Genomic DNA, 55,589 nt, shown 5'->3' with positions numbered 1-55,589 from the left:
CCTTATTCCGCGGGCACCGCCCTGTCCAGACGCGCGCGCACGCGGGGAGAGAGCCACATGCCGGTGATCATCGCGGCGAGGAAGACGTAGAGGCCCGGCCCGCCGTAGCTCAGCGAGGCGATCGACGGCCCCGGGCACAGCCCGACGAGACCCCAGCCCGCGCCAAAGAGGATCGAGCCGAGGATCAGCTTGGAGTCGATCTCCTTCGAGGGCTTCGGTGGCATCGGGTTGCCGGAGAGCGACATCGTCCGGCGCCGCGCGACCAGCCATGCGATGGCCATGGGGATCATCGCCCCGCCCATCACGAAGGCCAGCGTCGGGTCCCAGGCTCCGAACACGTCGAGCCAGCCCTGCACCTTCGCGGTGTCGGTCATGCCGGAGATGAAGAGTCCCGCGCCGAACAACCCGCCGGAGACAAAGGCAATCACAAGTTGCAGCATGTCAGATCACTCCCAGGATATGGCGGAACAGGACGACACCGACGCCGCCCGCGACGATATAGGCCCCGGTGGCCACGAAGCCGCGCACCGAGAGCCGCGACATGCCGCAGACCCCGTGCCCGGAGGTGCAGCCATTGGCGAGACGGGTGCCGACGCCCACCAGCATCCCCGCCGTGGCGAGAATGACGTAGTTGTCGGTGATATGCGTGTCGACGGTGCGGTAGAACGGCATCAGGATCACGGGCAGCAGGGCAACGCCGATCAGAAAGACGATCCGCTCCCATTTCGTGCTTGCGCCCGAGCCGTCCACCAGCCCGCCGATGATGCCGGAGGCGCCCATGATCTTCCCGTTGCCGAGCAGATACACAGCGCCGCCGGTGCCGATCAGCAAGCCGCCGATCAGCCCCCAGATCCAGTCAATTGGCATGTGCGTTTCCTTTTGGTCCTGTCGTATGGCCCCGGTCGCGGCGGAGCGTGTTTCGCAAATCGGACCGCCATCCTCCAACCGCCGCAGCGGCAGCGGGACTGGCGGCCCTCAAAAAACTCAGAGCTTGTTCACCGGCACCTTGAGAAAGACGTCGCCCTTCTCGTCCGGCTCCGGCATCTGTCCGGCACGCATGTTCACCTGCAGCGACGGGATGATCAGTTTCGGCATGGCGAGCGTCGCGTCGCGGGTGTCGCGCATGGTGACGAACTCCTCCTTGGACTTGCCCGCGCCGACATGCACGTTGGCCACCTTCTGCTCGCCCACCGTGGTTTCCCAAGCGTAGGTATCGCGGCCCGGAGCCTTGTAGTCGTGACCGACGAAGATGCGGGTCTCGTCCGGCAGGGCGAGGATCTTCTGCACCGAATCATAGAGCGTCTCGGACGAGCCGCCCGGGAAGTCGCAGCGTGCGGTGCCGAAGTCCGGCATGAAGAGCGTATCGCCCACGAAAGCGGCATCGCCGATGACGTAGGTCAGGCAGGCCGGTGTATGGCCGGGGGTGTGAAGCACGTCGACACGCATCTGGCCGATGTGCACGCTGTCGCCCTCGACGAAGAGCTGGTCGAACTGCGAGCCGTCGCGCTGGAACTCCGTGCCCTCGTTGAAGACCTTCCCGAACGTGTCCTGCACGATCGTGATGCGGTCGCCGATACCGATCTTGCCGCCGAGTGCGTCCTGCAGGTAGGGCGCGGCGGAGAGGTGGTCGGCATGGACGTGGGTTTCCAGAAGCCACTGGCATTCGTAGCCTTTTTCCTTGACGAAGGCGATGATGGCATCCGCGGAGCGGGTGTCGGTGCGGCCCGAGGCATAATCGAAGTCCAGCACCGAATCGACGATGGCACAGGCCGACCCGTTCGGATCGCGCACCACGTAGGAGATGGTGTTGGTGGCATCGTCGAAGAAGGATGTGACTTCCGGTTTCATCTGTTCGGTTCCCTATGCTGGTTGGCGAGACATATACACATAAATGAATATGTTTCAAGTCCCTTCGACGGATTGACCTCGGTCAAGGTAGTCACAGGATGTTTAAGCTAGCGTTGTCGTGCTCGGCAGGAGCGGTCAGCGCGGGAGGTTTCAATGTCGCACCACAAGAATAAATTGCGTCTTTTGCAGCGGTTGCGCGAGCTTGGCGCGCGCCTGACGGAGATCGAGGAGGCCCTGCTGAAGGAGCACTCCAAGGATTGGGAAGAGATGGCCGTGGAGCGCGAGGACGAGGAGATGCTCGAAGCGCTCGGCGAACAAGGCCAGGCCGAGGCGGCGCAGATCAGGCACGCTTTGGACCTGCTCGCAAAAGGCGAGTACGGTTATTGCCAGACGTGTGGCGAGACGATCTCGGACGCCCGTCTGGAGGCGGTGCCCTACGCGGTACAATGCCGCGCCTGCGCCTCGGGCGAACGTGCGGCCTGACCGGCGGCGCGGCGGCACGGGACTATTCAAGACGACGGCAACATCTGGTCACGGGAGACGAACAATGACGGAAAAACTGCTCGAACGGCTCGAAACGCTGCGGCATGACCTCGACACCAGCCACGGCGCGGCGCACGAGGCCCATCTCGACCACCTGGAGGAGGCAGTGATGACGCTCGACGCGCGGGGCGTGGCGGTGCCGCACTGGGCGCGTGACCGCCTCGCGGGGCGGATCGACGAAGAGGTCGAGAACCAGTTCGACAACATGCCCCTGTAGGGATCTTTGCGAGTCCTTCCTGCCACGCCCGTCCCGCCTGTTCACCCAATCGGCGGGGCGGCGCTTGTCTTGCCCCGGCCTTGCGCCTTTAATTGCGCGCAAAGCGTTTCAAAGGCGCGGTAAAAATCGCGAAAGACCGGCGCGGCAGCGATGCCGGGCCGGGGGGAGGGCAGCATGGTCGGGTACAGGATCGAACGGCAGGTGGCGGTTCTGGAGGTGGCGCAGCCGCCGCTGAACGGGCTGACCCGCGCGGTGCGCGCCGCGCTGATGGAAGCGATCGACCGCGCCGAGGAAGATGACGCCGCCGACGCCATCGTGCTGATCGGGGCAGGCGGGACCTTTCCGGCCGGGACCGACGTCACCGAATACGACCGAGGCCTGCAGGAGCCTTTCCTGCGCGACCTCTGTGACCGGGTCGAATACTCGGAAAAGCCGGTGGTGGCCGCGCTGAACGGCACCGTCTTCGGTGGCGGTCTGGAACTGGCGCTGGCGGCGCATTACCGGGTGGCGCATGCGGGCACGCGCTTCGGCCTGCCGGAAATCCACCTTGGCTTGCCACCGGCGGGGGGCGGCTCGCAGCGGCTGCCGCGTCTCGTGGGCGCGGCACAGGCACTCGACATGCTTGGCAGCGGACGGGTGATCGGCGCGGGCGAGGCGGCGGGGGCACGGCTGACCGATCTGCGCACCGAGGGCGACGTGCGGCAGGCGGCGCTGGACTTCTGCGACACGCTGCGCATGGGTGGCACCGGACCCCGCCGGCTGGGCGAGAACGTGGCCGGGGCGAGCGATCCGGCTGCCTTCCACGCCGCCATTGCCGAGGCCCGCGCGGCGCTGAGCGGGGACCGAGACAGTCTGCAGGCGCAGATCGTGATGCTGGTCGAAGCCGCCGCTCTGCTGCCTTTCGAGGCGGGCTGTGCGCTGGAGGCGGAAATCTTCAACGACTGTCTCGCGTCTGACCGGGCGCGTGCCTTGCGCCATGTCTACCTCGCCGAGCGCCGCGCCGCACAGGGCGCACCCGATGCCGGTCCCGAGGTGCAGGCTATCGCCGTTCTCGGCTCCGGGGGGCTTGCCGTGCAGCTCGTGGCGCGGGCACTCATGCAGGGGCTGGCGGTGATCTGGGCGGCGCGTGACGGGCAGGCGCTGGAGACGGCACAGGGCAGGATGCGGGCGCTGCTGGCGACGGGGGCGCGAGATACCGCGGCGGTGGAGGCGCTCTGTGCAGGGCTGTCGCTGGCGACTTGCAAGGATGCGGCGGCGCAGGCGGGACCCGGTGCGGTGCTGATCACCGAGCGCGGCTACGACGACCTGCCCTGGCCGGAGGGCGCACTCAGGCTCCCGGCCTATACCGACGCGGTGCAGGGCGTGGGCCTGCGCTTCGTGCCGCCTGCGCATCGGGCGCGGCTCGTGGAGGTGCTGCAGGGCCCGGACGCAAGTCGCGCGGCGGTGCTTCGCGCCGCACAGGTGGCGCAGCGGCTGGGCAAGCTGCCGGTTCGCGTGGTCTCTGACCGCGACACGCTGGCCGGGCGGCTGAACACGGCGATGAACCGCGCTGCGGATGCGTTGATCGACCTTGGATGCAGCCCCTACGCCATCGACGCGGCGTTGCTGGACTGGGGCATGCCGCAAGGCGTCCTTGCCGCCCGCGACCGTCGCAGTCTCGTCGATCTGGCGCGGATCGACCTCGTCAGCGGGGTCAACTGGTGCCGGGCACTGGTCGAAGCGGGCCGCATGGGCGCGGCGGAGGGCGGCGGTTTTTACGACTGGAAGGACGGCACGCCGGTGCCCTCTGAGTCGGTTCTGACGCTGTTCGACGCGCAGCGCCCGCCCCGGGGCAGGCCGCCGGAGAACATCCGGACGCTGATCCTCGGGGCCATGGCGAACGAGGGGCTGCACCTGCTGGCCGAGGGCCGCGCGGTACGGGCCTCGGACCTTGACGTGGTCAGCATCCACGCGCTGAACCTTCCGCGCGAGCAGGGCGGCGTGATGAAGGCGGTGAGCCTGCGCGGCCTGTTCGGCGTGATGCGCCAGATGGAGCGTCTGGGCCACCCGGACACGGCCTTCTGGACGCCGCATCCGGAGTGGGGGCGGCTGGTGAAGAACGGGCTGGATTTCGACGCGCTCTGAGACCCGGGGCCTCAGCCGAGGAAGAGCCCGAGGATCACCATCATCAGGCCGATCACCGACAGGAAGAGCGAGGCCATGTTCCAGGTCACCGTCTGGCGCACCACCTCGCGCAGCGCCTCGTCGTCCAGCCCGGTGTTGCGGGCGCGGCCGACACGCAGGATGCACCAGATCAGCCCGCCGAGGCCGGCCACGGTGACAAGTGCCCCGATCCAGATCAACAATTGCATGGCGACGGCCCCTTTTCCTGCGCTGCGGAGGGCCTAAAGCAGCACGCCGCCGCTGGCAAGGTGATCAAGCCTTGATGGCCTCGCCCGGCCCCTGTATCTGCGATGCGGATTGAGGCTCATTTGGCAGGAGACAGGGTCATGCAGGACGAATCCGGCGACAGCTATGGCATTGCAGCAGGCGAGTTGCGCCAGTTCATCGAGCGCTTCGAGCGTCTCGAAGTGGAGAAGCAGGAGATCGCGGAGCAGCAGAAGGAAGTCATGGCAGAGGCCAAGGGCCGCGGCTACGACACCAAGGTGATGCGCAAGGTCATCGCCCTGCGCAAGCGCAGCGCCGACGACATCGCCGAGGAAGAGGCGGTTCTGGAAATGTACAAGGCCGCCCTGGGAATGGCATGAAAATCAGATAATTCACTGATTTTGATATGAAAATCGTGGCCGGTTGCGCGGGTGTCAAAATCGCTTGTGCAACTGGCCCGACGTGCGACGAAACATGGATTCGATGGCTTTGGCGAGCCAGGAACCATAAGAACACAGGCACTATGATCCAGGTCAGTGGTTGGGCCTGTGTATCTCCCGAAAATTTACGCTCCATTTGTTCATGTGTTCTGATTACCCGTTTTGTTTCAGTGTTTTGGGATTCCGCATGGTCTGTGTCGTGCGTTTTGTTCCGAGACGTTGGCACTGTTGGAGGGGCTGTTTTTTCCAACCTCGGGCGACATCGGCGGCCTTGCGACGTCTCGGATGTTCCGTTTCCTTCTGAACCGCTTGGCTCAGTCGAAAGCGTTGAAACGCCAAATTCTTCAAGGGAGGCGTTATCTTGAGCGCTTGCTCCGGAGGGCAGGGCGCATCCGGGCGAGTTCATCATGTCTAGCTCTTCTCCGCCCAACCTTGCGGTGGTTCTCCCGAAGGAAGCGTGAAGGTGTCCGCAAACCGCCTTGGTCTGCTATGCGAGACATCGGACCTTCGCCGCGATGAGAACGAACAGCCGGTATCAGGACGATGTTGCCGCCGACAGTTCGCCTCTGGTCGTATCCAGCAGCCGCGATTTGATGGAGAGCAAGAGCCTCGCATCTCCTTCGTCCAATCAGACTCTCAACAAACGCTACCCCACCGAGCCGCCAAAAAGCGCTCCGACCGCCGCTGTCGCAGCTATTGCGAGCGCGCCCCAGAGGGTGATCCGCGCTGCGCCCCGAACGACACCATCGCCGCCGGCGGCGACGCCGACCACGAGGCTTGCTGTCGAGACGAGCCCGTCGTTGGCGCCGAGAACCTCGGCCCGCAGCCAGCCGATGCGATGCACCCTGTGGATTTCGGACTGCGAAAGGCGGCTCAAGGCGTGGCGCCTTGCGCGATGTCGTCCTGCCCTGAGGAGACAGCCTTTGGTTTCTGAGTGTTGGGATCATGGGGCGCGATGCGTAGCGCACGGAGGGCGTTCAGGATCACGGCGACGTCTATGACCTCCTGAAGGAGGGCCCCCTGCACCGGGGTGAGATACCCGAAAGCGGCGGCGATCATGCCCATGACAGACAGGCCGATCCCGGCGACGACGCTCTCGACGGCGATGCGGCGCGCACCGCGCGCGATCTCGATCCCCGGCCCGAGCCGGTCGATACGGTCGACGAGCAGCACGACGTCCGCCGCCTCCGCCGAGGCTGCGGCGCCGCGTGCGCCCATCGCGACACTCACGTCTGCTGCCGCGAGAGCGGGTGCGTCGTTGACCCCGTCGCCCACCATCATGACAGCTCCGCTCTTGCGCTCGGTGAGGACCAGCAGAACCTTCTGGTCCGGCGTGAGGCCCGCCCGCAGACCGTCGAGGCCAAGCCCCTCGGTCACGCGCTCGGCCACGTCCGCGCGGTCGCCGGTGGCGAGCAGGATGCGCGAGACCCCCTCGCGGCGCAGACCGTCGAGCATCGCGCCCGCGCCCTCGCGCAGGGGATCGGACATGACGAGGTGCCCTGCCATGTGTCCGTCAACAGCGACGGCGACGAGGACCGACCCAGCGGCGATGACGGAATGTTCGCCGGGCCGCCGCCCGACGCGGGAGGCGACGAAGGCATCGCCGCCGACGATGACCTTGCGGCCCTCGACATGGCCCAGGACGCCTTCGCCCGGGATCTCCGCAACGTCGGACGGAACCGGCAGAACGAAGCCCCGCTCTTTTGCGGCCGCAACGATGGCCTGCGCGACTGGGTGCTTCGAGGCCTGATCGAGCGCTGCGGCAAGGCGCAGGATGTCGTCCTCCGCCGTGCCGTCGTGGCTGTCGATCGACACGATCTTTGGCCGTCCGTCCGTCAGCGTGCCGGTCTTGTCGAGGATCAGCGTTCGGATGCGTGCCATCGTCTCGAGTGGCCCCGCGCCCTTGATCAGCACCCCGAAATGCGCGGCACGCGACAGCCCGGCCACCAGCGCCACAGGCACGGCCAGGATCAGCGGACAGGGCGTGGCGACGACGAGCACGGCGACGGCCCTGATCGGATCGCCCGTGAACCACCAGGCAGCGAAGGCAATGCTGACCGTGACCGCCAGAAACCCCAGCGACCAACGATCGGCCAGCCGAGACATCGGCGCCTTCGAGGCCTGCGCCTCCTCGACCAGCCGGACGATCCCGGCATAGGTGCTGTCCCTGGCTTCTCTCGTCGCCGTCAGATCGAACGCCTCACCTGCGTTTGTGGAGCCGCTCATGGCTTCGGCGCCGTGGGCGAGGCGCACGGGCAGGGACTCGCCCGTCAGCGCGGAGGTATCGACGAAGGCCGTCTCCGAGGCCACCGTACCGTCCACCGGCACCACGTCGCCCTGCCGGATCAGAAGGCGGTCGCCGGGCGCGATCTCGTCGAGCGGGACGTCCTCGAGCCCGCCGGTCTGGTGCCGGGTCGCGGTCCGGGGCACGTGGGAGAGGAGGTGGTGCATCTCGCGCCGGGCGCGGCCCTCGGCGAAGGCTTCGAGGAAGGTACCGCCGGAATACATCACCGCGACGACCGCCGCAGCGAGGGTCTCGCCAAAAACGAGGGCAGCCGACATCGACAGCGCGGCGACGATATCGAGGCCCACCTCACCGGAGCGCAGGCTGCGCAGGATCTCGATCACGAGGGCGGCGAGTGCGGGAACGACACCGGCGATCCAGATCAGATGCGCTGTTTCGGGTTGGCCGAAAAAGTAGACCGCAAGTCCCGCAATCAGGCCGGTCGCCGCGATGAGCAGGATAGCGGTCTTGAAGCGGTCAGTCCGTGTCGTCTCCATGCGGCTTATCTCCCCTCGGCTGAGGCGATTGCCGCGGGCTCTTCGGAAAACAGCCGTCCGACTCCCACGCCCCGTGCGCTGGCATCATCATCGCGCAAGAGGAACAGGGCGTCGAGACCGCTTTGCCTTGCCAGGGCCGCGCCTTTGTCCGGACCAAGCACCATGAGGGCCGTCGCCCAGGCATCGGCTTCGGTACAGGTGCGGGCCACGACGGTGACGGAGGCTGGCGACGCGATCAGCGGCGCGCCCCGCCTCGGGTCGATCGTGTGCGACAGGCGGCGCCCCCGCACCTCGACCCAGTGGCGGTAATCGCCGGAGGTCGCGACGGCGGCATCCTGCAGCGCGAGGATCGAATGCGGCGTCCGGCGCCCGGTGTCCGGCGCCTCGACCGCGATGGTCCAGGCTTCGCCATCCGCCTTGAGGCCCATTGCACGCATCTCGCCATCGATCCCGACGAGTCCATCCGAAATCCCATGATCGCGCAAGGTCTCGGCGAGCCGGTCGACGCCATGGCCTTTGGCGATGCCGTTGAGGTCGAGCGTGATGGGCGCGGCTTTGCGCACGCGGGCGTCGTTCATCTCCAGCGCCTCGTGTGCCGGGCGGCGTGAGCTTTCCATCGCGGCGCGGATTCTGTCAGGCGCAGCCGTCTCCGGTCCGAAGCCCCAGGCCGTCACCGCGTCCCCCATGCCTATGTCGAACGCCCCGCCCGAGGCTTCGCCGATCTCCAGTCCGAGCCGCAGCACCTCGGCGAGCCGCGCCGGAACCGCCACCCATTCTCCCACCGGCGCCGCGTTGAGCCGCATCAGGTCGCTGCCCGCGTTCCAGGTCGACATCTGCCTGTCCACCTCGTCCACGGCCACCTGAAGCGCCGCGCGGATCGAGGCCGGGTCGAAGTCCGGCTCCGCGAAGAACAGCGCAGACCAGCGCGTGCCCATGGTCGGTCCATTCAGGGCGATGCGCACGCGCTCAGTAGACATCTTCGACATACCGCCCCTCCGCCTTCAGGACCGCTGGCGTCAACCCGGCCGGTGCGAGGATCTCGGCCAGCGCCTCGGCCACGCCGGCGGCCATGTCCCGTCCACCGCACACCATCACCCGCGCGCCGTTGCGGACGAGTTCCGCGACCTGATTGGCCTCGCCGCGCAGCGCGTCCTGGACGTAATGGGGACGCGCCCCGCGTGAGATAGCCGTGACCAGCCGGGTTATACGCCCTTCGTCCTGCCATCCGCGGAAGGCCTCGCCGTAGAGGAAATCGCTGTCGGGATGGCGCATGCCGAAGAACAGGTGAATCGGCCTGCCGCGCGTGTTGCCCCGCACGAAGCCCGCGAGCGGCCCGATGCCGGTCCCCGCGCCGATCAGGATCAGCGGTGTCCGGCTCCGGCCCGGACGGAAACCGGGGTTGGGGCGCAGGAATGCGCCTACCGTGTCGCCCGGCTCCAGCGCCGTGAGCTGGCCCGAGCAGAGGCCGCCGGGATGCTTCCTGACCACGATCTCGATGAAGCCGTCGCGGCGCCCGGAGGCGAGCGAATAGAGCCGCGGGACGGTCCCGCCCGCGGGCAGAATGCCGATCAGGTCGCCGGGTTGGAACCGGGCGAACCCGCTCCCGAGCAACCGCTGCCAGAGGGTGGTGCGCGGCAGGGCGAAGCGCAGGATGGCGGTCGGGGCCTGCACCTCGGCGCCGTAGTCGCGGCGCGAGACAAGGGTCAGCGTGGTCGTTTGTGGCTGGACAGGCCCGTGCGACAGGTCGAGTTCGATCGCGAGAGCGTCTCCGAGCGCCCGGCCCCAGCGGGCAAAATCCTGCGGCGATTGGCGGTCGATGGTGTCGAGAGCCAGCAGTTCGGGCCAGCCTTTCGCTTCCGCCGCTGTCGCGACGGACTTCGCGAAGGCACAGTAGGCCGGAAAGCTGCGGTCGCCGAAGCCGAGCACCGCCAGAGGAATGTCCGGTGCGCGGTCGGTCGCGGTCAGCCGGTCGAGAAAGCCCTTCGCCGAGGCGGGCGCTGCCCCGTCGCCATAGGTCGAGGCGAGCAGGATGATCCGCCGGGCGTGGGAATAGCGTTCGGGGGCGAAGCCCGACATCGCGCCGACATGGACGCTCTGCCCGGCTTGCGTCAGGGCGGCGTGCAGCGTCACGGCAAAGCTCCATGTGCTGCCGCCCTCGCTGCCGACGAGCAGGATCGTCTCGGCGCGCCCCGCGGACAAATTGCCCCGAATGCGCCGCCGACCGCGCCGCCCGGCCAGCCAGACCAGCACGCCGGTCGCTCCCATCGCCGGTACGCCGAGCGCCATCAGGCCCAGAACGAGGCCAAGCGTCGCCGCGCCCTGTCCGGTGTGCAGCATGGTGATGGTTTCCGAAACGCGTTCCCACCCGGTCAGGTCAGTCCAGGCCAGCAGCGCCCCGGTGCCCTGATCGAGATACCCGGTCCCACGGTCGGTCTTCAGCGTGAAGACGTCCGAAGCGTCGGCGGGATAGGGAAAGCTCAGTTCGCGCAACTCGGCGACGGGCGTCTGCTGCAGCGTGGGCATCCGGTCCGGCGCGAATCCCGTCTGCCCACTGACTTCGGTCGGGGCGGCCGATATTGTGCCCGCATCCGGCAGGAGATCGAAGGTGGACGCCGTCATCCAGAGGGCGGTCATGGAGGACAGGACGAGGCCGACGACGGCGATCCGGGCGATCTGGACGTGCAGCCGCCCGGCGAGCGGTCCGCGCAGGCGCGCGAACCAGTGCCGCCAGCCGCCCGCCCGCCGCGCGACCAGCGTCGCACCAGAGAGCGAGAGGATCAGCATCGCGGCAGCCCCTGCGGCCATGGCGATGCGCCCGCCATCCCCGAGGAAGAGCGAACGGTGCAGGTTGGTCAGCCAGCGTTCGGCCTGGTTCGGGTCGGCCGAGGCCACGCCCTCACCCGTCGCCGGGTCGATCACGGCGGCCCCCGGTGCGCCCTGATCGAACCAGTAGGCAGTGATCCGGCCCGAGGGTGAGCGGCGGATCTGCTCGACGCCCGGATAGACCGCCTGGATGCGGTCCGCGAGAGCGGCGACCGTGAGCCCGGTCTCCGCCTGCGGGGCGGCAAGCCGTTCGGCCGCAGGGAAGACCGACAGTGCCGCGCCACTCAGGCTCAGGATGGTGACGAGCGCGAGGGCCAGAAGACCCGGCCAGCGATGGAGTGCACGGATCATGGCCCCACTCCTCACATGTCGTAGGCGAAGCTGGCGATGTAGCGGCGGCCGCTCGTCGGCGTACCCGCGCCTGTCGTCGTGAGCGGGACGGCCACCTCGTTCGGGCTGTCGCGCATATCCTCGACCGCCGCGTCGATGTGGAGCGTGTAGCCCGCGTCGAAGAGCGCGTCGGCGAGGTCGAGCGTGATCTCGAGCGTGCGGCCCGCGCCGACGCTTGCGCCGGTGATGCCGTTGACCTGCGCGGTGTCGCCGCCGGTGGCACGGTACCAGTCGCTCAGATGCTGGTAGTACTTGGACTTGCCGCCAGCCATCCAGAGGCTGCCGACATAGGCGCCCGAGGTGTCGGTGACATAGAGCGCGAGGTAGGCCCCGTCGCCACCGTAGTTGTTGAGGGTCGTGGTGAGCGTCACCGGCCGGGCCATGGCAAGGCCGGGAAGCGTCAGCGCGGTGGTGAGCGCGAGCGTTGCAAGAAGCGATTTCATGGGGTTGATCCTTGTTCGGAGAAGGGCTTCGGAGCGGCTCAGTTCACCTGGACCTGCGGAGGGGCGCCGTTGCCGAAGAGGCCGTTCTGCGGAGGGGCGACCGTGCCGGCGGGCGCGGGATTGCGGGCGCCGCCCTGACAGTCGTCGTCGTCATCATCGTCGTCGCAGTCATCGTCGTCATCGTGGCCACGACGCGATCCGTCCCGCCAGCGGGCGTCATCGTCGTCGTCATCGCCGCTTGCGAGGACGAGCGGCATGGTTTGCGAGGCATCGTCGAAGAGTGCGGCGACGGGCCGAAGGACTTCGGACCGAGCTTGCACTGCGCTCCAGGCGGGGACGCCGATCGCGGCGGTCAGCGCCGTGGACGCGACCAGAAGTGTCAGGGTCTTATTCATGGCAGGGTCTCCTTGTCATCTGCTGAGAACAATCTGGAGACTCGACCTGAGGGCTTCCTGACGCGTCGGCGATTCCCGCTTCAGTTTGACGTCAGGAAAAGAGCGGCGGCGGACGAGAAAAAGGCCCCGCCCGTGAGGGCGAGGCCAGGCGGGGCCGAAGGGACGGTCGGCCGTGGGGTTGGGTTCCGTCAGGCGATGTCGCCGGGACCGGGTCCGCGCTTGTCGCCCGTCACCATGGCGCGGGCCAGGTTCTCGTGGTGCCGGAAGGAGGCCAGCACGACGCCGCCCACATGCAGCGCGGCAAGCAGCAGCATCAGGTTGGCGAGCGTCTCGTGAACCTCCTTCAGCGGTCCCTCGACCTCGCCCCGCGCACCATACTCCCGATCGTCACCGTCGTCGTCAGCCCAGGCGGGTGCCACGATGGCAAGCACGGAGGGAAGCATCGCCAGACGGGCCTCGTCCTCCATGAGCCAGCCGGTGAACGCCGTCCCCGACAGCGTGACCAGCAGCGCCACGACCATCGCCGCGCCCGCGGGGTTGTGGCCAAGGTAGCGTCGCTCGCGTCCGCGGGCCATGTCTCCGAGATAGGCCAGCGTCTCGCCCGGCCCCTTCAGGAACCGGGCGAAGCGGGCGTAGCGGCTGCCCACGAGGCCCCAGACCAGCCGGAAGGCCACAAGTCCGGCGACGGCGTAGCCTGCGATCTCGTGGACGGGTTGCAACTCGTCCGCGGTCAGCCATGCGGTCGCGAAGGCCGCGACCAGGCCCCAATGGAACACACGGACCAGCGGATCCCAGACGCGGACCGTGCTGCTCGGTCCCATGCTCATCTCCGGCCCATGGTGCGAGACTGCGTCAGTCATCGTCGCCTCCTTCGCGATCCCGGCGGGGGCGATCGTCCTCGTCCTCGTATTCGACCTCGATCACCTGCAGCGTCGCCGGATGAACGGTCACCTCGATCCGGCGCCCCTCGGCATCACGGCCGTCGATCTCGTAACAGCCGTCGTCGATCTTGATCCGGCGCACGGTCCAGCCGTTCTCCTCGGCCAGCCGGGCGACGGCGTCGCGCGGCTGCCAGTCGGCCATCGGCACGAAGCAGTCGTCGTCCGCCAGCGCGCCACCGGCCGGGAAGACGACGAGAAAGCCGAGAATTGTCAACGTCTTCTTCATGAGCCAAACTCCTCGCCATGGCCATCTTGATGCCATTCCTATGCGGCGAAGCTGACGGCAGCCTGAAGGGACATGCCCTGCCGCTTCAGCTTCCTGTCAGCCGGACGGATCATGGAGGGTCATCGGAACAGGACGGGGACGAGGATGCGCATTCTGCTGATCGAGGACGACACGGTATTGGGAGCCGCGGTGCGCGATCAGATCGCAGCAGATGGCCAGTCGGTGGACTGGGTGACGCGCCTCGACGCCGCCGGGGATGCGGTGCGGACCACGTCCTATGACCTGATCCTGCTGGACCTCATGCTGCCTGACGGGCGTGGTATCGGATTTCTCAAGGGATTGCGGACCCGGGGCAATGTGACGCCGGTCATCATTCTGACCGCGCTGGACCAGGTGTCCGACCGAATCGAGGGCCTGAACGCCGGCGCCGACGACTACCTGGTGAAGCCCTTCGACCTTGCGGAATTGTCTGCCCGCATCGGCTCGGTCGCCCGGCGCTACAGCGGCAATCCCAATCCCATCGTCACCCACGGGCCGCTCGAAATCGATCTGGCTGCCCGCAGCCTTCATCGCGACGGCAAGCCGGTGCAACTGACGGCAAGGGAATGGGCGCTGTTCGAAGCCTTCCTCGCGCGTCCCGGTCAGCTCCTGTCCAAGGCGCAACTGGAGGGGAAACTCTATACCTTTGACGCGGAGGTGGAGAGCAACACCATCGAGGTCCATGTAAGCCGCCTGCGCAAGAAGCTTGGGTCTTCGGTCATCGAGACCGAGCGCGGCATGGGCTACCGGCTGGGCCGGCCATGAGATGGCCTGCAAGCCTTCAGGGGCGGCTCGGCCTGTCGCTCGGCGTCGTGCTGACGGTGCTGTGGCTGCTCGCGGCGACGGTGACGGCCGTGATCGTCCGGGGCGAGCTGGACGAGGTCTTCGACAGCGCCCTGCGGGAGACGGCCGAGCGGATCCTCCCGCTGGCGGTGACCGATATCGTGGGCCGCGAAGATCAGGGGATCACGCAACGGCTCGCGCCGGTCCGGGAGCATGGCGAGTTCTTCACCTACCTCGTGCGGGATGCCGAGGGGCGCATCCTGCTGCAATCCCACGCGGCCGATCCGTCCGTGTTTCCGCCTTGGGAGGGGCAGGGGTTCCGGCAGACATCGACACACCGGCTCTATAGCGACGCGGCGCTTCAGGACACGGTCCGGATCACCGTGGCCGAGCCGCTGGCCCATCGCGCGTCGGTTGCGCGTGAGATCCAGATGGGCCTCGGCCTGCCGCTGCTCATCGTGTTGCCGATCGCGCTGGTGGCGATCATTCTTGCCGTTCGCTTCAGCCTCGATCCGCTGCGCCGGTTCCGCGCTCGGCTGGAGGAGCGGGGAGTTCGAGACCTGTCGGAGGTACCCGCGAGCGATCTGCCGACAGAGATCGGTCCGTTGGCCGACACCCTGAACGGCCTTCTCAACCGCTTGCGTGCGGCGTTCGAGGCCGAACGCAGCTTCGCGGCCAATGCCGCGCATGAGTTGCGCACGCCGCTGGCGGGCGCCATCGCCCAGGCGCAGAGGCTCAGATCGGAAACCGCAGACCGGACGATCGTCCAGCGCGCGGCGGATATAGAGGAAACACTGAAACGGCTGACGCGCCGGACGGAACGGCTGATGCAACTGGCGCGGGCCGAAGGCGGACGCCTCCTGTCGGACACGGCGCACGATGCCCGGGCCGCCGTGCGTATCGTTGTCGAGGACTTGAAGCGCGGCATTCAGCCGGTTGACCTGGCACTCGACCTTCCCGAGACCCCGGTGCTCTCGACCATCGACCCGGACGCGCTGGGGATCGTCTGCCGGAACCTGGTGGAGAACGCGCTCCGGCATGGAGCTGCATGGGGCGAGGTCAGGGTTCTGCTGACACCTGACGGCAAGCTGATCGTCTCGAACGCGGGATCCGTGGTCGAACGCGATCGCCTCTCGCGGCTGACGGAGCGCTTCCAGAGCGACGGGAAGAAACCCGGCGGCAGCGGGCTCGGTCTCACCATCGTTGCCGAGATCGCCGACCGGACGGGAAGCAGACTGACACTGGCGTCGCCGAGACCTGGTGCGGCGGATGGGGTCGAAGCCCGGTTCCAGTTGCCCTTGGCGGCGGATGCGGCCTGACCGAGCCTCGGGGCGACGTGGCCGGCGTTATCGGGCAGGCATCATCCTGCGATGGACACGTCCAAGGGAAGGGATGTCGTGCTCCGTACAGCTTCGAGGGCAAACACGGCGGTCGCGCTCCGCTGCCCGACCGCGGCGGTCAACGCCTCGTGGACCCCTGTCGAACGCAGCGAGGTCCGCCACGTCGACACGCAGCAGGAAGTCGCGGCCGACGCGCCGAGCAGCAGAAATCGCCATCTTCCAATGCATCAACGGCTTCTGCAATCCACGCCGAAGGCACTCGGCACCGGGCTGGAAAAGCCCCGTCGCTTTCGAAGGGAACGTGGCTTGAACGAGCCCTTGTGGCGGCGCCAATGCGGGACAGGTCCAACGAGCAGATTTGCGGGATGCGAGCCGTCTTCGGGGGCTTCTGTGCCGCGTACATCCTGATGATCGAACCGCCGACGCCGGCCGATTTGCAGGAGGATACGCGTCCCACCGAGCGCTTGGCTCTCCCGCAGCCCGCTATGGGCGAATGATCTTCCAAGATCACGTCCGAAAGAAGCGTGATTCTTCCTTTGGGAATGACGAGTAAGCTCGTCGTTAATTTGCAGTCTGGCAGCGGATATCGACCAGATCGCCGAGTGCACAGGTCGCATCCCGGCTGCCCCACACCCCGAGCATCGTGTTCCCGATGCGCGAGAGCAAACCGCGCGACATCGAGGACCGGGACGTCCCCGTCGCTGAAGGCGTCCCGGTGTTCACGCCGACCCTCTCCACGGGGGAGGGAGTCCCGGCACGCGACCCGGAGCGCGTTCCCTCCCCTTTGGGGAGGGTCAGGGTGGGGGAAGGAAGGTCCGGGTGGGGGAAAGAAAAAAGGAGGCCCGGGGGCCTCCTTTCGATGTTGAATTCTGGCCGGCAGAGGGCTGTCTCACCGTTTAGCGCTTGGACAGTCCCCCGCAGCGTTTGCAGGCGCATCTTCCAGGGGCTCCGCCCGTTCGGCCTTCAAACTCTCCCCCGGAGAGTTTGCCGGAGCTATGCTCCGGACCGGGTCTCACCCGCCGAAATCGTCCAGCATGATGTCTTCGCGGTCGACGCCGAGGTTGAGCAGCATGGTGATCACCGACTGGTTCATGATCGGCGGGCCGCACATGTAGAACTCGCAGTCCTCCGGGGCCGGGTGGTTCTTGAGGTATTCTTCATACAGCACGTTGTGAATGAACCCGGTGTAGCCGGTCCACTCGTCCTCCGGCAGCGCGTCGGACAGCGCAACGTGCCATTCGAAGTTGTCGAACTCCGCGGCCAGTTGGTCGAAGTCCTCGACGAAGAACATCTCCCGCTTCGAGCGCGCCCCGTACCAGAAGGTGATCTTCCGGTCGCGGTTCTCCAGCCGTTTGAGCTGGTCGAAGATATGCGAGCGCATCGGCGCCATGCCCGCGCCGCCGCCGACGAACACCATCTCCTTCTTGGTATCCCGGGCAAAGAACTCGCCAAACGGACCGGAGATGGTGACCTTGTCACCGGGCTTGAGGTTGAAGATGTAGGAGGACATCTGCCCCGGCGGGATACCCTGCGAGCCCGGCGGCGGGGAGGCCACGCGGACATTGAGCATGATGATGCCCTTCTCGTCCGGGTAGTTTGCCATGGAATAGGCCCGCTCGATCGGCTCTTCCACCGTGGACTCGTATTGCCACAGGTTGAACTTGTCCCAATCCGGCCGGTACTCCTCCGCAACGTCGAAGTCCTTGTACGACAGCTTGTGCGCGGGGGCTTCGATCTGGATGTAGCCGCCGGCGCGGAAGTTGACGTTCTCGCCCTCCGGCAGTTCCAGCACGAGGTTCTTGATGAAGGTCGCGACGTTGTCGTTGGAGCGCACGGTGCACTCCCACTTCTTCACGCCGAAGACCTCCTCGGGCACTTCGATCTCCATGTCCTGCTTGACCGCCACCTGACAGGACAGCCGGTCGCCGCAGGACGCCTCGCGCTTGGTGATGTGCGATTCCTCGGTCGGCAGGATCGAGCCGCCGCCGGAATGCACCCTGACCCGGCATTGCGCGCAGGTGCCGCCGCCTCCGCAGGCCGAGGGGACAAAGAGCTTCTGCGCCGCCAGCGTTTGCAGCAGCTTGCCGCCCGCAGGCACGGAGATGGTCTTTTCACCGTTGATGGTGATGTTGACGTTGCCCGAGCTGACCAGTTTGGAGCGGGCGGCGAGGATCATCGCCACCAGCGCCAGCACGATCAGGGTGAAGAGGAAAACGCCAAGTCCGAAAGTCGTCATGGATCGCGCCCTCCCTTACAGTTTCACGCCGGAGAAGGACATGAAGGCCATGGCCATCAGTCCCGCGGTGATGAAGGTGATGCCGAGGCCCTGAAGTCCGTCCGGAATGTCGGAATACTTCAGCTTCTCGCGCACGCCCGCCATGGCGGTGATCGCCAGCGCCCAGCCGAAGCCCGACGAGACGCCATAGGTCGCCGCTTCCGCGAAGTTGTAGGAGCGCTCCACCATGAACAGCGAGCCGCCCAAAATGGCGCAGTTCACCGTGATCAGCGGCAGGAAGACGCCGAGCGCGTTGTAGAGCGGCGGGAAGTACTTATCGAGCACCATTTCGAGGATCTGCACGATCGCCGCGATTACCCCGATATAGGAGATCAGGCCAAGGAACGTCAGGTCCACGTCGCCAAACCCGGCCCAGGCCAGCGCACCGGGGGCGAGCAGGTAGTTGAGCAGCAGGTTGTTCGCCGGAACGGTGATCGCCTGCACCACCATGACGGAAATGCCAAGGCCCATGGCCGTCTGGATCTTCTTCGACACGGCGAGGAAGGTGCACATGCCGAGGAAGAAGGACAGGGCGAGGTTCTCGACGAAGACCGCCTTGACCGCGAGGGAAATCAGGCCTTCCATCAGTGCGCCTCCACGTTCTGGATGCGGTATTCGCGCTCTTCGACCTGCTTCGGCTTCCACGTCCGCACGCCCCAGATGATGAGGCCAATGACGAAGAACGCCGACGGCGGCAGCAGCAACAGGCCGTTCGGAACGTACCAGCCGCCGTTGTTCACCGTCTGGAAGATGGTGATGCCGAAGAGAGAGCCGGAGCCGAACAGCTCGCGGAACACGGAAACCACCATCAGCAGCAGGCCATAGCCCGCGCCGTTGCCGATGCCGTCGATGAAGCTCGCGACCGGCGGGTTCTTCATGGCGAAGGCCTCGGCGCGGCCCATGACGATGCAGTTGGTGATGATCAGCCCGACGAAGACCGAGAGGGTCTTGGAGATTTCATAGGCATAGGCCTTGAGGATCTGGTCCACCACGATCACGAGGCTGGCGATAACGACCATTTGCACGATGATCCGGATCGAGCTCGGGATCTGGTTGCGCAGCATCGAAATGAACATCGACGAGAAGGCCGTCACCAGCGTCACGGCAATCGCCATGACCAGCGCCACCTTCATCGAGGAGGTCACCGCCAGCGCCGAGCAGATGCCCAGCACCTGCAGCGTGATCGGGTTGTTGTCGATCAGCGGATCGACGAGTTGCGAACGGTAGGTCTGGGCCATCAGCTCACCTCTCCTGCTTTCAGGCGTTCAAGGAAGGCGCCGTATCCGGCCTCGCCCATCCAGAACCGCACAAGGTTGTTGACACCGGCCGAGGTCAGCGTCGCCCCGGCGAGGGCATCGACGTGGTAGTCGGGGCCCGCCGGGCCAACCGCCTTGGACACGGAAATCGCGAGGTCCCCGCCGTCGGTGAACAGCTTCTTGCCGTTCCACAGCGCCTTCCAGCGCGGGTTGTCCACCTCGGCGCCAAGGCCGGGGGTTTCGCCGTGCTGGTAGAACTGCAGGCCGTAGATGTCGTTGCCGTTCTCTTCGAGCGCGATGAAACCGTAAAGCGTGGACCACAGGCCATAGCCCTCGATCGGCAGGATCACCTTGTCGATGGCCCCGGCCTCGTCGCGCAGGATGTAGACCATGCGATAGGCCTCCATCTTGCCGCCCAGTCCCGCCGGGTCCTCGTCCAGCGCGCGGATGATCGCGGGATCGTCCTTGGCGGCGAGATTGTCGAAGGTCTCGATCTCGAACTGGTCGGTGAACTCGCCGGTCGACAGGTCGAGCACATGGGGCTCGAAGCTGGCGAAGGCGTCATTGACGGCGATGCCGTCCTCGTAGACGCCCGACACCTGCAGGATGTTCACCCGCTTGTCGCGCAGCTTGTTCTCCTCCTGCACCGGGCGCAGCGCCACGGCCGCGGCGGAGACGACCATGGACCCGGCGAGGCAGAGCGCCACGGCGACGGTCACGGTCTTGCCCACGCCGTCCACCGGCGCGTCGAGGAAACGGCCGATCAGGCCCTTTTGCGGAGCGTTGTCAGGCATGACGCTTGGCCCTCCGTTTGATGTTGGCCTGCACGACGAAGTAGTCGATCAGCGGTGCGAAGACGTTGCCGAAGAGGATCGCGAGCATCATGCCTTCCGGGAACGCCGGGTTGATGACGCGGATCATCACCACCATGAAACCGATCAGGGCACCGTAGATGTAGCGCCCGGTGTTGGTGTGGGAAGCGGACACCGGCTCGGTCACCATGAACGCGAGGCCGAAGGCATAGCCGCCGACGACGAGGTGCCAGTACCACGGCATGGCGAACATCGGGTTGGTGTCGGAGCCGATCAGGTTGAGCAGCGTCGAAAAGGCGATCATGCCCGCAAGGCAGCCGACGATCAGACGCCAGTTGGCGATCTTGACCACCAAGAGGAAGGCAAGGCCGATGAAGGCCGCCAGCGCCGAGGTTTCGCCGATGCAGCCCTGGATCGTGCCGATGAAAGCGTCCATCCAGGTGATGCCGCGTTCCGGCAGGCTGGCGTAGCCGTCAGAGGCTCCGATCGCCAGCGCGGTCGCGCCGGAGAAGCCGTCCACCGGGGTCCAGACCGAGTCGCCCGACATCTGCGCCGGGTAGGCAAAGTAGAGGAAGGCACGGCCCACAAGCGCCGGGTTGAGGAAGTTTTTCCCTGTTCCGCCAAAGACTTCCTTGCCGATGACCACCCCGAAGATGATGCCGAGCGCGACCTGCCAGAGCGGCGCGGTAGCGGGCATGATGAGCGTGTAGAGCATGGAGGTGACGAGGAAGCCCTCGTTGACCTCATGCTTGCGCACCGTGGCGAAGATCACTTCGAAGAGGCCGCCCGCGACCAGCGTGGTGATGTAGATCGGCAGGAAATACATCAGCCCGTGCAGCATGTTGGCCAGCGGGTTCGCAGCGTTGAAGCCGATTCCCAGCCCCTCGATCACTGCCGCCCGCCAGCCCGACGCGCCGTATTCGGCAATCGCGAGGTTGGTCTGCAGGCCGGTGTTGTAGAGGCCCATCAGGATGCAGGGGACCGTGGCCAGAACCACGTAGGTCATGATCCGCTTCATGTCGATGTACGACCGCGCGTGCGGCGCGACCGTGGTCACCGTCTTTGGGGTATAAATGAAGCTCTCGACCATCTCGTAGATGGGGAAATACTTCTCGTACTTGCCGCCCTTGGTGAAGTTCGGCTCGATACGGTCGAAGAAATTGCGCAGACCCAAAGCCTCAGCCCTCCTTCTCGATCTTCGACAGGCAATCGCGGAGGGCGATGCCGTATTCATACTTGGCGGGGCAGGCGAAGCCGCAGAGCGCGAGGTCCTCTTCGTCGAGTTCCAGCGCCCCCAGCGCCTGCGCGGTGTCGGTGTCCATCACGAGGAGCGACCGCAGCAGCTGCGTCGGCAGGTAGTCCTGCGGCATCAGCTGCTCGAAGGTGCCGATGGGCACCATGGCGCGGCGGCCGCCGTTCAGGTTTGACGTCAGCGCATAGAGTTTCTTGCTGAAGGCGGAGCCGAGCACCGGCTGGAACGCGAACTTCTCCGGCATCGGGCGGATCCAGCCCATGGGGATCTGCTTGCGATCCTCCTCGATCAGCGTGACCTGCCGGGCGTAGCGGCCCAGATAAGCGGTCTCGCCCGATCCGGCGCGGCCCGAGAGGATGGAGCCGGAAATCATCCGCACCGGCACTTTGGTGTCGAGGTCCTCGGCCAGCAGTTCGACCAGCGAGGCCCCGGCGACGGTGTGCACCAGACGCGGGCGGCGCACTTTCGGCCCGGTCAGGGCGACGACACGCCGGCTGTCTAGATTGCCGGTCTCGAACAGACGACCGATGGCGATGACGTCCTGATAGCCGATGCTCCAGACGGTCTTCGACGCCGAGGGAGGTTCGAGGAAATGCATGTGTGTCCCGGCCAGACCTGCCGGGTGCGGCCCGTCGAAGGCGGCAACCTGCACCCCGGGCACATCGCTGCCGGGCACATGGTGGCCGGTTTCGTGGCAAAGGTACGTCGTACCTCCGCTCAGCTTCGCCACGGCGGCGAGCCCGCGCGAAAAGGACTCCTCGTTCGGGTCGATGATCAGCGCCGCATCCGCCGACAGGGGCTCGCTGTCCATGGCGGTGACGAAGATCGCCGCGGGTGTGCTCTCCGGATCGGGGACCTTGGAGTAGGGGCGGGTGCGGAAGGACGTCCAAAGCCCGGCGGCGCAGAGCTTGGCCCGGATGCCCTCGGCGGTGTGCTCATCGCCGACGTTCGAGAAATCCACGGCCATCGCGGCGTTCTCGTCGACCTCGATCTCGATGCTGACCAGCACCCGGCGCGCGCCGCGGTTGATCGCCTTCACCCGGCCCGAGATCGGCGCGGTGATATGGACCTGCGGGGTGTCCTTGTGCGCCAGCACCGGCGCGCCGCGGGCGATGATGTCACCCTCCTGCACCGCGAGACGGGGTTTCAGACCGATGTAATCCTGTCCCAGAATCGCGACGGTTCTGACAGTGGCGGCTTCGATGGTCGTGGCGTCAGGTGCCCCCAGCACCGGGACGTCCAGACCCTTCTTGAACGAGTGTTGCGGCACGTCTTGAGTCCTGTCCTTCTTATTCGCTGCCTTATGCGACAGCGTAGCAGGGTTTGAAAGGCGTTTAGACCCATAAATTTCGATTCAGTGTTGATCCCATTGCCATTCTGCCCCAGAAGCGGGCAAACTCTACCGAAAGACCGGACCCAGATCCGGTCCGCATCGCAATATCCGGAGTAGGCCCCTTGTCGAACCCTCTTCTCCTTTCCCGCCGCAGCTTCATGGTCATGCCGCTCGCCCTTGCCGCCTGCAAGCCGGGCTGGTCCGTGCTGGAACTTTCGGGTCTGACGATGGGCACCGGCTACACCATCGTGGCGGTGGATCACACGAAGGCTGCGAAGAAGAGCGAGTTGCAGGCAGCCGTGGACACCGCGCTGGCCGAAGTCACCGCCCAGATGTCGAACTGGGACGCGACGTCGGAGATTTCCCGCTTCAACGCCGCCACCAGGGGCGAAAGCGTCACCGTGTCGCGGGAACTGGCGGAGGTGATGCAAACGGCGTCGGATGTGCACCGGGCCTCCGAGGGCACCTTCGACGTGACGGTCGGCCCGCTGATCGACCTTTGGGGCTTCGGCGCGAAGGCCGGACATGGCGCTCTGCCGTCGGATGCGGAGATCGCGCAGGCCATGGCCTGCTGCGGGCAGGAACGCTCTGTCGCGCAGAGCGGCAGCACGCTGACCAAGACCAATGACGGCGCGGAAGTGTACCTCTCGGCCATCGGCAAGGGCTACGGCGTCGACCACGTCGCCCGCGCTATCGCGGCCTTTGGCATTACCGACTACATGGTGGAGATCGGCGGCGATCTGGTCACCGCGGGCAAGAACCCCGAGGGGCTGCCCTGGCAGATCGGCATCGAGACGCCGCAGAGCTTCGACCGGGGCGTGATGCAGGTTGTCGGCCTGTCCGGCCACGGTATGGCGACCTCCGGCGACTACCGCAACTTCTTCGAGACCGGCGGCCAGCGCTTCTCTCACATCATCGACGCGACCACCGGCCGCCCGGTGACCCATGCGACGACCTCCGTGACGGTGCTGACGGAGAATGCCATGCTGGCCGACGCCTGGGCGACGGCGCTGCTGGTGCTGGGCACGGAACGCGGCCTGAGGATCGCACAAGAGCGTGACCTTGCGGTGCTGTTCATTGACCGCGACGCGGATGGCGCCACATCGGGGTTCAGGACCACCGCTTCGGCAAGGTTCACCGAACTGACCGCCTAACCCCGGGAGCGCCCGCGCATGACCACCTTCCTGCTCACCTTCGGCCTGTTTGCCCTCGTGATGGTCGGCATGGCGGTGGGCGTGATGTTCAGCGGGCGCACGATCAAGGGCAGTTGCGGCGGGCTGAACGCGGTGGAGGGCGCCGATCACTGCCTGGTCTGCAAGAAGGAAATCGACCCGGACAGCCCCCTGCGCGAGCGCATCCACGGCTGCCCCAGGGCGAAGAAGATCGCCGAGCAGATGACGCAGGACGCCTGACCGGGCGTCCTTTTCGTTTCGGGTGCAGGCTCTCCCCACCCCAACCCTCCCCACAGGGGAGGGAGTCCCGGTCCCCTGACCCGCAACCGCATTTCCGGAGGACGTGACGGAGTGCGTCGGCGCTGGCTGCACGACGGTGCGCCCTCCCCCTTGGGGAGGGTTGGGGTGGGGCTGCGACACGTCTAGGGCAGCACCAGTGTCACCTGATCCATCGCGGCAATGACCTCCAAATCCTCGTCGTAAAGCTCGCTCAGCATGTCGACGTAGGCGCCGTCCCAGCCTGGCAGGTCAAGCTCTTCCTCCACCGCCTCGTCGAGCGCGTATTTGTCCATGAAGGCCGCCATGACCTTGCGCTTCTGCGGTTCCGGCAGGTCCGGGTTTTCCTTCAGGAAAGCCCGGAAACGCCGCATCCCCTCCGGCGCGATCACCGCCGCGAGCATGTCGAAAGCGCCGGTGATCTTGCGGTCCAGCGGCTGGCCGCCCATGCGGCGCAACAGCTGACCCCAGATCAGCGGTGTGTCCTCGTTGGCCCAGGCGGTGATCGGCACGTCCGGCAGCGCCGCCCGGATGCGGCGCAGCAGCGAGGACCAGCGCAGGTGCATCGGGTCGGCCCCGTGCAGCAGCGCTCCGAGGTGCTCGTCCGGACTCTCCGCCAGCAGCGCCGGCAGCCAGGTGGCGAAGTCGCGCAGGCCGATGTGCAGTTCCAGGTGGTCTTCGGCGAAGAGCTCCCGCAACGTGCCCAGCCGCCGCTCCGCGAGCCGGTAGAGCAACCCGTCCTGCAGCGCCAGCTTGGGCACGCTGAGGAAGTTGCGGTGACTCAGCACCAGCCGTTTCACGTCCTCCGGGTCCTCGGAGAGGATGGAGTCGATCAGGATCTCCCGCGCTTCGGGCGTGGGCCGTCCACTGGCGATGGAATTGACCGCTTCGGACAGAAGGCGGCGGTAGCGGGAGGGTCCGGGGATGGCGACACCCGCGTGCCGCCAGCTGTCGGCGTTGCGCAGCAGACCTTTCAGCAGGCGGTCCTCGTCGGTGCAATGGACGCCGAGGTGAAGTATGACCTGCATGGAGGATCTCCCGCCCGGGACATCGGGCGACGGGGGTTTTTACTGGCTCGGCTTCGGACTATACCGGCTCATGTCTTGAAACAAATCCCCAATCCGGACAGGCCCGCCCATGAGTGTCACCGAAACCACGCCCGCCCGGGTCCGGCTGCCGCGGATCAGCCCGTGGTCGGCCGGCGCCCTCGTGATCGCGGCCATCGTCCTGATGCCGATCCTGTCGGTCTTCGGCATCGCGCTGTTCCCCTCCGACAACATCTGGCCGCATCTGATCGCCACGACCCTGCCGCGGTACCTGGCCAATACCGGCATCGTCATGGTCGGGGTGGGGCTGCTGTCCGGCGCGGTGGGGACCGGGGCGGCCTGGCTGGTGTCGCGCTATGACTTCCCGGGGCGGCGCTGGCTGGAATGGCTGCTCCTGCTGCCGCTGGCGATCCCGGCTTATGTCGGGGCCTACGCGCTGGTGGACTTCCTCGAATACGCCGGGCCGGTACAGACCGCGCTGCGCGGGGTGTTCGGCTGGCAATCGGCGCAGGACTACTGGTTCCCGCAGATCCGCAGCATCGGCGCGGCGATCCTCGTGCTGTCCGGGTCCTTGTTCCCGTATGTCTACCTTCTGGCGAGGAACGCCTTCCGCGAACAATCGGCGTCGTCGGAGGAGGTTGCCCAGTCACTCAGCACCGGGGCCTTCGGACGGTTCTGGCGCGTCGGCCTGCCGCTGGCGCGGCCCGCCATCGTCGCGGGCATGGCGATTGCCATGATGGAAAGCATCAACGATTTCGGTACGGTCGACTACTTCGCGGTGCAGACCCTGACCACCGGCATCTTCAGCGTCTGGCTCACCGCCAACAACGCCGGTGGCGCGGCGCAGATCGCCAGTGTCGTGCTGCTGCTGGTGGTTCTGCTGGTGGCGATGGAGAAGATTTCCCGGCGGAAGATGCGCTTCTTCAACCTCTCCACCCGCCATCGCCCGGTGCCGCGCAAACCGATGACCGGGAGCCTGGCCTGGCTGATGACCCTGGCCTGCGCTCTGCCGTTTGCCTTCGGCTTCGTGCTGCCCGCCGGGGTGATTCTCAATCATGCGGTGGAAAATGCTGAATACTGGCGCGACGATGACCTGTGGCAGGCCGGGCTGCACACGCTGGTGGTGGGCGGGCTGGCTTCGGTGCTGACCGTCGCGGCGGGGGTGTTCCTCGTCTACGGCGTGCGCATCTCGCGCCGCCCGCTGCCGCGCCTCTTGATGCCGGTGACGACCATCGGCTACGCCGCTCCGGGGGCCGTGCTCGGCGTCGGTATCCTGATTCCGCTGGCGGCGCTGGACAACACCGTGGCGGATGCGATCTGGGGCGCGACCGGTTGGGACCCGGGGCTGGTGATGACCGGCACGGCCTTTGCGCTGGTGTTGGCCTACTGCGTGCGCTTCTTCGCCATCGGACAGGGCGCGGCGGACGCGGCAATGGGGCGGATCTCGCCCAACTTGTCGGCGGCGGCACGGTCCCTCGGGCGGACGCAGGGGCAGGTGTTGCGCGAGGTTTACTACCCGCTGATGCGCGGCTCCGTGGCCTCGGCCCTGCTTCTGGTCTTCGTCGATTGCGTGAAGGAACTGCCGGCGACGTTGTTGCTGCGCCCGTTCAACTACGAGACGCTGGCGACGCGGGTGCATGAACAGGCGTCTTTGGAGAACCTCGGCGGGGCATCCCCGGCGGCGATGCTGGTCATCGGCGTGGGGCTTTTGGCGGTGGGTCTGCTCGCCCGGGCGAACCGCTAACGGGTCAAGGGATTTCGCTGTGCTGGGCACAGCGGCCGGGGGCGGCTTCTGACGAAGCCGCGGGGGCTCTGCCCCCGACGCCCTGCGGGCTCCCCCCGAGGGTATTTGGAGACCAAAGAAGGGGAGGGCGCTGCGCTTTGTGTTCTCTGGTCTCCAAATACCCTCGGGGTTTGGGGCAGAGCCCCAAATGCGCCGTCAGCCGCGGGAGGCGACGTTGGCCTGGTAGCGGTCGAGTTCCGTCAGAAGCGCCTTTCCAACGGGCATGTCATGCCGTTTGCAGACTTCGGTCCAGACCGCACCGAAGGGCAGGTCCTTGAGTTCTTCGGTCATCATGAACCGTTTGTTGTGGTCCTGACTGAGTTCGGCGGTCTTCAACGCGTCCTGCGGCAGGAGTAGTGCGCGGAGCAGGGATTTTTGCATGTTGCGCGTGCCGATGACCCAAGCGGCGGTGCGGCTGATGGTGGCGTCGAAGAAGTCGAGCCCGATATGGGTGCGCTCGAGCAGGCCGGAGAAGACGAGTTCCTGGCCCATTTGCAGGATATCATCTGATTGCAGGATGACATGGTCGCTGTCCCAGCGCATGGGGCGAGAGACGTGCAGCAGGAGTTCGTCAACGGAGAGGGCCACGGCGCTGAGTTTGTCGGCGATGTTTTCCGTGGGGTGGAAATGGCCCATGTCGAGGCAGAGGACAGTGCCCTTGCGGATGGCATAGCCGAGGTAGAATTCGTGGCTGCCGACGGTGCAGGCCTCGACCCCGATGCCGAAGAGCTTGCTTTCCACGGCGTCACGCATGTGAGCCTTGTCCTGCGGGGGGGCGAGCATGGCGTCGAGCGAAGATTCAAGTTGCCGGCGGGCGGTGATGCGGTCGACCGGGGTGTCCTTGAAGCCGTCCGGCACCCAGATGTTGTTGATGGACGGCGAGCCCTGGGCGGCGCCGAAGGTGGCAGCGATGTCGCGGCAGCGTTTACCGTGCTCGATCCAGAAGTCGCGGATGCCCTTGTCCGGGTGGGCGAGGGTCAGGTTGTCGTCCGCCTTGGCGTGGGCGAAGAAGGTCGGGTTGAAGTCGATGGCGATACCGGTTGCCTGTGACCAGTCGAGCCACGATTGGAAGTGGCGGGGTTCGATTTCATCCCGGTCCGGCGTTTCGTCCGTGTCCATGTACATGGCGTGCAGGTTGAGACGGTGTGTGCTGGGCAGCAGACCATAGGCGAAGTCGAGATCGGCGCGGAGTTCGTCCGGGGTGCGGGCGCGGCCGGGAAAGTTGCCGGTGGCCTGAATGCCGCCGCCGGAGGTGCCGGTCTGCGTCTCGAAGCCGCGCACGTCGTCGCCCTGCCAACAGTGCATGGAAATCGGGATTTGGATCAGCGCCTTGATGGCGGCTTCGGTGTCCACGCCCCAGTCGGCGAATTGCGCCTTGGCGCTCTCGTAGCTCATTGTATTCCTCCTCCCAGAGGCGGCGCGGGGAACAGCCCCGCCCTACGGACCGTTGCGCTCAGCGTGTAAACGCCTGCACGTTGCCTGCGTCGACGTTGAGGATGTTGCCGGTGGATTTGGCGGATTTGTCCGAGGCCAGGAAATAGGCAGCCTCAGCGATGTCCTCCGGCAGCACCGACCGCTTGAGCATGGAGCGTTGGCGGTACATCTCTTCCAGTCCTTCCTTGTCGGTCTTGTAGGTCGAGGCCCGCTGGTCGAGCCATTCGCCCTCCCAGATCTTCGAGCCGCGCAGCACTGCGTCCGGGTTGACCACGTTCACGCGGATGCCCGCCTCCGCGCCTTCCAGCGCAAGGCAGCGGGCGAGGTGGATTTCCGACGCTTTCGCGGTGCAATAGGCGGAGGCGTTGGGGGAGGCGGCGAGGCCGTTCTTCGATGCGACGAACACCACCGCGCCGCCCATGTCCTGCTTGCGCATGAGCTTGAAGGCTTCGCGGCTGACGAGGAAATATCCCGTTGAAAGGATGTCCATGTTGCGGTTCCACAGCGCCAGCGACGTTTCCTCGACCGGGGCGGAGGAGGCGATGCCGGCGTTGGACACGAGGATGTCGATGCCGCCGAATTCCACCGCCGTATCGGCAAAGGCCGCGATCACCGCGTCCTCATCGGTGACGTTCATTGGGACGGTGCGGATGACGTCCTTGCCGAATTTGGCGGTGAGGGCCTCCGAAGTGCTGGCCAAGGCCCCTTCGTCGATGTCTGCCAGCATGACGCAGGCGCCTTCGGCGAGGTAGCGCACAGCCGTCGCCGCGCCGATGCCGCCCGCGCCGCCGGTCACCAGCGCCACGCGGCCTGCGAGGGACTTGGGCGCGGGCATGCGTTGCAGCTTGGCCTCTTCCAGAAGCCAGTATTCGATGTCGAAGGCTTCTTGCTCGGGCAGGCCGCAGTATTCGGAGACGGCGGAGGCGCCGCGCATCACGTTGATCGCGTTGACGTAGAACTCGCCGGAGATGCGGGCGGTCGCCTTGTCCCTGGCGAAGGTGATCATGCCGACGCCGGGGATCAGGTAGACCACAGCATTGGGATCGCGCAGGGCGGGCGAATTGTCGTGTTTGCAGCGGTCGTAATAGGCGGCGTAGTCCTCGCGGTAGGCCTTCACCTGCTCGGGCAGGCCGGCGAGGACGGCATCGAGATTGCCCTGAGCCGGGTCGAAGTCGATCACCAGCGGGCGGATCTTCGTGCGCAGGAAGTGGTCCGGGCAGGAGGTGCCAAGCGCGGCGAGCGGGCGCATGTCCCTTGCATTGACGAACTCCAGAACCGTCTCGCTGTCGTCGAAATGGCCGACCATATGGTGACCCTTGGAGACGAAGCCGCGGATGGCGGGCATGAGTTTGGCAGCGATGGCGCGGCGTTCTTCGGGGGCGAGACTCTCATGGATCGCGCCGCCGAAGGCAGGGACGTTGGCGGTGCGGTCCGCGAACCAGTCCATGGCCTGCTGGATCACCTGAACGGTGAGATCATAGCAGGCGCGGGCGTCGTCGTCCCAGGTGAAGAGGCCGTGGGATTCAAGGACCACGCCTTTGGCCTCCGGGTTCTCCAAACAGAATTTCTCCAGCCAAAGGCCCAATTCGTACCCCGGGCGTTTCCACGGCAGCCAGCCGATGGCATCGCCGAAAATCTCCTGCGTCAGCTCTTTCGAATTCTTCGACGCCGCGATGGCGATGATCGCGTCCGGGTGCATGTGATCGACGTGTTTCTTCGGGACGTAGGCGTGCAGGGGCGTGTCGATGGAGGCGGCGCGGGGGTTCAGGTTCCAGGTGCAATGGGGCAGGAGGCCGACCATTTCATCCTCGTACTCGACCCCGCGATAGATGCCTTTGAGCGCGCGCAGTTTGTCCATGTAGAGGGTTGCGAAGCCGTCCATCTTGATGGAGCCGACATCGCCGCCGGAGCCCTTGACCCAGAGCACCTCGACCTCTTCGCCGGTCAGCGGATCGCGCTCCATGACCTTGGCGGAGGTGTTGCCGCCGCCGTAGTTGGTGATGCGCTTGTCGGAGCCGAGCAGATTGGAGCGGTAGAGCAGCTTGTCGGATTCGCTCATCCCGGCGGCCTTGGCCTCGTCCCACTTGTTCTGAAGGCCCTGTTTCTCATTGGTTTTCAGCATGACATCCTCCCCCCGGGCGTGCTGGCCCTCCTGGCTTCCCTTGGCGAGAGGCTGCTCGGAGTGCGTCAGAATGTCAATCATCAACAATCATAAACGATCATTCTGCATCGCAGCGTGATCGAAATTGAAAGAAATTGATTGACGCATGCGGCGACTCAGGACAGTCTGTCGCATCAAGGCGGCCTGTGGAGACCGCTCAGGGAGGGTTTCATGCACGAGAAGGAACGACACCGGATCATCCTGTCGGCGGTTCAGGACCGTCCGGTGGTGACGGTGATAGACCTGTGCACCCTGACCGGCGTGTCAGAGGCAACAATTCGCCGGGATATCTCGACCCTGCACATGCAAAAGAAGCTGCGCCGGGTGCGCGGCGGGGCGGAAGCGATCACGCCGCCGCAGTTCGCGCCGCTGGCCGGGCGGCCGTTCTCGGTCAACGAGACCATGCGCACGCGGGAGAAGCAGGCGATTGCCCGGGCGGCGGTGGACCTGTGCGAAGATGGCGAGCCGATCATCATCAACGGCGGCACGACCACCTTCCAGATGGTACATCCGCTCAGCGCCCGCCGATTGCAGGTGTTTACCAATTCGTTCCCGATTGCCGAGCATCTGCTGAAGCATTCGAAGAATACCGTGATGCTCTCGGGCGGGGTGATTTACCGCGAACAGAACATCATCCTGTCGCCGTTCGACAATGACGTGACGCGCAATTTCTATGCGCGGCGGATGTTCATGGGGGCGCAGGGGCTCGGGCCGCTGGGGCTGATGGAGGCGGACCCGCTGCTCATCCAGGCGGAGCAGAAGCTGATCGGGCAGGCGGACGAACTGGTGGTGCTGGTGGACAGCTCGAAGTTCGAGAACCGCTCCTCGCTGGTTCTCTGCCCGCTGGAGAAGATCGACGTGGTCATCACCGACGACGGAATTTCCGACCGCGCGGCGGCGATGCTGGAGACGGCGGGAGTGAGGCTGATCGTGGCGCAGGAGAGCGCCGCGGTGGAGAAGGGAACCGCGTAAACGGTTCAGATCGTTGCTCATCAGGGAGGATATCATGAGCATTACCAGAAGACTGTTCGGGGGCGCGGCGCTGGCTTCGCTCGTGCTCGCAGGCCAGGCCCATGCGGAAGACCCGGTGCGCATCGCGCTCGTGGTCAAGGCGCTCGGCATCGGCTTCTTCGAGGCGGCCGCGGAGGGCGCGGAGGAGGCGGCCAAGGAGCTTGGCAACGTCGAGGTGATCTACACTGGCCCGACCGACACAACCGCAGAAGGCCAGATCGAGGTCATCAACGCGCTGATCGCGCAGCAGGTCGACGCGATTGCCGTCTCTGCCAATGACACGGACGCGCTGGTTCCGGCGCTGCAAAAGGCGATGCAGCGCGGGATCACGGTGATTTCCTGGGACTCCGGCGTGGCGCCGGAAGGCCGCCAGCTGCACCTGAACCCCTCGTCGAACCCGCTGATCGGCAACATGATCATCAAGCTGGCGGCAGATGAACTGCCCGAGGGCGGCAAGGTCGCGGTTCTGTCGGCGACGACGACCTCCACGAACCAGAACGTCTGGATCGAGGAAATGAACAAGGTCATGGGCAACTATCCCGGCATCGAGGTCGTGGGCACGGTCTATGGTGACGACCTTGCGGACAAATCCTACCGCGAGGCGCAGGGCCTGATGCAGACTTATCCGGATCTGGATGCCATCATCGCGCCGACCTCCGTGGGCATCGTGGCCGCCGCGCAGGCGGTGGCGGATGCGGGCAAGATCGGTCAGGTGAACGTCACCGGCCTCGGCCTGCCCTCCGAGATGGCGGGCGCGATCGAGAGCGGCGCGTCGAAGTCCTTCGCGATCTGGAACCCGATCGACCTTGGCTATTCGGCGACGATGCTGGCCTACAACCTTGCCAAGGGTGGCGCCGTGGCCGAGCCGGGCGCGGAGATCCCCATGGGCCGCATGGGCGCGCTCAAGCTCGACGACAACAACGAGGGCGCCATGGCGGACCCGTTTGTCTATGACGCGAGCAATATCGAGCAGTTCAAGGACATCTTCTGATCCATTGGGCTGGTTCCGGGGCGGCGCGGCTGCCCCGGAGTTATACCGACTTCCACCACAGGCAGGGCCATGTTGCAGATCGCCCCGACGGACCGGGAGGCGCTGGGCGGGGTATCCCCGGTCATGCGTCTCGACGGCATAACCAAGACCTTCCCGGGCGTGAAGGCGCTCGACGGCGTGTCGCTGGCGCTCTACCCGGGGCAGGTGACGGCGCTCGTGGGCGAAAACGGCGCGGGAAAATCCACCATCGTCAAGGTTTTGACCGGGATCTACCGGCCCGATGGCGGGGAGATGTCGGTGGACGGCAAGCCGGTGCAGTTTGCCGGGGCACAGGATGCGACGGCGGCGGGGATCACCGCGATCCATCAGGAGACGGTGCTGTTCGACGAATTGACCGTGGCGGAGAACATCTTCATCGGACACGCGCCGCGCGGGCGGTTCGGGCTGATCGACTGGGCGGCGATGAAGGCGCGGGCGGCGGAGATCCTGCGCCGGATCGACGCGCCGCTGGACCCTATGACGCCCCTGCGCGAGCTTGGCATTGCGAACAAGCATCTGGTGGCGATTGCCCGGGCGCTGAGCGTCGACGCGCGGGTCGTGATCATGGACGAGCCGACGGCGGCGCTGAGCCAGAAGGAAATCGAGGAGCTCTACGCGCTTGTGGAGCGGCTGAAGGCGGAGGGGCGGGCGATCCTGTTCATTTCGCATAAATTCGACGAGATTTTCCGGATTGCCGACCGCTATACCGTGTTCCGCGATGGCAGCCACGTCGGGTCCGGGCTGATGGCGGATGTGGACGAGGCGACGCTGGTGCGGATGATGGTGGGCCGGGACGTCGACCAGATCTTTCCAAAGCGGGCGCATGTGGTGGGCGACGAGGTGCTGAAGGTTGTGGGCTACGCCCATCCGACCGAGTTCGACGAAATCAATTTCGACCTGAAGCGGGGGGAAATCCTCGGGTTTTACGGGCTGGTGGGCGCCGGGCGCTCGGAGCTCATGCAGGCGCTGTTCGGGATCACCAGGCCGTCGAAGGGCGCGGTGCGGATCGACGGCAATGTCCGGGTGATCCGCTCGCCCGCCGAGGCGATTGCCAACGGCATCGTCTATGTGCCGGAGGACCGGGGCAAGCAGGGGGCCGTCATTGGCTTGCCGATCTTCCAGAACGTGACCTTACCCTCGCTGGGGCGGACCTCGCGCAGCGGTTTCCTGCGGCTGGCGGAGGAATTCGCGCTGGCGCGTCAGTATGTCGAAAGGCTGGATCTGCGGGCGGCGGCGCTGGATCAGGATGTGGGGACCCTGTCCGGGGGGAACCAGCAGAAGGTGGTCATTGCAAAATGGCTGGCGACGAAACCGCGGGTGATCATTCTGGACGAGCCGACGAAGGGCATCGACATCGGCTCCAAGGCGGCGGTGCACGCCTTCATGGCGGAACTGGCCGCCGAGGGGCTGGCGGTGATCATGGTGAGCTCGGAGATTCCGGAAGTGCTCGGCATGTCGGACCGGGTGATCGTGATGCGCGAGGGGCTGATCGTCGCGGAGGTCAGCGGGGACGAGATGACGCCGGAGGTGCTGGTGCGCCATGCGGCGGGGATCGGGGGCGAGCGATGATGTTCGGGCAGGGAAAATTTTGGCGGGGCAAAATTTTGTTTCGGGGCGCTGCCTCGGCCCGGGGCTTCGCCCGTCCAGCCCTCGAACTCTCCACGGGAGAGTTCGCCGCTGCGCGGACCGGGCTGAACCCCCAAGGTATTTGGGGACCAAAGAAACAGGGGGCGCTAGCCTCCGGGGAGGCGGAGTGAGCGGGTTCCTGAAGTCGCGCGAGGCGCTTTTGATCGGGGTGATCGCGGCGATGCTGGTGGGCATCGCGGCGCGGTTTCCGGGGTTCGTGGCGCCGGGCAATCTGGTCAATGTGTTCAACGATACCTCGCCGCTGCTGATCCTGGCGATGGGGCAGACGGTGGTGATCCTGACGCGCTGCATTGATCTGTCGGTCGCAGCGAACCTCGCCCTGACCGGGATGGTTTGCGCGATGGTGAATGCGGCGTATCCGGGGGTGCCGTTGGGGGTGATCCTCGGCATGGCGCTGGTCATGGGGGCGGTGATGGGGGCGATCAACGGGCTTATGGTCTGGCGTCTGTCCATCCCGCCAATCGTGGTGACGCTGGGGACGATGACCATCTATCGCGGTGTGATCTTTGTCATTTCCGGCGGGGAGTGGGTGAACGCGCATGAGATGAGCGCGGTGTTTACCGGATTCCCGAGGGCGGTGGTGCTCGGACTGCCGGTCTTGAGTTGGATCGCGGTGATCGTCGCGGCGCTGTTCATCGTGATGATTGCGCGGACCGCGTTGGGGCGGGCGTTCTATGCGGTCGGCGGCAATCCGTCGGCGGCGGTCTATACCGGCCTCGATGTGGGCCGGACGCAGTTCTGGGCGTTTGTCCTGTCCGGGACGCTGGCCGGGCTGACGGGCTATCTGTGGGTGGCTCGGTATTCGGTGGCTTATGTGGACATCGCCGGCGGATTCGAGCTGGAAGTGGTGGCGGCCTGCGTGATCGGCGGGATTTCCATTGCCGGGGGGGCGGGGACGATCCTCGGGACGATCCTTGGGGCGCTGTTCCTTGGCATCGTCAAGAATGCCCTGCCGGTGATCGGGATCTCGCCGTTCTGGCAGCTGGCGATTTCCGGCGCGGCCATCGTGATTGCCGTGGCGTTCAATACCAACGCAGGCCGGGCCAAGGGGCGGATCATTCTCAAGCGTGCGGAGGCGGCATGAGCGATGTTGCACGACATATCCCGGATCGGCTGGAGAGTCGGGCGGCGCGGGTTCTGAAAAGCTGGGAGACGCTGCTTCTGGCGGTGGCTGTGGCGATCTTCATCGCGAACTCGCTGGCATCCCCGTATTTTTTGAACGCGTGGAACCTCTCGGATGCCACGTTCAACTTCACCGAGAAGGCAATGATCGCCTTTGCCATGGCGCTGCTGATCATCGCCGGGGAGATCGACCTTTCGGTGGCGTCGATCATTGCGCTGGCCTCCACCGCCATGGGCGCGGCGGCGCAGGTGGATGTGGGGACGGTTGGCCTCGTGCTGATCGGGCTGGGCGTCGGTCTCGCCTGCGGGGCGTTCAACGGGCTGCTGGTGACGGGCATGGGCCTGCCGTCCATCGTGGTGACGATCGGCACCATGAGCCTGTTCCGGGGGATCAGCTATATCGTGCTCGGGGATCAGGTCTACAAGGGATATCCCAAGGATTTCAGCTGGTTCGGGCAGGGCTATGTGTTCTGGGTGATCACGGTGGAGCTGGTGCTGTTCGCGCTGCTGGCGGTGATTTACGCGGTGGTTCTGCACCGGACCAACTTTGGGCGGATGGTTTATGCCATCGGCAACAACCCCACCGGGGCGCTGTTCAGCGGTATCCGGGTGGCGCGGGTAAAGTTCATCCTGTTCCTGCTGACCGGGCTGATGGCGGGGGTGGCGTCCATTTGCCTGACGTCAAGGCTCGGGTCCACGCGGCCCTCCATTGCCTTTGGCTGGGAGCTGGAGGTGGTGACCATGGTGGTGCTTGGCGGGGTGAACATCCTTGGCGGTTCGGGCAGCATTCCGGGCGTGGTGATCGCGGCCTTTGTCATGGGTCTGGTGACCTTTGGTCTGGGCCTTTTGAATGTGCCGGGGATTGTGATGAGCATTTTCATAGGCCTTCTGCTGATCGGGGTGATCGCGCTGCCGCGGCTTTGGGCGATGTGGAGGCATTGATGGAGAAATATGCGTTCCGGATGCGGTTGAACCCCGGATGCCGGGCGGAATACGAGCGGCGGCATGATGCGATCTGGCCGGAACTTGTGGAGTTGCTCCGGGAGGCCGGGGTGTCGGATTACTCGATCCATCTCGACGAGGAGACCGGGTTTTTGTTCGGCGTTCTGTGGCGGGAGGACGGGCATGGGATGGATGCGCTGCCCTCGCATACGGTGATGCAGAAGTGGTGGGCGCATATGGCGGACATCATGGAGACGAAGCCGGACAACGAGCCGGTGGCGGTGCCTCTGGTCACGGTCTTTCATATGCCATGACCCATGTGGCGGTGATCGACATCGGCAAGACCAATGCCAAGCTGGCGCTGGTTGACCTAGAGACGCTGGCTGAGGTGGCGGTGCTGACGCGGCCCAATGCCGTGTTGGCCGGGCCGCCCTATCCGCATTTCGATGTGTCAGGGCATTGGGCGTTTCTGCTGGACGGGCTCAAGGCGTTTCAGGCCGAGTATGGCGTGGATGCCGTGTCGGTGACGACCCATGGCGCTTGCGGGGTGCTGCTCGACGCAGAGGGCGGATTGGCCTGTCCGGTGCTGGACTATGAGTTTGACGGGCCGGATGGGGTGGCGGCGGCCTATGACGCGCTGCGGCCCTCGTTTGAAGAAACGGGATCGCCCCGGTTGCCTCTGGGGTTGAACCTCGGGGCGCAGCTGTATTGGCTGCTGGAGACGCAGGACGGCCTGCGGGAGCGGGTGGCCTCGGTGGTGACCTATCCGCAGTACTGGGGGTTTCGGCTGACCGGGGCCTTGGCGTCCGATGTGTCGTCGCTGGGGTGCCATACGGATTTGTGGGCGCCGCGCGAGGGACGGTTGTCGTCTTTGGCGGGCCGGCTTGGGCTGGCGGGGAAGATCGCCCCGGCGCGGCCTTCGGCGGAGGTGTTGAGCACCATCCTGCCGGAGGTGGCGTCGCGGACGGGGCTCGCGGCGGACACGCCGGTGCATGTGGGCATCCACGATTCCAACGCCTCGCTGCTGCCGCATGTGATGGGGCGGGAGGCGCCGTTTTCCGTTGTCTCGACAGGGACATGGGTGATCTGCATGGCGGTGGGCGCGGAGGCGGTGGCGCTCGATCCGGCGCGGGATACGCTGATCAACGTGAGTGGGCTGGGCACGCCGGTGCCTTCGGCGCGGGTCATGGGGGGCCGGGAATTCGGGCTGTTGCTGGGGGACACTCCGGCGGCCTGGACGGCGGAGGCCGAAGCGGCGGTGCTGCGTGAAGGCTTGATGGTGCTGCCCGCGGTGGTGCGCGAGTCCGGGCCGTTCCAGGGGCGCAAGTCGGTCTGGGTTGGGGGCGAGCCTGCGCCGTGGTGCGCCGAGCGGACCGTGGCGGCGGGGTTCTATCTGGCGCTGATGACGGCGACCTGTCTGGGGCTGATCGGGCACCGGGGGGAGGTGATCGTCGAGGGGCCGTTTGCCCGCAACGACGGCTACTGCCGGATGCTGGCGACGGCGACGGGCTGTCCGGTGGTGACGTCGGAGAGCGTGACCGGGACCTCGCAGGGGGCGGCGCTGCTGGCCGGGGGCGTGGCGCAGGTGACGGACGGCACGCGGTTCGAGCCCGAGGCGGCGCTCGCGGACTATGCGCAGGCGTGGCAGGCGCGGACCGGATAGGGGCGCTTGCCATGAGGCCCAGGGTCAGGCCCGGGGCTGCGTCATGCGGCCAACCTGCCTTGCCCGCCCGCCCGACGGGGCCTAAGACAGGGGAAAGAGCCCGGGGCGGAAGAGTTTGGCCGACACGTCGAAAACGAAACGCGAAGACAAGCCACGCGGCGGGACGCGGGATTGGCTGACGGATCGGCTGATCCGGGGGCTGATCGGTGGATTGCGGCTGTTGCCGTGGCGGCTTCGCGTGCCGCTGATGGGGGCGGTCATGGCGCGGATCATCGCGCCGCTGGCGGGGTGGCAGGCGCGGGCGATGGCCAATCTCGCGCATATCTGGCCGGAGATGCCGGAGGCGGAACGCCGGCGCATTGCGCGGGCGGTGGCCAATAACGCCGGGCGCACGACGATCGAGAATTACGACGTGCCGGGACTCGTGAAGCGCATGGCGACGGTCGAGCCGCAGGGCGCGGGTCTCGCCGCGATGGAGGAAGCGCGGGCGTCAGGTCGCCCCGTGCTCTTCGTCACGGGCCACTACGGCAACCACGAGGCCCCGCGCGCGGCGCTGGTGGCGCGGGGATGGCGGATCGGCGGGCTGTACCGGCCCATGGCAAACCCCTTCTTCAACGCCCATTACGCCGCCAACATGCATGCCCTGAGCGATCCGGTGTTCGAGCAGGGGCGGCGGGGCACCATGGGGCTGATCAAGCACATCAAGGAGGGCGGCATGGGCGTGCTGCTGTTCGACGTGTTCGATGGCAAAGGTGTTGTCTTTGATTTCATGGGGCAACCCGCGCCGACGCTGACTTCGGCGGCGGATATTGCCCTCCGCACGAACGCGCTTCTGGTGCCCTTCTTCGGGGTGCGGAAGGCGGACGGGCTGAGCTTCGATGCAATCTTCGAGGCTCCGGTGCCGCATGGCGATCCGGTGGAGATGATGAAGGAGGTCACGCGCCGTCTGGAGGCGCGGATTTCGGCAGACCCCGGACAATGGTTCTGGATCCACCGCCGTTGGAAGCCGAAACGGCAGGAAAAGCGTCAGCGCAAGCGGGCAGCGGCCAATATCGGCCCGTAACGCTGTTCCTGCACCAAGACTACGACTGGCGCGTCGCCGTCGAAGGGCACGCGCTTTTCGAGCATGGTGTCCCCCTGCCATTGTCCGACCACCTGCCAATCGCGCACGATATGGGTGTAGGTGATCGAATGCCCGGCGTTTTCGCCGCGCAGGATGTCGACCTGCTGTTGGGGCAGATAACGGATCAGGTGGATGTCACAGGGGCGGATTTTCACCTTGGAGGCAATGGTGATGACAAGCTCCGCGCCGCTTCGGGCGAGGGTCAGGCGCACCGGGGTCAGCCGGGCCGATTCCTTCAGGATCAGGTCCGCGACCTTCATCGGACGCGAGCCGACCGCGTCCTCGCGTCCGTTGACGATCACCTGCGGCGTATAGATCATCTTTTCACCCTGGGCACGGGCATAGCCCTTCTGCCGCTTGGTGAAGCCGGGCATGGCGAAGGCGTCCTTCCAGCCGATGTAATCCCAGTAGTCGACGTGCAGCGCCAGCGGGATGACATCCTCGCGCCCGGCCAGTTCGGCGAGCAGCGCATCGGCGGGCGGACAGGAGGAGCAGCCCTGCGAGGTGTAGAGTTCGACCACCACGGGCTGCCGGACCGCCTCTTCCTGGGCCATGAGGGCACCGGGCGCGTGCAGAGCAAGCAGAACCCCGAGGGCCATGGAACGAATCGTCTGTACCAGCATGTTTCCCCAACGCTTTCCGGCTGCCCTGTCGTGTTTAGGCGAGCGGTCCTGAAATAACCAATCAATCATTTGAGAGAGATCGGGAGCGACCGGACACGGCGCCTCGCGTTCTGTATGCAATCGTATGCATTGCCGCGAAAACCCCTTGAAGCGGGGCGTCTTCGGACCATCTACTGAAGGGACCCCACTTTTTCATCACCGGATCGGAGGTTTTTCCATGCCCATCACAGTCGGTCAGGACAGCGCATCGGTGCGCAAGACACTGGAGGCGGGCGGTCAGTCCGTCGCCTATTACTCCATTCCCGCCGCCGAGGCCGCGGGGCTCGGCGATTTCTCGAAACTGCCCGCGGCGTTGAAGGTCGTGCTCGAGAACATGCTGCGCTTCGAGGATGGCAAGACCGTCACGCTCGACGACATCAAGGCGTTCTCCGACTGGGCGAAGAATGGCGGCAAGGGGGATCGCGAATTGGCCTACCGGCCTGCGCGGGTGCTGATGCAGGACTTCACCGGCGTGCCCGCGGTGGTTGACCTTGCCGCGATGCGCGACGGGATCAAGGCACTGGGCGGTGACGCGCAGAAGATCAACCCGCTGAACCCGGTGGATCTGGTCATCGACCACTCCGTCATGATCGACGAATTCGGCAATCCGCGCGCGTTCCAGATGAACGTGGACCGCGAGTACGAGCGCAACATGGAGCGCTACGAGTTCCTGAAGTGGGGCCAGACCGCGTTCAACAATTTCCGGGTGGTGCCGCCGGGGACGGGGATCTGTCACCAGGTGAACCTCGAATATCTCGCCCAGACCGTCTGGACCGATGAGGATCAGAACGGCGAGACGGTGGCCTATCCGGACACGCTGGTGGGGACCGATTCGCACACCACGATGGTGAACGGCGCGGCGGTGCTGGGCTGGGGCGTCGGTGGCATCGAGGCGGAGGCCGCCATGCTGGGCCAGCCGATTTCGATGCTGATCCCGGAGGTTGTCGGCTTCAAGCTGACCGGGGAGATGGTCGAGGGCACCACCGGCACCGATCTCGTGCTCAAGGTCGTGGAAATGCTCCGCGCCCATGGTGTCGTCTCGAAATTCGTGGAGTTCTACGGCGACGGGCTCGACAACCTGCCGCTGGCGCAGCGGGCGACGATTGCCAACATGGCGCCGGAGTACGGCGCGACCTGCGGCTTCTTCCCGATCGACAAGGAGACCCTGCGGTATCTGCACATGTCCGGACGCGACCAGGCGCGGATCGACCTTGTCGAAGCCTATGCGAAGGCGAACGGCATGTGGCGCGATGCGTCGTATGATCCGGTGTATTCGTCGACGCTGGAGCTCGACATGGGCACCATCGTGCCCGCCATCTCCGGCCCGAAACGGCCGCAGGACTACATTGCCCTGAACGAGGCGGCCTCGGCATTTCACCAGTATATCAAAGGTTTGCGGTCAGGTCAGGACGCCTCTGCCAAGGAGGAGGTGCGCTGGGAAGGCGAGGGCGGCGCTCCTGAGCCGCGCGAGATCCCGGGCGACGAGGGCAGCCACAAGCGCGGTTATGTCGAGACCGACGATGGCCATTACCAGTTGCACGACGGCTCCATCGTGATCGCCTCCATCACCTCCTGCACCAACACCTCGAACCCCTACGTGATGATCGGGGCCGGGCTGGTGGCGAAGAAGGCACATGAGCTGGGGCTGAACCGCAAGCCCTGGGTGAAGACGTCGCTGGCGCCGGGCTCGAAGGTGGTGTCGGACTATCTGGAGGCGGCGGGGCTGCAGGAGCACCTCGACGCCATCGGCTTCAACCTCGTCGGCTATGGCTGCACCACCTGCATCGGCAACTCCGGCCCGCTCGATCCGCCGATTTCCAAGGCGATCAACAAGTATGACCTCGTGGCGACGTCTGTGCTGTCCGGCAACCGCAATTTCGAGGGACGGATTTCGCCGGATGTGCGGGCCAACTACCTCGCCTCGCCGCCGCTGGTCGTGGTCTACGGCCTCGTGGGCGACATGAACGTGGATATCACGAAGGACCCGATCGGCACCGGCAAGGACGGGCAGGATATATACCTCAAGGACATCTGGCCGACCAATGCGGAGATTGCCGAACTGGTCGAGAAGACCGTCACACGCAAGAGTTTCCAGGAGAAATACGCCGACGTCTTCAAGGGCGACGAGAAATGGCGGGCTGTGGAAGTGAACGGGGGCGAGACCTACGATTGGCCGCCGCAGTCCACCTATGTGCAGAATCCGCCGTATTTCCAAGGGATGAGCCCGGAGCCGGGGGTGATTTCGAACATCACCGGGGCGCGGGTGCTGGCGATCCTCGGCGACATGGTGACGACGGACCACATCTCACCTGCGGGGTCGTTCAAGGAGAGCACCCCCGCCGGGCAATACCTCGTGGAGCGGCAGGTGCCGGTGCGGGAGTTCAACTCCTACGGTTCCCGGCGTGGCAACCATGAGGTGATGATGCGCGGCACCTTTGCCAACATCCGCATCAGGAACGAGATGCTGGACGGGGTCGAGGGCGGTTATACCCTCGGGCCGGATGGCGAGCAGACCTCCATCTATGATGCGGCGATGGCGTACATGGATCAGGGCACGCCGCTGGTGATCTTCGGCGGCGAGCAGTACGGCGCCGGGTCCTCGCGGGATTGGGCGGCGAAGGGCACGAACCTGCTGGGCGTCAAGGCGGTCATCGCGGAGAGCTTTGAGCGTATCCACCGCTCCAACCTCGTCGGCATGGGGGTGATCCCGTTCGAATTCACTGGCAGCGACACGCGCAAGTCCTTGAAGCTGAAGGGTGACGAGACGGTCGACATAGCCGGGCTCGACACGATCCGGCCGGGGCAGGTGGTGCCGTGTACGATCACCCGGGGCGACGGGTCGAAGACGGAGATCGAGATCAAGTGCCGGATCGATACGGCGATCGAGATCGAATACGTCGAGCACGGCGGCGTGCTGCACTACGTGCTGCGCAACCTCGCCAAGGCGGGATAAGACCGCGATTTGATTTGGAAGCCCCCGGCGTCAAATCCGGGGGCTTTTGCGTTCCGGGCGGGAATACCGGACCTGATCGGCTGCCTGGGCCGTGTTAGCCTGTGCGTAACCAGGGAACGCGAAATTTACCGGCGCTGGCATGAACCTGCCCAAAGGTAAGGCAATCGGCGTAACTTGGCCCAAAGTTTAGAGATTACAGGAATTTGACGGCTTCGCGGATCGGGGATTGCCCTTTAATCAGGATCGCGGGGGCCCAAGTGGGAATAAGGCATTTCAAGATGACAGGCATCACGATGAAAGCGATCACGATCATTCAGGCCGCCGTTCTGGCGATGCTGGCTGTCTATGGCGCCTCCGCCGGTGCCGATCACACGACACTGTGCCATGGCAAACCGGAACCGGCCGCGCAGAGCTGCAAACTTTGATGCGTTGAGCCGTTGCCGCCGGGATCATCCCTCCGGGACGGAACGCGGCTCAGTCGTCCACGTCGTCCGGGTTCAGCAGTTCGATTTCGCCGACGTTGACGAGATCGCGGATCGCGTTGATCACGGCCGACATCGCCTTTTCCCCGACTTTCGGCTTCACCGTCCCCTTGTTGTCCGCCTCCTCGCGGATGTTTTCGGCCATGCGTTTCGACATGTTGGACAGGAGGAAGTCTGCGGTGCGGCGCTCCTCCTCGGTGTCGGCGGCGGCGATGGCCGTGGCAAGCAGGTCCGGGTCCACGTCGCGCGTGATCTTCGGCACGTCGATGGCGTTGAGCCGTTCGGGAATGTTGGCGAAGGTGAAGATCGAGCGGCGCACGGCTTCGGCGAACTCCGCGTCCTCCTCCTCCAGCCCCTGCAGAAGCTCGTCCCGCACGGCGCTGTTGGAGTAGTTGAGGATCGCGCCAAGCCGTTCGTTGGGCTTGGCGGTGAAGGCGCGGGGCGGCTCTGCGTCGATCTGCGCGGCAAGGGACAGGCCGATACGGTCGACGGCATCGGGCGTGACGCCGGTGGTCATCGACACCGCATAGCTGATCCGTCGCGCCTTGTCGCCGGGCAGGCTGGCCAGCACCTGCGCCGCCTTCGCCACGTCGATCTTCGAGAGCATGACAGCGGCAATCTCGATGCTTTCGGACTTCACCAGATCCTCGATCCGCTCCACCGGCAGCGCGTTGATGCGGTCCCAGGGATCGCCCGTCTGGCGCACGCCCGCCTCCTTGCGCAGGCGCAGCGCGGTACGCGGGTTGATCTTGCCATCGAGCGCAGACAATGCGCCCGCCATGTCGCCGGGGAAGGAAAGGCCAACCTTTTCAAGTTCTTCAGAGAACTCCAACACCACGGCATTGAGCGTCTCGCGGTCGATGTAGCGCATGTTGCCGAGCAGGATGGTCAGTTCGGTCTGGTGTTCCTCCGGGAGGGAGGCCAGCGGCACGTCGGCCCCCTCGTTCAGCAGGAACTGCACGATTATCGCAGCCTTTGCCCTGCGGGACAGCGGACCCTTGCGGCGTCCACCACCGGGGCCGGGCAGGGCAAGGGCAGGCATGTGGGACATTTCGGTCTCCGGGAATCTGATGCACAAACGCGTTGCGACAAGCGTTATCGCAGCAGAGTTTCCGGGGGGTTAAAGGTGATGCCAAACTTGTCCGTATAAATCGTATTGCCGGCTCACGTGCGCAATTCCGACGGAGGGTCTGGCCGGTCCGGGGACCGACCAGCTTGTGGGTGCCCTGGTTATCCGCGATCAGCCGGAAACGACGGTGCAGGTGCCGGTTTCGGGATCGTAGACGGAGCCTTCGGCGCAGGTCATGGCCTGGCTGGAGTGTCCGCTGCAGGCGGCGTAAACCGGAAGGACGGGACCGATCAGAAGGACGGCGGCAGTCAAAAGAGTCTTGAACGTCATGCGTGTGTATCCTCTTGTTGAGTATGCGGAAGGGTAGCACGACTCGGCAGCTTGCCCAAATCCTGATTGGCGGGCGGTGCGAAGACAGGGACTTCACTATCGCGTGAAGCGACTTTCACGGGCCGTTTCGGCGGGGCCGGTGTTGATGGGGATCACCAAAGCATAACCCCGATCAAGACGGTCCGAAGGATCATTCGGAACAAATCGAGGGCATTCAATCCATAAAGTCGCCATTTTGTGGATGGCCGGGAAAGCCTACCTTTGGATCAGCGAAACACGCCGGGACCCCGACGCCCGGAGAACAGGAGACCCGAGATGACAACCGCCGAACGCCTGCGCCGCCTGCGCGACAGCCTTTCCGCCAGCGACCGGATGCCGCTGGTCTTCCTTGGTCATGGCAGCCCGATGAACGCCATCGAGGACACGCAATTCAGCCGCGCCTGGACCGAGCTTGGCCGATCCCTGCCGCGCCCGCAGGCCATCCTCGTGGTCTCGGCGCATTGGATGACCAAGGGCACGACGCTGGTGGACGTATCGGCCATGCCCCGGACAATCCACGATTTTTACGGCTTTCCACAGGCTCTGTACGAGGAGAGTTACCCGGCGGCGGGCGATCCGGCGCTGGCGCGGGAGGTGGTGACGCTGCTGGCCAGCCACCACGGCGCCGAGGATGACACCTGGGGGCTTGATCATGGCGCCTGGGCGGTGCTGAAGTTCCTGTATCCGGGCGCGGATGTGCCGGTGTTCCAGGTGTCGATCGACATGACGCAGGACCTGCCGTACCATCTGGAGATCGGCGCCGTGCTGTCGCAGTTGCGGGACCGGGGCGTGCTGATCCTGGGGTCCGGCAACGTGGTGCACAACCTGCGCGCGATGCGCCCCGGTGGGGCACCGCAGGACTTCGCGCTGGAGTTCGACACGCTGTTCACGGAAAGCCTGGAGGCGCGGGATTTCGGGCGGTTGGCGGATCGCAAGGGGCTGGGCAGCCTGCTGACCATGGCGCACCCGTCGGTCGACCATTACATCCCGGCGCTGACGGTGGCGGGGGCGTCGGACGAGAAGGACGCGCTGACCTTCATGACCGACCAGATCGACCTTGGCTCGGTGTCCATGCGTTCCTTCGTTTTCCACGCGGCCTGAACCGGGACGGGACGAAAGCGCCACCGCGCCCGCCCGGATCGGGTGAACGCCCGGTGCGGTGGCGCAAGATTTCGTAAACACCCGGGCAGCAGCATGATTGCGCTTTTTGGAGGCGATCATGCGACAGAACACCATCCTGCCCAGTGGGCATACACGACAGACAACCATCGGAACGGCAGGACCTGTTTCGATGAGACAAGACACCGTGACGCGCCGGCCCGGGCCGCGCCGCGCCCTGCGGTCCTGAGACGGAGGGGCGGGCATGGCAACGCAACGGTTTCAGGCGGGGGGCGGCGCGTGGAGCGCGTCCAGCCGGATCACGGCGCAGGACGGCACCGCCGTACTGGTCACCAACACGACAACGCAGGACGTGTACTGGGCCATCACCGAAGATGACGCGGCCCCGGCCTTTGCCGTCCACCACGGGCACCCCGTGGCGGCGCTGGCGAGCCAGTCTTTCGAATTGCTCGACGGCGAGCGACTCTGGCTGGCGGCGAGCGGCACCGAGGCCACCTTGACCTTGACGACGGGAGCGGCGTGATGCGTGGCGGCAGGTTCGCCGGCGTGCACCTTCTGGACGGGCGGTTCGCGGCAACGCGGGTGCGGGCAGATCGGCCGTTCCACAGGGCCTTCCTGTCGGACTTCACCACGGACCTGTCCGGCCGCTTCACCGGCTCGATGCCGATCCGGTATGACCCGGCAGCCCTCTACACGAATGCCATCGCGGGCACCCGGGACTACCTCGGGGCGACGACTCCTGGTGCCGTCTACTTCGGCGAAGGCGCACCCGGGATGCGCTATGCCCAGACGGACTTCGCGGCGAAGGCGGGGCTCACCTATGAGGTCTACATGCTTACCGGCAGCCCGCAGTCCGTCAACGGCGTCAGCTACAGCGGCTACGCCCCGGCTTGCGATCTGACCATCAGCTTTCAGGACGGGGACACGGTCCTTGCGTCCGAGAAGATTGCCAACGTCACGGCCCCGGTGATCACCACCCTGACTTCACCGCCCGGAACAAACCGCATCCGGATGCACTGGTTGGTCAAGGGCACCAATCGCCCGCGGCCGTGGTGCATCTACACCTTGTCGGTTCTCGGTTTCGAGGCGGCGGTGCCGCGTCCGACGGTTTCCGATCACGACGTGACGGCGGCGGGAGTCTTCGTGCCGGTCGGCGGCGCCACCACGATCGACTATTCCCCCGTGGTCGAGGGAAACCCGAAAATGCGCGTCGAGGGCGACGTCGATGCCACCGTCAACGGCCTGTCGCTGACCGTGTCGCCCCGGACGCCCTGGATGGCGGAGAAGATCGACGTGCGGTTCGAGCGGGACGGCCTGCGCTCGTTCCTGACCAAGCCGGTCCGCGTGACTTCGGCGCCGAGCAAGGGAACAACGGTGCGCGACACCTGGCACGTCTGCGTCGAGGCGGGCGACGGCATGTCGCTCGACGCCATCTCGATGGTCCGGGACGGGTGGGGCATCGAGCCTTACACCGCTGAAGTGCTCACCAAGCCGGACTGGATGGAAGAGCACCGCAACGGGCATGTCTGGGGGCGGTGCCCGGCGGGCAGCCCCGGGCCGGATGTCCCGGTTTCGATCCGTGTGACCGACGGACTCGGTGCGCAGACGACCGTGACCTGGCCGGTGAGCCGGGTGGCCTTCGACCGCTCGGCTGCCGTGACCCTGCCTGCAGGGTCCGAAATCCGCGCGGGTGTCGATGCCAACCGCAATCCGTCCGGAGCGACGGTAATCCAGCTCGAAGCAGGCAGCTATACGGTCGGCAACACCTACGATTGGCGCTTCGACCCGGACAAGCCTCTCATCCTTTTGGGCGCGCCGGATTTTGGCACGGTGCTGAGCCGCTGGACATCGAGCAACGCCACGAATATCCGGTTCGAGAACATCGCTTTCGCGTGGACCTCCCTGCCGAACCCGGTGCAGGCGTCGGTTGATGCAGGGCAGCCGATTGCGCTGACCGATCTCAACCTGCCGGTCATGGAACTGAACGCCAGGCAGGCCGACGGTCAATGGACCGGCCACAGCTTCGTCAAGGGATGTACGTTCCGTGGCTTCGAACAGCCCGATCTGACCCTGGAAGCCGATGCGGTCTGGATCGTGCGCGATCTCGGCAACGGCAGCCATGAGAGGCAGACGCAGGGCAACCAGACGCATCCCTTGCCTGCTGCCGGCAGCCGGTACGGGGTAGCCATGTATGGCGGCGGACTGGACATCTCGGGCCTGTGTATCGTGATGGACTGTCACGCCACCCGAACCGTCATGGCCTACAACGTCACAGGCCAGATGAACGGACTCTTCGATTGCACGTCAAACCTCGTGCGCACCGACGTGCTGCGGATCGCCGGCTACAACGACGGCACCGTGATCGACGGCATGTCCCTCGCCGCCTACGATCCGGTCAAGGATATCTGCGCCTCGCACTGGGGCAACATGCGCGGCGACGGTCACAAGGACCTGATCCAGATCTTCGCATCGAACCTGCCGAACTCCCGGCATGGCGATCGCGTGCTGGTTCGCAATGTCCTCGGGCACACCAATGGCGAGGTCGAGGTCCAGGGCTGGCAGAACAACTACTTCACGGTCGGGGCGCAGTCCATTACCGACGACGAGCGGCGCGGTGCGCATGACTGGACGGTCGAGGGCTGTGCGCTGTTCCAGTCGAACACCCAGAACGGCACGAACTTCGCGACGGCGGGGGATCGGTACATCTTCCGCCGCAACGCGATCCTGCCCGATCCCGGCACGCACGACATGACGGCGCCGATGGCCAGCACCTGCATCACGCGCCTGAACGGGCTGACCTGCGGGCGGCTGATCGGGCACGCCGGGTGGTCGTTGTCGAATGTGACCGGCAAACCCTGGGACAGCGACGACGCAATCTTCTTCCGCGATCAGGGGATCGACATCCTGACGGTCATGCCGAACCTCGCGCGGACCGATCTTGTCTGGTTCGATCCGCGCGAGGCGGTAAAGGCGGGCGCTCAGGCCAGCGATGCCCGGTTCTGGGTCGACCCGGCAAGCCCCCACGCCCGCCATTTCCCGGCGTGGATGAGCGAAGGCGCCATGTGACCATCCGGCAACCGCGAGGCAGCGCAAGGTGAAACGTGGTTCTCGGTGACCGTCCGATCAGCGGGTGGGCCGGGCATCCGGAATTCGCGGAGCGTGCGAGACATCCGGATGCCGGTATTCCAGGGGGCTCTGTTGCTCAAATCCGGTGCGGGATTCATGTCGTAAATCCAGCGGGGGAGCCGGGAGCAGAGCTATACCGCGGTTCACAGGACCGGTAACCGGCAAGCCTGCAACGAAGCACTCATGCGCCGGAGCGCGCCGACGGTTCCCTGTCCCGAAGGCATTCCGAAGGAGCGTCCCGAGCGGTTCGACCGACTCCGAAACGAGCCGGGATGCCGCACCGACAGGCAGGCGTGGCCGCCAGAAGACCCACGGCGATGCGGCGCTCCAGCCCCGCCTTTCAATGACGACTGATCTGCTGGATCAAGCCGGCGAAGCCTTCGGACCATTTCCCGACCTACGCGCAGCCCATCCGCATTCCGGCAGGAGATGTGCTGCATGGGTTCCGCCCGACCAGGCCGGACGTCGTGCGCGGCGTGTCGGCATTGGCCAATGTCCTGTTGAGGCTTTCGGAACTCGACGGGCTGGAAGACGCGCTGCAAACCAATGCCAAGGTCGCGGCGCTGCTGTCCGTGATCCTGACGAACGAAAACGCCCTGGACGATGGCAGCGACGATCCGTTCGCGGAAAGCCGATGCGGTGGCCTTCCGCATGGCGGGCGGCGACCTTCCCGAGGCATCGCGGGAATTCGTCAACATGAGCCTGCACGACATGGCGTTGGACTCGCTGCAACGGTCGGGCGTGTCCATCCGTGGCCTTTCGACGGATGAGATTTTCACGCGGGCGGCGCACGGCACGTCCGACTTCCCGCTGGTGGTCAGCAACGCCATGGGCAAGGTCGCGCTGGACAGCTACCGGGCAGCGGAGTCGCCGCTCAAGCGCCTCGCACGGCAACGCACTCTGCCGAACTTCAAGCCGTCGCAGTCCATCCGCCTGGGCGAGATGGGCCGTCTGGAAGAAATGACGGAACAGGGCGAATTCACCCACACGTCGCGGGCAGAGACCGGCGAGTCCATTTCGCTCAAGACCTTCGGCGGGCCATTTCGGTTTCGCGCAAGCTGCTGATCGACGATGACCTGAACATGCTGGGCGACATGACCGCCGCAATCGGACAGCCTGCGGCGCAGACCGAATCCGACGAACTGGTCTCGATCCTCACCGGCAATCCGAACATGGCAGGCGGCAACCCGGTGTTTTTCGCTGCGCGGGGCAACCTCGCAGCGTCGGGAACCTCGATCGGCAGCACGGGCGACCTTGGCGCTCTGGACGTGGCGCGTCAGGCGATGCGCAAGACCAAGGGCCTCGACGGCAAGACCATCGTGGACGCCAAGCCCCGCTTCCTCCTGGTCGGGCCGGATCACGAGACCGCAGCCGAACAGCTTCAGGCGACGATCTACCCGGCGACGAAGGACGATGCGAACCCCTTCGCGTCCCGCCTCGAACTGGTCGTGGAACCGCGCATCGAAGATGACGGCTGGTGGCTGTTCGCGGACCCGTCCCCCGTCCCGGCGCTCCAATTCGCCTACCTCCAATCGGCGCAGGGCGTGCAAATCCAACGCAAGGAAGCCTGGACCACGTTGGGCATGGAATACCGCGCCTTCCTCGACTTCGGCTGTGGCTGGGCCGACTGGCGCGGCGCCTATCGCAATCCGGGCGACACATGATGGCGACGCTGGCCGAACGACTGGCCGAAGCTGAAAACGCCCTCCACGACCTGCTGCTAGGGCAACAGTCGGTGGAAGTGCGGGACAGCAACGGCGAGTCCGTCCGCTTCACCCCGACACGGGCGCGGCGCGCGTGCGCCTGTCGGGCTTCTGACCATGAGGGCCGCAGCTGAGAAAACCCGCGTTCTGCCGTTGCCCTGCGCCCGGCTGCTGTCTCGGGCAGAGGCTGCGGCCTAAGTTGGGCTAAGCCCTGTCACCTTCGACAGGATGATTGCCGACAAGATCATGCCCCCGGCGAAACGCATCTACACGCGCGTCTTCTGGGACGTGCGCCATATCGACTCGGCAAACGAAGACTTGCCCGGCGGTGCGGACGATGTGGTCTTGAACCCTTGGGACGACTGACAGGGGAGTCGGGATGAAATTCAGAGTGAAATATGTGGTCGAAGATACCGACCGGCACGGCAACGTGCGCCTGTATTGTCGCAAGGCGGGACAGCCGAAGGTTCGGCTGCGCGGTCCCTTCGGCTCACCGGAATTCCTGACGGACTATCGCCACGCTGCGAAGGGGCCGCAGCCGGTGAAGGGCGCGACCGAGAAACCGGGAAAGGTTGCGCCGGTCGTGCCGAAAAGCGTCCGGTGGCTCTGTGGCGAATACTTCAAGAGCGCGGGTTTCAAGCAGCTGGACCCGAGAACGCGGAAGGTGCGCCGCGCGATCCTCGAACGCATGTGCCAGCACAAGGGCGATGGGGACAAGCCTTTCAAGCGAATGGAACCGCGTCATGTCAGGTTGCGCCGCGATGAGCTGTCCGACCGTCCCGAGGCGGCGAACGGCATGGTGAAGGCGTTGCGCCAACTCTATGCCTATGCGGTGAAATATGATCTGCACGACCGCAACCCGGCGGCGTCTGTCGAGTATCTGCGGGGCAACCCAGAAGGCTTCCACTCCTGGACCATCGAAGAAATCGAGAAATTTGAGAACAAGCATGTTGTCGGATCTCAAGCCCGTCTCGCCTTGGCCCTTGCGCTCTACACCGTGCAGCGGTTGTCCGATCTGATCCAGATTGGACGGCAGCACACACGCGACGGCTGGCTGACCTTCACGCAGCACAAGGGGCGGAACCGCAATCCTGTGCGCATGGAAATTCCGATCATTCCCGAACTTCAACGGATCATCGACGCATCCCCCACCGGCGACCTCACCTATCTGGTGAATGAGCGTGGCACGCCCTGGACGGCGGGCAGCTTCGGCAACCGATTCCGAAAGTGGGCGCGTGAAGCGGGCCTTGATGATTGCCCCCTGCACGGGTTGCGGAAGGCGGCGGCTGCGCGGCTGGCCGAACTTGGCTGCACGGAATTCGAGATCATGGCGATCACCGGGTACCGGACCTCGAAGGAAGTGACGCGCTACACACGCGCAGCGCGACAGAAGACCCGCGCGGAGTCCGCTCTAAAAAGGCCGACAGATGGACAGAAATAGAACGAAAGTGTCCCACTTTGGGGACCGGTGCGAACGGGTGGGACAGAACCGCTATGCAACCCATTGAAAACAAATATTTCGTCTGGGAAGTGGTGCCCGGGGGCGGAATCGAACCACCGACACGAGGATTTTCAATTAGCCTTGTGATCCGCTCATGCTGTGTCAAGATCGCTCAACCTTCAACGTATCCGATTGCAAACATTGACTTTTGAGCATGGCAGATCGTCTCGACCTGTTTTATGCCGCAGCATTCAAGCTCACCGTTTCTGCTACCCCAGTGATACCCCGACCTCATACTCAACCCAGCGCGGTGCTCACCCGAGTGGCAAGACAACGAGACCGACACCAAGGTGTTTAACGAAGGCCAAGATAGCTATTGCGCCAAGCAGCCCGATAACTGAGTATCTGACTAGATACATCGTGACCTACTGAGCTTGGAGGGCTATGCCGCTCAGTTGCCGCTTTCCGGAACGCCTCCTGAAAGCACTAGAAGCCAATGTCTTGTTCAGACTCAGAGCGAACTGGTCTTGTCGATGTTGCAACATGAGAACTTTGGTCCGGAGTAATGTGTGGCCCCATGAAACGAGATGAAAAGAAATCAGACACGCTAAAAGATGTTACGCTAGCAGCACATTTTTTCGGACTTGAAAATACTACTTATCTTTCAGAATTACATGGGATGGTTCCGCTACCGGATAGCCCATTGATTGAAAGTGAAGGAGCCACAATTAATAGCATTATCGCTTCTGCGATTGAGAGGATATCGAAAAGTCGTGAGTGAAAATCTACTATACCCAGTCGAATACTCAGGGCGCCGCCCATTATTGCAACACAAAAAAATCACTGACGAGACAGGTTCTGCGCATTCCGAGTTCCTGAGGGACTATGCGAGGATATTGCACTCTCCAAGTTTTCGAAAGCTACAGGGCAAAATGCAGCTCTTTCCTGTTGGTGAGAGTGACGTACTTAGAACTCGCTTGACACACTCGTTGGAAGTTTCCGAAATAGCAATGAGAATTGCGTCGGTATTCAATAGTCAAATCCAGTTCTTTCGAGAGAACCCAATCGATCTACAGCTTGTCGCAACGGCAGCTCTCGGCCACGATTTGGGTCATCCACCTTTTGGGCATAGTGGCGAACTCGCCCTTCACCAGTTATCCCCTGACGGTAGCGAGGGATATGAAGGAAACGCTCAAACACTAAGAATCGTCACCCGCCTCGAGAACCGACTCACGCACAGCAACATTCGGAATAGTGTCCAAGCAGTTTATGATAATCCTTTTGGCTTAAACTTGACCTACAGAACTCTAGCATCTCTGATCAAATACGACGAAAATATTTTTTCAAGAATTGCGGTGATGCGCGACGAACACAACGCCGAAGGAAAGCCAACCGAAGACTTCGATAGGGTAAGGTCCGGCTCGCCGGTCAAAGGTTACTATCGTGATGACAAAAACATTGTTGATGACATAAAGTCTAATGTTCTTGGGCTGGGTTGGGAGGGCAAGAGTCTAAAGACGATAGAATGCCAAATAATGGATATAGCCGACGATATTGCTTACTCTACTTATGATCTCGAAGATGCAATGGTTTCAGGGGAGGTGCAACCTTTCGACCTATTGTCGTGTGATGACGATTTAGTTGATAAAATTGTTTTGGGCGTAAATTCCGCCCTGAAAAAGAGTGGGTACCGGGAGAATATTAGGCCAGTAGAGGTTATTGCTGTTCTAACAAACATCTTTGACCGAGTCCTTCATTTTGCGGACAGCCCCGGATATCAACTTTCTGACTTGGCCCATCGGGTGGTTTTTGTCGCACGTTCATACAGAGAAAGCAAACTGCATGCAAAGGATGCGATCATAAGGCGTCGGTTTACTGAGGCGTTGATTTCTAGAGCTGTTGATAGCCTTACGGTTGCGGTGGACGAAAAATGCCCTGTGCTTAGCAAAGTAAAAATACCCTTGGAGAATCTTCTCGAAATCGAATGTATGAAAGCGTTCAACTATAATGTTGTCATCGCCTCACCGCGCCTAAAGACCTACAATCATCGCGCGAAGGAAATAATCGGATTTTTATACGAAAAACTCAGTGATAATGGCGCAGAGGAGCTTATTCCATACGAGATGCGGCCGTATTTACAGCTGACAAAGGGTGAGCACGCAAGTTATCGTCGCGTAGTGGATTTGATATCAGGCATGACGGATGCTGATGCATTGTCGCTATATGATAAGCTCCGCTCGTCCAATCAACGTTCAATCTTCGGCTACTAGCAACTTTCGAACGGAATAGTTCTTGCCGAGTGCCACGATGTGACGATGCGTGAGGTTCTCTGGAAAAATATTGAGACGCTGCACGCTGAACTCGACATGTGGCTCGAAATCTTCAACACAGACCGATCGTAGTTAGACTACTGCAACTTGGGCAAAAATGCCCGCCGGAACCGTAGCGCCTGAGCTACTCCCCATCTTTTGGCCAGTTTCCGGGGTGGTTTAAGCTACTCTCTGCCCCTGCTGGTCGGTTTCGATCTGGTTGAAGTAGACCACGGCGGGCGGCTGTCCGCCATGGGCGGCGTGAGGCCGCTGGTGGTTGTAGAAGGTGATCCATTGGCCAACCCCGGCCTTCGCCTGCGAGCCCGTCTCCCAGGCGTGCAGATAGACGCACTCATACTTCAGGGACCGCCAGAGGCGTTCGATGAAGATGTTGTCGAGACACCGGCCCTTGCCGTCCATCGAGATCCGGGTGCCGATCCGTTTCAGCCGGTCGGTCCAGGCGAAGGACGTGAACTGCGACCCCTGATCGGTATTCATGATCTCGGGCGGGCCGAAGCGGTGGACCGCCTCGTTCAGCGCCTCGACGCAGAAGTCGGCTTCGAGCGTGTTCGAGATGCGCCAAGTCAGCACCTTGCGGGTGAACCAGTCCATGATGGCAACCAGGTAGAGGAAGCCCCGCCGCATCGGAAGGTACGTGATGTCGGCGCACCAGACCTGGTTGGGCCGTTCCACCCGCAGGCCACCCAACAGGTAGGGGTAGGTTTTGTGCCCCTTGGCCGGTTTGCTGGTGTTCGGCTTCTGATAAATCGGCATCAAACGCATGAGCCGCATCAGCCGCCGGATACGCTTCACGTTCACAGCGTGGCCCTCGTTCTGCAGGTGCCAGGTCATTTGTTGGACGCCGTAGAACGGGGTTTCGAGGAACTGCCGGTCGATCAGTTGCATGAGCGCCAGGTTCACTGCGGTCTCGCCCAGCGGTGCGTAGTAGAACGACGACCGCGAGATCGACAGCAGGCGGCATTGCGCCCCGACCGACAGCGTGGGGTGAGAGCGTTCGATCATCCCGCGCCTCACTTGCCGGTCCAAGGCTTGAGCTTTCTGGACAAAAAATCGTTGGCGACGGCCAGTTCCCCGATCTTGGCGTGAAGCGACCGCACCGTCTCCTCGTCGACCTCGGCCTTCTTCTTCCCGCCGCGCTCGAAAATGTCAGATGCGCCTTCAAGCAGCGCGCTCGCCATTGTTCTTGAACCAATGGCGCACAATGGCTCGCTCCACTGATGGATCATGGTCGGATGCACGCCGTATTCCGCGGCCAGCTCCGACACCGTGCGCTCGCCCTTCAGGGCTTCCAGCGCCACGCGAGCCTTGAAGCCCGCGTCATGGTTCCTGCGTTTCGACATGTTCTGATCTCCTCGTTCTTAGAGACCAGCAGACGTCAGATAGTAGCTTCCGTCACTGTCCGATTTTCGGGGAGGAGCTCA

Annotated in this window: 53 protein-coding genes and 3 pseudogenes; 31 read left to right on the top strand and 25 right to left on the bottom strand. The window is 64.8% G+C overall.

Annotated elements, in window-relative coordinates; all coding sequences use genetic code 11:
- Positions 1-2: 2 nt before the first annotated feature.
- The 3 genes from ACP159_RS23725 to ACP159_RS23715 form a co-directional block, all read right to left on the bottom strand.
- Positions 3-440, bottom strand: a complete 438-nt coding sequence (locus ACP159_RS23725) for a DUF6691 family protein (RefSeq protein ID WP_425102207.1) — start codon at positions 438-440, stop codon at positions 3-5.
- 1 nt (position 441) lies between these two features.
- Complete coding sequence (locus ACP159_RS23720) at positions 442-867, bottom strand: YeeE/YedE family protein (protein WP_425102206.1); 426 nt, start codon at positions 865-867, stop codon at positions 442-444.
- Between the two features lie 117 nt (positions 868-984).
- A complete protein-coding gene (locus tag ACP159_RS23715; RefSeq protein WP_425102205.1) occupies positions 985-1,848 on the bottom strand; it encodes an MBL fold metallo-hydrolase in 864 nt (287 codons plus the stop codon).
- 153 nt (positions 1,849-2,001) lie between these two features.
- Between ACP159_RS23715 and ACP159_RS23710 the strand changes: the two genes are divergently transcribed.
- The 3 genes from ACP159_RS23710 (at position 2,002) to ACP159_RS23700 (ending at position 4,732) form a co-directional block, all read left to right on the top strand.
- The gene (locus tag ACP159_RS23710; RefSeq protein ID WP_425102204.1) at positions 2,002-2,331 is read left to right on the top strand and encodes a TraR/DksA family transcriptional regulator; all 330 of its coding nucleotides are present in this window, start codon (positions 2,002-2,004) and stop codon (positions 2,329-2,331) included.
- A 64-nt stretch (positions 2,332-2,395) separates the two neighbouring features.
- Positions 2,396-2,608 (top strand): hypothetical protein, encoded by a 213-nt coding sequence (locus tag ACP159_RS23705; protein WP_425102203.1) that lies wholly within the window; start codon positions 2,396-2,398, stop codon positions 2,606-2,608.
- A 174-nt stretch (positions 2,609-2,782) separates the two neighbouring features.
- Entirely contained in the window at positions 2,783-4,732 is a 1,950-nt protein-coding gene (locus tag ACP159_RS23700; RefSeq protein ID WP_425102202.1) for an enoyl-CoA hydratase-related protein, read from the top strand.
- An 11-nt stretch (positions 4,733-4,743) separates the two neighbouring features.
- Here ACP159_RS23700 and ACP159_RS23695 read toward each other — a convergent pair whose 3' ends face one another.
- Positions 4,744-4,959, bottom strand: a complete 216-nt coding sequence (locus ACP159_RS23695) for a hypothetical protein (protein ID WP_425102201.1) — start codon at positions 4,957-4,959, stop codon at positions 4,744-4,746.
- Between the two features lie 138 nt (positions 4,960-5,097).
- Between ACP159_RS23695 and ACP159_RS23690 the strand changes: the two genes are divergently transcribed.
- Positions 5,098-5,355 carry a DUF2312 domain-containing protein gene (locus ACP159_RS23690; RefSeq protein ID WP_425102200.1) on the top strand — a complete coding sequence of 86 codons (258 nt, stop codon included), beginning with the start codon at positions 5,098-5,100 and terminating at the stop codon, positions 5,353-5,355.
- Positions 5,356-6,061: 706 nt separating this feature from the next.
- Here the strand turns inward: ACP159_RS23690 and ACP159_RS23685 are convergent.
- The 8 genes from ACP159_RS23685 to ACP159_RS23650 all read right to left on the bottom strand — a co-directional run bounded on the left by ACP159_RS23685 (position 6,062) and on the right by ACP159_RS23650 (position 13,414).
- Positions 6,062-6,292, bottom strand: a complete 231-nt coding sequence (locus ACP159_RS23685) for a hypothetical protein (RefSeq protein ID WP_425102199.1) — start codon at positions 6,290-6,292, stop codon at positions 6,062-6,064.
- Positions 6,289-8,196, bottom strand: a complete 1,908-nt coding sequence (locus tag ACP159_RS23680; RefSeq protein ID WP_425102198.1) for a heavy metal translocating P-type ATPase — start codon at positions 8,194-8,196, stop codon at positions 6,289-6,291. Before ACP159_RS23680 ends, ACP159_RS23685 begins: the two co-directional genes overlap by 4 nt.
- 5 nt (positions 8,197-8,201) lie before the next feature.
- The gene (locus ACP159_RS23675; protein ID WP_425102197.1) at positions 8,202-9,182 is read right to left on the bottom strand and encodes an FAD:protein FMN transferase; all 981 of its coding nucleotides are present in this window, start codon (positions 9,180-9,182) and stop codon (positions 8,202-8,204) included.
- The gene (locus ACP159_RS23670) at positions 9,163-11,370 is read right to left on the bottom strand and encodes a PepSY domain-containing protein (protein WP_425102196.1); all 2,208 of its coding nucleotides are present in this window, start codon (positions 11,368-11,370) and stop codon (positions 9,163-9,165) included. Before ACP159_RS23670 ends, ACP159_RS23675 begins: the two co-directional genes overlap by 20 nt.
- A gap of 11 nt (positions 11,371-11,381) precedes the next feature.
- Positions 11,382-11,852 carry a DUF2271 domain-containing protein gene (locus ACP159_RS23665; RefSeq protein ID WP_425102195.1) on the bottom strand — a complete coding sequence of 157 codons (471 nt, stop codon included), beginning with the start codon at positions 11,850-11,852 and terminating at the stop codon, positions 11,382-11,384.
- A gap of 38 nt (positions 11,853-11,890) precedes the next feature.
- Positions 11,891-12,247 carry a hypothetical protein gene (locus ACP159_RS23660; RefSeq protein WP_425102194.1) on the bottom strand — a complete coding sequence of 119 codons (357 nt, stop codon included), beginning with the start codon at positions 12,245-12,247 and terminating at the stop codon, positions 11,891-11,893.
- A 188-nt stretch (positions 12,248-12,435) separates the two neighbouring features.
- Positions 12,436-13,107, bottom strand: coding sequence for a cytochrome b/b6 domain-containing protein (locus ACP159_RS23655; RefSeq protein ID WP_425102193.1), 672 nt, complete (start codon positions 13,105-13,107; stop codon positions 12,436-12,438).
- A complete protein-coding gene (locus tag ACP159_RS23650) occupies positions 13,100-13,414 on the bottom strand; it encodes a PepSY domain-containing protein (protein WP_425102192.1) in 315 nt (104 codons plus the stop codon). The genes ACP159_RS23655 and ACP159_RS23650 overlap by 8 nt, the downstream gene beginning before the upstream one ends.
- Before the next feature lie 144 nt (positions 13,415-13,558).
- On the opposite strand from ACP159_RS23650, the gene ACP159_RS23645 reads away from it, so the two are divergent.
- The 3 genes and pseudogenes from ACP159_RS23645 to ACP159_RS23635 form a co-directional block, all read left to right on the top strand.
- Positions 13,559-14,218, top strand: a complete 660-nt coding sequence (locus ACP159_RS23645) for a response regulator transcription factor (protein ID WP_425102191.1) — start codon at positions 13,559-13,561, stop codon at positions 14,216-14,218.
- Positions 14,215-15,555, top strand: coding sequence for an ATP-binding protein (locus ACP159_RS23640; protein ID WP_425102190.1), 1,341 nt, complete (start codon positions 14,215-14,217; stop codon positions 15,553-15,555). Before ACP159_RS23645 ends, ACP159_RS23640 begins: the two co-directional genes overlap by 4 nt.
- A gap of 196 nt (positions 15,556-15,751) precedes the next feature.
- Positions 15,752-15,886 (top strand): annotated as a pseudogene (locus tag ACP159_RS23635) (IS3 family transposase); the annotation flags it as partial.
- 702 nt (positions 15,887-16,588) lie between these two features.
- On the opposite strand, the gene nqrF reads toward ACP159_RS23635, so the two are convergent.
- The 6 genes from nqrF to ACP159_RS23605 are packed head-to-tail and all read right to left on the bottom strand — an operon-like array spanning position 16,589 to position 22,441.
- On the bottom strand, positions 16,589-17,812 hold the full coding sequence (gene nqrF, locus ACP159_RS23630; RefSeq protein ID WP_425102189.1) for an NADH:ubiquinone reductase (Na(+)-transporting) subunit F: 1,224 nt from the start codon (positions 17,810-17,812) through the stop codon (positions 16,589-16,591).
- A 15-nt stretch (positions 17,813-17,827) separates the two neighbouring features.
- Positions 17,828-18,436: an NADH:ubiquinone reductase (Na(+)-transporting) subunit E gene (gene nqrE / locus ACP159_RS23625; protein ID WP_425102188.1), complete on the bottom strand. Its 609-nt coding sequence runs from the start codon at positions 18,434-18,436 to the stop codon at positions 17,828-17,830.
- On the bottom strand, positions 18,436-19,089 hold the full coding sequence (locus tag ACP159_RS23620; RefSeq protein ID WP_425102187.1) for an NADH:ubiquinone reductase (Na(+)-transporting) subunit D: 654 nt from the start codon (positions 19,087-19,089) through the stop codon (positions 18,436-18,438). Before ACP159_RS23620 ends, nqrE begins: the two co-directional genes overlap by 1 nt.
- Positions 19,089-19,901: a Na(+)-translocating NADH-quinone reductase subunit C gene (locus ACP159_RS23615; protein ID WP_425102186.1), complete on the bottom strand. Its 813-nt coding sequence runs from the start codon at positions 19,899-19,901 to the stop codon at positions 19,089-19,091. The genes ACP159_RS23620 and ACP159_RS23615 overlap by 1 nt, the downstream gene beginning before the upstream one ends.
- Positions 19,894-21,093 carry an NADH:ubiquinone reductase (Na(+)-transporting) subunit B gene (locus ACP159_RS23610; protein WP_425102185.1) on the bottom strand — a complete coding sequence of 400 codons (1,200 nt, stop codon included), beginning with the start codon at positions 21,091-21,093 and terminating at the stop codon, positions 19,894-19,896. Before ACP159_RS23610 ends, ACP159_RS23615 begins: the two co-directional genes overlap by 8 nt.
- A 4-nt stretch (positions 21,094-21,097) precedes the next feature.
- On the bottom strand, positions 21,098-22,441 hold the full coding sequence (locus ACP159_RS23605; protein WP_425102184.1) for a Na(+)-translocating NADH-quinone reductase subunit A: 1,344 nt from the start codon (positions 22,439-22,441) through the stop codon (positions 21,098-21,100).
- Between the two features lie 227 nt (positions 22,442-22,668).
- Between ACP159_RS23605 and ACP159_RS23600 the strand changes: the two genes are divergently transcribed.
- Together ACP159_RS23600 and nqrM are read left to right on the top strand one after the other, a co-directional pair.
- Positions 22,669-23,658, top strand: coding sequence for an FAD:protein FMN transferase (locus tag ACP159_RS23600; protein ID WP_425102222.1), 990 nt, complete (start codon positions 22,669-22,671; stop codon positions 23,656-23,658).
- Between the two features lie 18 nt (positions 23,659-23,676).
- Positions 23,677-23,916: a (Na+)-NQR maturation NqrM gene (gene nqrM / locus ACP159_RS23595; RefSeq protein WP_425102183.1), complete on the top strand. Its 240-nt coding sequence runs from the start codon at positions 23,677-23,679 to the stop codon at positions 23,914-23,916.
- A gap of 182 nt (positions 23,917-24,098) precedes the next feature.
- On the opposite strand, the gene ACP159_RS23590 is transcribed toward nqrM, so the two are convergent.
- Positions 24,099-24,980 carry a hypothetical protein gene (locus tag ACP159_RS23590; protein WP_425102182.1) on the bottom strand — a complete coding sequence of 294 codons (882 nt, stop codon included), beginning with the start codon at positions 24,978-24,980 and terminating at the stop codon, positions 24,099-24,101.
- Between the two features lie 109 nt (positions 24,981-25,089).
- Here ACP159_RS23590 and ACP159_RS23585 point away from each other — a divergent pair, with 109 nt between their 5' ends.
- The gene (locus ACP159_RS23585; protein WP_425102181.1) at positions 25,090-26,742 is read left to right on the top strand and encodes an ABC transporter permease; all 1,653 of its coding nucleotides are present in this window, start codon (positions 25,090-25,092) and stop codon (positions 26,740-26,742) included.
- A gap of 195 nt (positions 26,743-26,937) precedes the next feature.
- Here the strand turns inward: ACP159_RS23585 and ACP159_RS23580 are convergent, their stop codons facing one another.
- Complete coding sequence (locus ACP159_RS23580; protein WP_425102180.1) at positions 26,938-28,176, bottom strand: L-rhamnose isomerase; 1,239 nt, start codon at positions 28,174-28,176, stop codon at positions 26,938-26,940.
- Between the two features lie 58 nt (positions 28,177-28,234).
- Positions 28,235-30,337, bottom strand: a complete 2,103-nt coding sequence (locus ACP159_RS23575) for a bifunctional rhamnulose-1-phosphate aldolase/short-chain dehydrogenase (RefSeq protein ID WP_425102179.1) — start codon at positions 30,335-30,337, stop codon at positions 28,235-28,237.
- A 210-nt stretch (positions 30,338-30,547) separates the two neighbouring features.
- On the opposite strand from ACP159_RS23575, the gene ACP159_RS23570 reads away from it, so the two are divergent.
- From ACP159_RS23570 to ACP159_RS23535, 8 genes are all read left to right on the top strand, one after another.
- A complete protein-coding gene (locus ACP159_RS23570) occupies positions 30,548-31,348 on the top strand; it encodes a DeoR/GlpR family DNA-binding transcription regulator (protein WP_425102178.1) in 801 nt (266 codons plus the stop codon).
- 34 nt (positions 31,349-31,382) lie between these two features.
- Complete coding sequence (rhaS, locus tag ACP159_RS23565) at positions 31,383-32,378, top strand: rhamnose ABC transporter substrate-binding protein (protein WP_425102177.1); 996 nt, start codon at positions 31,383-31,385, stop codon at positions 32,376-32,378.
- 69 nt (positions 32,379-32,447) lie between these two features.
- On the top strand, positions 32,448-33,986 hold the full coding sequence (locus tag ACP159_RS23560) for a sugar ABC transporter ATP-binding protein (protein ID WP_425102176.1): 1,539 nt from the start codon (positions 32,448-32,450) through the stop codon (positions 33,984-33,986).
- Between the two features lie 238 nt (positions 33,987-34,224).
- Complete coding sequence (locus ACP159_RS23555; protein ID WP_425102221.1) at positions 34,225-35,148, top strand: ABC transporter permease; 924 nt, start codon at positions 34,225-34,227, stop codon at positions 35,146-35,148.
- Positions 35,145-36,128 (top strand): ABC transporter permease, encoded by a 984-nt coding sequence (locus ACP159_RS23550; protein ID WP_425102175.1) that lies wholly within the window; start codon positions 35,145-35,147, stop codon positions 36,126-36,128. The genes ACP159_RS23555 and ACP159_RS23550 overlap by 4 nt, the downstream gene beginning before the upstream one ends.
- Positions 36,128-36,442 carry an L-rhamnose mutarotase gene (gene rhaM / locus ACP159_RS23545; RefSeq protein WP_425102174.1) on the top strand — a complete coding sequence of 105 codons (315 nt, stop codon included), beginning with the start codon at positions 36,128-36,130 and terminating at the stop codon, positions 36,440-36,442. Before ACP159_RS23550 ends, rhaM begins: the two co-directional genes overlap by 1 nt.
- The gene (locus ACP159_RS23540; protein WP_425102173.1) at positions 36,439-37,791 is read left to right on the top strand and encodes an FGGY-family carbohydrate kinase; all 1,353 of its coding nucleotides are present in this window, start codon (positions 36,439-36,441) and stop codon (positions 37,789-37,791) included. The genes rhaM and ACP159_RS23540 overlap by 4 nt, the downstream gene beginning before the upstream one ends.
- A gap of 115 nt (positions 37,792-37,906) precedes the next feature.
- Positions 37,907-38,854 carry a lysophospholipid acyltransferase family protein gene (locus ACP159_RS23535; protein ID WP_425102172.1) on the top strand — a complete coding sequence of 316 codons (948 nt, stop codon included), beginning with the start codon at positions 37,907-37,909 and terminating at the stop codon, positions 38,852-38,854.
- Here ACP159_RS23535 and ACP159_RS23530 read toward each other — a convergent pair.
- A complete protein-coding gene (locus ACP159_RS23530; protein ID WP_425102171.1) occupies positions 38,818-39,513 on the bottom strand; it encodes a DUF1223 domain-containing protein in 696 nt (231 codons plus the stop codon). The two genes, ACP159_RS23535 and ACP159_RS23530, sit on opposite strands and share 37 nt — an antisense overlap.
- A gap of 241 nt (positions 39,514-39,754) precedes the next feature.
- On the opposite strand from ACP159_RS23530, the gene acnA reads away from it, so the two are divergent.
- Both acnA and ACP159_RS23520 read left to right on the top strand, forming a co-directional pair.
- On the top strand, positions 39,755-42,529 hold the full coding sequence (gene acnA / locus ACP159_RS23525; protein ID WP_425102170.1) for an aconitate hydratase AcnA: 2,775 nt from the start codon (positions 39,755-39,757) through the stop codon (positions 42,527-42,529).
- A gap of 278 nt (positions 42,530-42,807) precedes the next feature.
- Positions 42,808-42,954 carry a hypothetical protein gene (locus ACP159_RS23520; protein ID WP_425102169.1) on the top strand — a complete coding sequence of 49 codons (147 nt, stop codon included), beginning with the start codon at positions 42,808-42,810 and terminating at the stop codon, positions 42,952-42,954.
- A gap of 49 nt (positions 42,955-43,003) precedes the next feature.
- On the opposite strand, the gene ACP159_RS23515 is transcribed toward ACP159_RS23520, so the two are convergent.
- The gene (locus ACP159_RS23515; RefSeq protein ID WP_425102168.1) at positions 43,004-44,062 is read right to left on the bottom strand and encodes a flagellar motor switch protein FliG; all 1,059 of its coding nucleotides are present in this window, start codon (positions 44,060-44,062) and stop codon (positions 43,004-43,006) included.
- 189 nt (positions 44,063-44,251) lie between these two features.
- Positions 44,252-44,410, bottom strand: a complete 159-nt coding sequence (locus ACP159_RS23510; protein WP_425102167.1) for a chitin binding peritrophin-A domain-containing protein — start codon at positions 44,408-44,410, stop codon at positions 44,252-44,254.
- 315 nt (positions 44,411-44,725) lie between these two features.
- On the opposite strand from ACP159_RS23510, the gene ygiD reads away from it, so the two are divergent.
- From ygiD to ACP159_RS23455, 11 genes and pseudogenes are all read left to right on the top strand, one after another.
- Positions 44,726-45,550 (top strand): 4,5-DOPA dioxygenase extradiol, encoded by an 825-nt coding sequence (ygiD, locus tag ACP159_RS23505; RefSeq protein ID WP_425102166.1) that lies wholly within the window; start codon positions 44,726-44,728, stop codon positions 45,548-45,550.
- A 262-nt stretch (positions 45,551-45,812) separates the two neighbouring features.
- On the top strand, positions 45,813-46,091 hold the full coding sequence (locus ACP159_RS23500; RefSeq protein WP_425102165.1) for a hypothetical protein: 279 nt from the start codon (positions 45,813-45,815) through the stop codon (positions 46,089-46,091).
- A complete protein-coding gene (locus tag ACP159_RS23495) occupies positions 46,091-48,634 on the top strand; it encodes a hypothetical protein (protein ID WP_425102164.1) in 2,544 nt (847 codons plus the stop codon). Before ACP159_RS23500 ends, ACP159_RS23495 begins: the two co-directional genes overlap by 1 nt.
- Positions 48,635-48,947: 313 nt before the next feature.
- A pseudogene (locus ACP159_RS23490) lies at positions 48,948-49,040 on the top strand (IS5/IS1182 family transposase); the annotation flags it as partial.
- 4 nt (positions 49,041-49,044) lie between these two features.
- Positions 49,045-49,284: pseudogene (locus ACP159_RS23485) on the top strand (phage portal protein); the annotation flags it as partial.
- Between the two features lie 13 nt (positions 49,285-49,297).
- On the top strand, positions 49,298-49,759 hold the full coding sequence (locus ACP159_RS23480) for a hypothetical protein (RefSeq protein WP_425102224.1): 462 nt from the start codon (positions 49,298-49,300) through the stop codon (positions 49,757-49,759).
- Between the two features lie 17 nt (positions 49,760-49,776).
- Entirely contained in the window at positions 49,777-50,358 is a 582-nt protein-coding gene (locus tag ACP159_RS23475; RefSeq protein WP_425102163.1) for a hypothetical protein, read from the top strand.
- Positions 50,358-50,531, top strand: a complete 174-nt coding sequence (gpW, locus tag ACP159_RS23470; RefSeq protein ID WP_425102162.1) for a gpW family head-tail joining protein — start codon at positions 50,358-50,360, stop codon at positions 50,529-50,531. The genes ACP159_RS23475 and gpW overlap by 1 nt, the downstream gene beginning before the upstream one ends.
- A 245-nt stretch (positions 50,532-50,776) precedes the next feature.
- Entirely contained in the window at positions 50,777-51,838 is a 1,062-nt protein-coding gene (locus ACP159_RS23465; protein ID WP_425102161.1) for a tyrosine-type recombinase/integrase, read from the top strand.
- Between the two features lie 577 nt (positions 51,839-52,415).
- Positions 52,416-52,619, top strand: coding sequence for a hypothetical protein (locus ACP159_RS23460; RefSeq protein ID WP_425102223.1), 204 nt, complete (start codon positions 52,416-52,418; stop codon positions 52,617-52,619).
- A complete protein-coding gene (locus ACP159_RS23455) occupies positions 52,552-54,108 on the top strand; it encodes a deoxyguanosinetriphosphate triphosphohydrolase family protein (protein WP_425102220.1) in 1,557 nt (518 codons plus the stop codon). The genes ACP159_RS23460 and ACP159_RS23455 overlap by 68 nt, the downstream gene beginning before the upstream one ends.
- A gap of 219 nt (positions 54,109-54,327) precedes the next feature.
- Here the strand turns inward: ACP159_RS23455 and ACP159_RS23450 are convergent.
- A protein-coding gene (locus ACP159_RS23450; protein ID WP_425098180.1) for an IS3 family transposase occupies positions 54,328-55,508 on the bottom strand; the annotation gives its coding sequence in 2 pieces (ribosomal slippage) (positions 54,328-55,211 and positions 55,211-55,508; 1,182 coding nt in all).
- Positions 55,509-55,589: the final 81 nt, after the last annotated feature.

Origin of the sequence: Tropicibacter sp. S64 (assembly GCF_049803835.1) — a bacterium.
GTDB lineage: Bacteria > Pseudomonadota > Alphaproteobacteria > Rhodobacterales > Rhodobacteraceae > Pacificoceanicola.
The sequence above is the reverse complement of the archived record's forward strand: the minus strand, read 5'-3'. Positions and strand labels throughout refer to the sequence as shown.

Excerpts from the sequence above, each read along its gene's own strand:
- ACP159_RS23725 (WP_425102207.1), bottom strand. The coding sequence starts at position 440 with ATGCTGCAACTTGTGATTGCCTTTGTCTCCGGCGGGTTGTTCGGCGCG.
- ACP159_RS23720 (WP_425102206.1), bottom strand. The coding sequence starts at position 867 with ATGCCAATTGACTGGATCTGGGGGCTGATCGGCGGCTTGCTGATCGGC.
- ACP159_RS23715 (WP_425102205.1), bottom strand. The coding sequence starts at position 1,848 with ATGAAACCGGAAGTCACATCCTTCTTCGACGATGCCACCAACACCATC.
- ACP159_RS23710 (WP_425102204.1), top strand. The coding sequence starts at position 2,002 with ATGTCGCACCACAAGAATAAATTGCGTCTTTTGCAGCGGTTGCGCGAG.
- ACP159_RS23705 (WP_425102203.1), top strand. The coding sequence starts at position 2,396 with ATGACGGAAAAACTGCTCGAACGGCTCGAAACGCTGCGGCATGACCTC.
- ACP159_RS23700 (WP_425102202.1), top strand. The coding sequence starts at position 2,783 with ATGGTCGGGTACAGGATCGAACGGCAGGTGGCGGTTCTGGAGGTGGCG.
- ACP159_RS23695 (WP_425102201.1), bottom strand. The coding sequence starts at position 4,959 with ATGCAATTGTTGATCTGGATCGGGGCACTTGTCACCGTGGCCGGCCTC.
- ACP159_RS23690 (WP_425102200.1), top strand. The coding sequence starts at position 5,098 with ATGCAGGACGAATCCGGCGACAGCTATGGCATTGCAGCAGGCGAGTTG.
- ACP159_RS23680 (WP_425102198.1), bottom strand. The coding sequence starts at position 8,196 with ATGGAGACGACACGGACTGACCGCTTCAAGACCGCTATCCTGCTCATC.
- ACP159_RS23675 (WP_425102197.1), bottom strand. The coding sequence starts at position 9,182 with ATGTCGAAGATGTCTACTGAGCGCGTGCGCATCGCCCTGAATGGACCG.
- ACP159_RS23670 (WP_425102196.1), bottom strand. The coding sequence starts at position 11,370 with ATGATCCGTGCACTCCATCGCTGGCCGGGTCTTCTGGCCCTCGCGCTC.
- ACP159_RS23665 (WP_425102195.1), bottom strand. The coding sequence starts at position 11,852 with ATGAAATCGCTTCTTGCAACGCTCGCGCTCACCACCGCGCTGACGCTT.
- ACP159_RS23660 (WP_425102194.1), bottom strand. The coding sequence starts at position 12,247 with ATGAATAAGACCCTGACACTTCTGGTCGCGTCCACGGCGCTGACCGCC.
- ACP159_RS23655 (WP_425102193.1), bottom strand. The coding sequence starts at position 13,107 with ATGACTGACGCAGTCTCGCACCATGGGCCGGAGATGAGCATGGGACCG.
- ACP159_RS23650 (WP_425102192.1), bottom strand. The coding sequence starts at position 13,414 with ATGAAGAAGACGTTGACAATTCTCGGCTTTCTCGTCGTCTTCCCGGCC.
- ACP159_RS23645 (WP_425102191.1), top strand. The coding sequence starts at position 13,559 with ATGCGCATTCTGCTGATCGAGGACGACACGGTATTGGGAGCCGCGGTG.
- ACP159_RS23640 (WP_425102190.1), top strand. The coding sequence starts at position 14,215 with ATGAGATGGCCTGCAAGCCTTCAGGGGCGGCTCGGCCTGTCGCTCGGC.
- nqrF (WP_425102189.1), bottom strand. The coding sequence starts at position 17,812 with ATGACGACTTTCGGACTTGGCGTTTTCCTCTTCACCCTGATCGTGCTG.
- nqrE (WP_425102188.1), bottom strand. The coding sequence starts at position 18,436 with ATGGAAGGCCTGATTTCCCTCGCGGTCAAGGCGGTCTTCGTCGAGAAC.
- ACP159_RS23620 (WP_425102187.1), bottom strand. The coding sequence starts at position 19,089 with ATGGCCCAGACCTACCGTTCGCAACTCGTCGATCCGCTGATCGACAAC.
- ACP159_RS23615 (WP_425102186.1), bottom strand. The coding sequence starts at position 19,901 with ATGCCTGACAACGCTCCGCAAAAGGGCCTGATCGGCCGTTTCCTCGAC.
- ACP159_RS23600 (WP_425102222.1), top strand. The coding sequence starts at position 22,669 with ATGCCGCTCGCCCTTGCCGCCTGCAAGCCGGGCTGGTCCGTGCTGGAA.
- nqrM (WP_425102183.1), top strand. The coding sequence starts at position 23,677 with ATGACCACCTTCCTGCTCACCTTCGGCCTGTTTGCCCTCGTGATGGTC.
- ACP159_RS23590 (WP_425102182.1), bottom strand. The coding sequence starts at position 24,980 with ATGCAGGTCATACTTCACCTCGGCGTCCATTGCACCGACGAGGACCGC.
- ACP159_RS23585 (WP_425102181.1), top strand. The coding sequence starts at position 25,090 with ATGAGTGTCACCGAAACCACGCCCGCCCGGGTCCGGCTGCCGCGGATC.
- ACP159_RS23580 (WP_425102180.1), bottom strand. The coding sequence starts at position 28,176 with ATGAGCTACGAGAGCGCCAAGGCGCAATTCGCCGACTGGGGCGTGGAC.
- ACP159_RS23575 (WP_425102179.1), bottom strand. The coding sequence starts at position 30,337 with ATGCTGAAAACCAATGAGAAACAGGGCCTTCAGAACAAGTGGGACGAG.
- ACP159_RS23570 (WP_425102178.1), top strand. The coding sequence starts at position 30,548 with ATGCACGAGAAGGAACGACACCGGATCATCCTGTCGGCGGTTCAGGAC.
- rhaS (WP_425102177.1), top strand. The coding sequence starts at position 31,383 with ATGAGCATTACCAGAAGACTGTTCGGGGGCGCGGCGCTGGCTTCGCTC.
- ACP159_RS23560 (WP_425102176.1), top strand. The coding sequence starts at position 32,448 with ATGTTGCAGATCGCCCCGACGGACCGGGAGGCGCTGGGCGGGGTATCC.
- ACP159_RS23555 (WP_425102221.1), top strand. The coding sequence starts at position 34,225 with ATGCTGGTGGGCATCGCGGCGCGGTTTCCGGGGTTCGTGGCGCCGGGC.
- ACP159_RS23550 (WP_425102175.1), top strand. The coding sequence starts at position 35,145 with ATGAGCGATGTTGCACGACATATCCCGGATCGGCTGGAGAGTCGGGCG.
- rhaM (WP_425102174.1), top strand. The coding sequence starts at position 36,128 with ATGGAGAAATATGCGTTCCGGATGCGGTTGAACCCCGGATGCCGGGCG.
- ACP159_RS23540 (WP_425102173.1), top strand. The coding sequence starts at position 36,439 with ATGACCCATGTGGCGGTGATCGACATCGGCAAGACCAATGCCAAGCTG.
- ACP159_RS23530 (WP_425102171.1), bottom strand. The coding sequence starts at position 39,513 with ATGGCCCTCGGGGTTCTGCTTGCTCTGCACGCGCCCGGTGCCCTCATG.
- acnA (WP_425102170.1), top strand. The coding sequence starts at position 39,755 with ATGCCCATCACAGTCGGTCAGGACAGCGCATCGGTGCGCAAGACACTG.
- ACP159_RS23520 (WP_425102169.1), top strand. The coding sequence starts at position 42,808 with ATGACAGGCATCACGATGAAAGCGATCACGATCATTCAGGCCGCCGTT.
- ACP159_RS23515 (WP_425102168.1), bottom strand. The coding sequence starts at position 44,062 with ATGTCCCACATGCCTGCCCTTGCCCTGCCCGGCCCCGGTGGTGGACGC.
- ACP159_RS23510 (WP_425102167.1), bottom strand. The coding sequence starts at position 44,410 with ATGACGTTCAAGACTCTTTTGACTGCCGCCGTCCTTCTGATCGGTCCC.
- ygiD (WP_425102166.1), top strand. The coding sequence starts at position 44,726 with ATGACAACCGCCGAACGCCTGCGCCGCCTGCGCGACAGCCTTTCCGCC.
- ACP159_RS23500 (WP_425102165.1), top strand. The coding sequence starts at position 45,813 with ATGGCAACGCAACGGTTTCAGGCGGGGGGCGGCGCGTGGAGCGCGTCC.
- ACP159_RS23495 (WP_425102164.1), top strand. The coding sequence starts at position 46,091 with ATGCGTGGCGGCAGGTTCGCCGGCGTGCACCTTCTGGACGGGCGGTTC.
- ACP159_RS23480 (WP_425102224.1), top strand. The coding sequence starts at position 49,298 with ATGGCAGCGACGATCCGTTCGCGGAAAGCCGATGCGGTGGCCTTCCGC.
- ACP159_RS23475 (WP_425102163.1), top strand. The coding sequence starts at position 49,777 with ATGCTGGGCGACATGACCGCCGCAATCGGACAGCCTGCGGCGCAGACC.
- gpW (WP_425102162.1), top strand. The coding sequence starts at position 50,358 with ATGGCGACGCTGGCCGAACGACTGGCCGAAGCTGAAAACGCCCTCCAC.
- ACP159_RS23465 (WP_425102161.1), top strand. The coding sequence starts at position 50,777 with ATGAAATTCAGAGTGAAATATGTGGTCGAAGATACCGACCGGCACGGC.
- ACP159_RS23460 (WP_425102223.1), top strand. The coding sequence starts at position 52,416 with ATGAAACGAGATGAAAAGAAATCAGACACGCTAAAAGATGTTACGCTA.